This window comes from Chelatococcus sp. KU-N122 (genome assembly GCF_055391085.1).
In genome coordinates this window covers 3362851-3419779 of sequence record NZ_AP043981.1, presented here as the reverse complement: position 1 = coordinate 3419779, position 56929 = coordinate 3362851, and the positions used below count along the sequence as shown (strand labels likewise).

The 56929-nt window shown below is 69.1% G+C and carries 48 protein-coding genes (2 of these 48 running past the window's edge); 17 read left to right on the top strand and 31 right to left on the bottom strand.

Features of this window, described 5'->3' with window-relative positions:
- From ACZ5PO_RS15300 to ACZ5PO_RS15285, 4 genes are all read right to left on the bottom strand, one after another.
- Positions 1-534, bottom strand: the 5' portion of a protein-coding gene (locus ACZ5PO_RS15300) for an NtaA/DmoA family FMN-dependent monooxygenase (RefSeq protein WP_464194889.1). Its footprint begins 801 nt before the window's first position; only the first 534 of its 1335 coding nucleotides appear in the window; its start codon is at positions 532-534; its stop codon lies off the left edge, out of view.
- A 226-nt stretch (positions 535-760) separates the two neighbouring features.
- Positions 761-1747 carry a 2-phospho-L-lactate transferase gene (gene cofD, locus ACZ5PO_RS15295; RefSeq protein WP_464194887.1) on the bottom strand — a complete coding sequence of 329 codons (987 nt, stop codon included), beginning with the start codon at positions 1745-1747 and terminating at the stop codon, positions 761-763.
- A gap of 7 nt (positions 1748-1754) precedes the next feature.
- Positions 1755-2756 (bottom strand): glucose-6-phosphate dehydrogenase (coenzyme-F420), encoded by a 1002-nt coding sequence (gene fgd / locus ACZ5PO_RS15290; RefSeq protein WP_464196852.1) that lies wholly within the window; start codon positions 2754-2756, stop codon positions 1755-1757.
- A 23-nt stretch (positions 2757-2779) separates the two neighbouring features.
- On the bottom strand, positions 2780-3247 hold the full coding sequence (locus ACZ5PO_RS15285; protein WP_464194885.1) for a YybH family protein: 468 nt from the start codon (positions 3245-3247) through the stop codon (positions 2780-2782).
- Between the two features lie 389 nt (positions 3248-3636).
- On the opposite strand from ACZ5PO_RS15285, the gene ACZ5PO_RS15280 reads away from it, so the two are divergent.
- The gene (locus tag ACZ5PO_RS15280) at positions 3637-4788 is read left to right on the top strand and encodes an amidohydrolase/deacetylase family metallohydrolase (protein ID WP_464194883.1); all 1152 of its coding nucleotides are present in this window, start codon (positions 3637-3639) and stop codon (positions 4786-4788) included.
- 91 nt (positions 4789-4879) lie between these two features.
- On the opposite strand, the gene ACZ5PO_RS15275 is transcribed toward ACZ5PO_RS15280, so the two are convergent.
- The 4 genes from ACZ5PO_RS15275 to ACZ5PO_RS15260 form a co-directional block, all read right to left on the bottom strand.
- Positions 4880-5713 carry a GntR family transcriptional regulator gene (locus ACZ5PO_RS15275; protein WP_464194881.1) on the bottom strand — a complete coding sequence of 278 codons (834 nt, stop codon included), beginning with the start codon at positions 5711-5713 and terminating at the stop codon, positions 4880-4882.
- A 249-nt stretch (positions 5714-5962) separates the two neighbouring features.
- Positions 5963-7480, bottom strand: coding sequence for a tripartite tricarboxylate transporter permease (locus tag ACZ5PO_RS15270; protein WP_464194879.1), 1518 nt, complete (start codon positions 7478-7480; stop codon positions 5963-5965).
- Position 7481: 1 nt separating this feature from the next.
- Positions 7482-7922 carry a tripartite tricarboxylate transporter TctB family protein gene (locus ACZ5PO_RS15265; protein ID WP_464194877.1) on the bottom strand — a complete coding sequence of 147 codons (441 nt, stop codon included), beginning with the start codon at positions 7920-7922 and terminating at the stop codon, positions 7482-7484.
- 140 nt (positions 7923-8062) lie between these two features.
- Positions 8063-9052 carry an LLM class flavin-dependent oxidoreductase gene (locus tag ACZ5PO_RS15260; RefSeq protein ID WP_464194875.1) on the bottom strand — a complete coding sequence of 330 codons (990 nt, stop codon included), beginning with the start codon at positions 9050-9052 and terminating at the stop codon, positions 8063-8065.
- A gap of 202 nt (positions 9053-9254) precedes the next feature.
- Here ACZ5PO_RS15260 and ACZ5PO_RS15255 point away from each other — a divergent pair, with 202 nt between their 5' ends.
- Positions 9255-10664: an amidase gene (locus tag ACZ5PO_RS15255; RefSeq protein ID WP_464194873.1), complete on the top strand. Its 1410-nt coding sequence runs from the start codon at positions 9255-9257 to the stop codon at positions 10662-10664.
- A 186-nt stretch (positions 10665-10850) separates the two neighbouring features.
- On the opposite strand, the gene ACZ5PO_RS15250 is transcribed toward ACZ5PO_RS15255, so the two are convergent.
- Positions 10851-11759, bottom strand: coding sequence for a tripartite tricarboxylate transporter substrate binding protein (locus ACZ5PO_RS15250; RefSeq protein ID WP_464196850.1), 909 nt, complete (start codon positions 11757-11759; stop codon positions 10851-10853).
- Between the two features lie 340 nt (positions 11760-12099).
- Here ACZ5PO_RS15250 and ACZ5PO_RS15245 point away from each other — a divergent pair, with 340 nt between their 5' ends.
- The 5 genes from ACZ5PO_RS15245 to ACZ5PO_RS15225 are packed head-to-tail and all read left to right on the top strand — an operon-like array spanning position 12100 to position 18251.
- Entirely contained in the window at positions 12100-13461 is a 1362-nt protein-coding gene (locus ACZ5PO_RS15245; protein WP_464194871.1) for an amidase, read from the top strand.
- Positions 13462-13493: 32 nt separating this feature from the next.
- Positions 13494-13964 (top strand): (2Fe-2S)-binding protein, encoded by a 471-nt coding sequence (locus ACZ5PO_RS15240; RefSeq protein WP_464194869.1) that lies wholly within the window; start codon positions 13494-13496, stop codon positions 13962-13964.
- On the top strand, positions 13961-14800 hold the full coding sequence (locus tag ACZ5PO_RS15235; RefSeq protein WP_464194867.1) for an FAD binding domain-containing protein: 840 nt from the start codon (positions 13961-13963) through the stop codon (positions 14798-14800). Before ACZ5PO_RS15240 ends, ACZ5PO_RS15235 begins: the two co-directional genes overlap by 4 nt.
- Positions 14797-17127: a xanthine dehydrogenase family protein molybdopterin-binding subunit gene (locus tag ACZ5PO_RS15230; RefSeq protein WP_464194866.1), complete on the top strand. Its 2331-nt coding sequence runs from the start codon at positions 14797-14799 to the stop codon at positions 17125-17127. The genes ACZ5PO_RS15235 and ACZ5PO_RS15230 overlap by 4 nt, the downstream gene beginning before the upstream one ends.
- On the top strand, positions 17124-18251 hold the full coding sequence (locus ACZ5PO_RS15225; protein WP_464194864.1) for a DSD1 family PLP-dependent enzyme: 1128 nt from the start codon (positions 17124-17126) through the stop codon (positions 18249-18251). Before ACZ5PO_RS15230 ends, ACZ5PO_RS15225 begins: the two co-directional genes overlap by 4 nt.
- Before the next feature lie 106 nt (positions 18252-18357).
- On the opposite strand, the gene ACZ5PO_RS15220 is transcribed toward ACZ5PO_RS15225, so the two are convergent.
- From ACZ5PO_RS15220 to ACZ5PO_RS15190, 7 genes are all read right to left on the bottom strand, one after another.
- Complete coding sequence (locus ACZ5PO_RS15220; RefSeq protein ID WP_464194862.1) at positions 18358-19140, bottom strand: IclR family transcriptional regulator; 783 nt, start codon at positions 19138-19140, stop codon at positions 18358-18360.
- Between the two features lie 295 nt (positions 19141-19435).
- Positions 19436-20422 carry an LLM class flavin-dependent oxidoreductase gene (locus tag ACZ5PO_RS15215; RefSeq protein ID WP_464194860.1) on the bottom strand — a complete coding sequence of 329 codons (987 nt, stop codon included), beginning with the start codon at positions 20420-20422 and terminating at the stop codon, positions 19436-19438.
- Positions 20419-21702 carry a threonine synthase gene (locus tag ACZ5PO_RS15210; protein WP_464194858.1) on the bottom strand — a complete coding sequence of 428 codons (1284 nt, stop codon included), beginning with the start codon at positions 21700-21702 and terminating at the stop codon, positions 20419-20421. Before ACZ5PO_RS15210 ends, ACZ5PO_RS15215 begins: the two co-directional genes overlap by 4 nt.
- Positions 21699-22706, bottom strand: coding sequence for an LLM class flavin-dependent oxidoreductase (locus ACZ5PO_RS15205; protein WP_464194856.1), 1008 nt, complete (start codon positions 22704-22706; stop codon positions 21699-21701). The genes ACZ5PO_RS15210 and ACZ5PO_RS15205 overlap by 4 nt, the downstream gene beginning before the upstream one ends.
- Positions 22703-24454, bottom strand: a complete 1752-nt coding sequence (locus tag ACZ5PO_RS15200) for a hydantoinase B/oxoprolinase family protein (RefSeq protein ID WP_464194854.1) — start codon at positions 24452-24454, stop codon at positions 22703-22705. The genes ACZ5PO_RS15205 and ACZ5PO_RS15200 overlap by 4 nt, the downstream gene beginning before the upstream one ends.
- Complete coding sequence (locus tag ACZ5PO_RS15195) at positions 24451-26547, bottom strand: hydantoinase/oxoprolinase family protein (RefSeq protein WP_464194852.1); 2097 nt, start codon at positions 26545-26547, stop codon at positions 24451-24453. Before ACZ5PO_RS15195 ends, ACZ5PO_RS15200 begins: the two co-directional genes overlap by 4 nt.
- 421 nt (positions 26548-26968) lie before the next feature.
- On the bottom strand, positions 26969-28114 hold the full coding sequence (locus ACZ5PO_RS15190; protein WP_464194850.1) for an ABC transporter substrate-binding protein: 1146 nt from the start codon (positions 28112-28114) through the stop codon (positions 26969-26971).
- 362 nt (positions 28115-28476) lie between these two features.
- On the opposite strand from ACZ5PO_RS15190, the gene ACZ5PO_RS15185 reads away from it, so the two are divergent.
- From ACZ5PO_RS15185 to ACZ5PO_RS15170, 4 genes are read left to right on the top strand one after another with little or no spacing between them, the layout of a single operon-like run.
- Positions 28477-29364, top strand: a complete 888-nt coding sequence (locus tag ACZ5PO_RS15185; RefSeq protein ID WP_464194848.1) for a branched-chain amino acid ABC transporter permease — start codon at positions 28477-28479, stop codon at positions 29362-29364.
- Between the two features lie 5 nt (positions 29365-29369).
- Positions 29370-30314, top strand: coding sequence for a branched-chain amino acid ABC transporter permease (locus tag ACZ5PO_RS15180; protein WP_464194846.1), 945 nt, complete (start codon positions 29370-29372; stop codon positions 30312-30314).
- Positions 30311-31120 (top strand): ABC transporter ATP-binding protein, encoded by an 810-nt coding sequence (locus tag ACZ5PO_RS15175; protein ID WP_464194844.1) that lies wholly within the window; start codon positions 30311-30313, stop codon positions 31118-31120. Before ACZ5PO_RS15180 ends, ACZ5PO_RS15175 begins: the two co-directional genes overlap by 4 nt.
- A complete protein-coding gene (locus ACZ5PO_RS15170) occupies positions 31117-31857 on the top strand; it encodes an ABC transporter ATP-binding protein (protein WP_464194842.1) in 741 nt (246 codons plus the stop codon). Before ACZ5PO_RS15175 ends, ACZ5PO_RS15170 begins: the two co-directional genes overlap by 4 nt.
- Positions 31858-31989: 132 nt before the next feature.
- Here the strand turns inward: ACZ5PO_RS15170 and ACZ5PO_RS15165 are convergent, their stop codons facing one another.
- The 7 genes from ACZ5PO_RS15165 to ACZ5PO_RS15135 form a co-directional block, all read right to left on the bottom strand.
- On the bottom strand, positions 31990-33135 hold the full coding sequence (locus ACZ5PO_RS15165; protein ID WP_464194840.1) for an LLM class flavin-dependent oxidoreductase: 1146 nt from the start codon (positions 33133-33135) through the stop codon (positions 31990-31992).
- Between the two features lie 74 nt (positions 33136-33209).
- Entirely contained in the window at positions 33210-33722 is a 513-nt protein-coding gene (locus tag ACZ5PO_RS15160; protein WP_464194838.1) for a flavin reductase family protein, read from the bottom strand.
- Positions 33723-33757: 35 nt separating this feature from the next.
- Complete coding sequence (locus ACZ5PO_RS15155) at positions 33758-35236, bottom strand: aldehyde dehydrogenase (protein ID WP_464194836.1); 1479 nt, start codon at positions 35234-35236, stop codon at positions 33758-33760.
- Positions 35237-35606: 370 nt separating this feature from the next.
- The gene (locus ACZ5PO_RS15150) at positions 35607-36242 is read right to left on the bottom strand and encodes a helix-turn-helix domain-containing protein (RefSeq protein WP_464194833.1); all 636 of its coding nucleotides are present in this window, start codon (positions 36240-36242) and stop codon (positions 35607-35609) included.
- Between the two features lie 521 nt (positions 36243-36763).
- Positions 36764-36967 (bottom strand): CsbD family protein, encoded by a 204-nt coding sequence (locus tag ACZ5PO_RS15145; RefSeq protein WP_464194831.1) that lies wholly within the window; start codon positions 36965-36967, stop codon positions 36764-36766.
- Between the two features lie 131 nt (positions 36968-37098).
- Entirely contained in the window at positions 37099-38139 is a 1041-nt protein-coding gene (locus ACZ5PO_RS15140; protein ID WP_464194829.1) for a GlxA family transcriptional regulator, read from the bottom strand.
- 43 nt (positions 38140-38182) lie between these two features.
- A complete protein-coding gene (locus tag ACZ5PO_RS15135; RefSeq protein ID WP_464194827.1) occupies positions 38183-39277 on the bottom strand; it encodes a DJ-1/PfpI family protein in 1095 nt (364 codons plus the stop codon).
- A gap of 702 nt (positions 39278-39979) precedes the next feature.
- Between ACZ5PO_RS15135 and ACZ5PO_RS15130 the strand changes: the two genes are divergently transcribed.
- Entirely contained in the window at positions 39980-41512 is a 1533-nt protein-coding gene (locus tag ACZ5PO_RS15130) for an ATP-binding protein (RefSeq protein WP_464194825.1), read from the top strand.
- An 82-nt stretch (positions 41513-41594) separates the two neighbouring features.
- Here ACZ5PO_RS15130 and ACZ5PO_RS15125 read toward each other — a convergent pair whose 3' ends face one another.
- Entirely contained in the window at positions 41595-42500 is a 906-nt protein-coding gene (locus tag ACZ5PO_RS15125; RefSeq protein ID WP_464194823.1) for an HpcH/HpaI aldolase/citrate lyase family protein, read from the bottom strand.
- Between the two features lie 244 nt (positions 42501-42744).
- Here ACZ5PO_RS15125 and ACZ5PO_RS15120 point away from each other — a divergent pair, with 244 nt between their 5' ends.
- Positions 42745-44697: an acyl-CoA synthetase gene (locus tag ACZ5PO_RS15120; protein ID WP_464194821.1), complete on the top strand. Its 1953-nt coding sequence runs from the start codon at positions 42745-42747 to the stop codon at positions 44695-44697.
- 10 nt (positions 44698-44707) lie between these two features.
- Here ACZ5PO_RS15120 and ACZ5PO_RS15115 read toward each other — a convergent pair whose 3' ends face one another.
- Positions 44708-45574, bottom strand: a complete 867-nt coding sequence (locus ACZ5PO_RS15115) for an MBL fold metallo-hydrolase (RefSeq protein WP_464194819.1) — start codon at positions 45572-45574, stop codon at positions 44708-44710.
- A 39-nt stretch (positions 45575-45613) separates the two neighbouring features.
- Entirely contained in the window at positions 45614-46540 is a 927-nt protein-coding gene (locus ACZ5PO_RS15110; RefSeq protein WP_464194817.1) for a LysR family transcriptional regulator, read from the bottom strand.
- Between the two features lie 379 nt (positions 46541-46919).
- On the opposite strand from ACZ5PO_RS15110, the gene ACZ5PO_RS15105 reads away from it, so the two are divergent.
- Genes ACZ5PO_RS15105 through ACZ5PO_RS15095 form a run of 3 tightly spaced genes read left to right on the top strand, consistent with a single transcriptional unit; the run spans position 46920 to position 49995 of the window.
- A complete protein-coding gene (locus ACZ5PO_RS15105; protein WP_464194815.1) occupies positions 46920-47819 on the top strand; it encodes an MBL fold metallo-hydrolase in 900 nt (299 codons plus the stop codon).
- A 47-nt stretch (positions 47820-47866) separates the two neighbouring features.
- A complete protein-coding gene (locus tag ACZ5PO_RS15100) occupies positions 47867-49231 on the top strand; it encodes an MFS transporter (protein ID WP_464194813.1) in 1365 nt (454 codons plus the stop codon).
- Positions 49228-49995: a type 2 periplasmic-binding domain-containing protein gene (locus ACZ5PO_RS15095; RefSeq protein ID WP_464194811.1), complete on the top strand. Its 768-nt coding sequence runs from the start codon at positions 49228-49230 to the stop codon at positions 49993-49995. Before ACZ5PO_RS15100 ends, ACZ5PO_RS15095 begins: the two co-directional genes overlap by 4 nt.
- Positions 49996-50020: 25 nt before the next feature.
- Here the strand turns inward: ACZ5PO_RS15095 and ACZ5PO_RS15090 are convergent, their stop codons facing one another.
- From ACZ5PO_RS15090 to paoA, 4 genes are all read right to left on the bottom strand, one after another.
- Entirely contained in the window at positions 50021-50146 is a 126-nt protein-coding gene (locus ACZ5PO_RS15090; RefSeq protein WP_464194809.1) for a hypothetical protein, read from the bottom strand.
- A gap of 265 nt (positions 50147-50411) precedes the next feature.
- On the bottom strand, positions 50412-52619 hold the full coding sequence (paoC, locus tag ACZ5PO_RS15085) for an aldehyde oxidoreductase molybdenum-binding subunit PaoC (RefSeq protein WP_464194807.1): 2208 nt from the start codon (positions 52617-52619) through the stop codon (positions 50412-50414).
- A 3-nt stretch (positions 52620-52622) separates the two neighbouring features.
- Complete coding sequence (locus tag ACZ5PO_RS15080) at positions 52623-53573, bottom strand: FAD binding domain-containing protein (RefSeq protein ID WP_464194805.1); 951 nt, start codon at positions 53571-53573, stop codon at positions 52623-52625.
- Positions 53570-54205, bottom strand: a complete 636-nt coding sequence (gene paoA / locus ACZ5PO_RS15075; protein ID WP_464194803.1) for an aldehyde dehydrogenase iron-sulfur subunit PaoA — start codon at positions 54203-54205, stop codon at positions 53570-53572. The genes ACZ5PO_RS15080 and paoA overlap by 4 nt, the downstream gene beginning before the upstream one ends.
- Positions 54206-54478: 273 nt before the next feature.
- On the opposite strand from paoA, the gene ACZ5PO_RS15070 reads away from it, so the two are divergent.
- On the top strand, positions 54479-55387 hold the full coding sequence (locus tag ACZ5PO_RS15070; RefSeq protein ID WP_464194801.1) for a LysR family transcriptional regulator: 909 nt from the start codon (positions 54479-54481) through the stop codon (positions 55385-55387).
- Between the two features lie 15 nt (positions 55388-55402).
- Here the strand turns inward: ACZ5PO_RS15070 and ACZ5PO_RS15065 are convergent, their stop codons facing one another.
- On the bottom strand, positions 55403-56929 hold the 3' portion of the coding sequence (locus ACZ5PO_RS15065) for a UGSC family (seleno)protein (RefSeq protein WP_464194799.1). The gene runs 192 nt beyond the window's last position; the window shows 1527 of its 1719 coding nt (coding positions 193-1719); the start codon falls outside the window, past its right edge — the gene reads right to left on this strand; the stop codon is at positions 55403-55405.

Below are 56929 nucleotides of genomic sequence, written 5' to 3'. Positions count from 1 at the left end.
GAACGCATCGGGCGCCACGCTGTCCCACAGCGCCTTGCAGACGGCGATGAACTCTTCCATGCGCTCGTAGCGCAGATCGTGCTCCATCAGCTCGTCGAAGCCGTAGTTGGCCGCATCCGCCCGCCGCGTCGAGGTGATGACGTTGAACGCCATGCGGCCGCCGGTGACGTGATCGAGCGAGTTGAGCAGGCGCGCCACGTAGAACGGGTGCATGAACGTGGACGAATAGGTGAGCCCGAAGCCGACGTGCTGCGTCAGCCGCGACATCAGCGCGATGTAGGGGCTCATGTCCTGCCGCGGCCAGCCGATGCCCCATTTGACCGCGGCATCGCGCGAACCTTGCCAAGTGCTGGGAATGCCGGTGCCGTCGCCGAAGAAGATGAAGTCGATCAGGCCGCGCTCGGCGAGCAGCGCGATCTCCTCGTAGAGGCGGACGTCGGGGAACGTGGCCCCCGTCCATGAGCCCGGCAGCCGCCAGCGCCCCTCCAGGTGCGTCCAGGACAGATCGAAGCCAAGGTGCATTTTCCGCTTCATCGACGCGCATCCCATGGTTATCGAGGATAACGACCAACGCCGAGGGACGCCGAGCGCTAGCGCCCGCATGAAGACACGCAGCGCCAGTCACCTCCGCCCAGTTTACGACGCCGTTCTACCTAGGCGTCACGCCGTATTATTGTTCAATGGAAGACATAAATATCGTCAGTCGCATGAACTCTACTCAGACGCCCTGCAGTTCGGCTCCGAGCGTTGCGGCTCGATCTCAGCCGATCGCCGGCGGCTCAGCCCGCAAACGGCGTGAGCCGCGGATCCGGTCGGCGGCGGCGAGCACAGCCTCGGCCAGGCCCACCCGGTCGTCGAGCGTCTGCATCACGGTCTGCGTCACCACCACGTCGAGATCGGCGGAGAAGCGATGCTCACGGTCGGCCGCGTCGACGACGAGGGCATCGATCAGCCCGTCGTAGTGGCGGGCGATGCTGGCGATGCTCACCTCGATGCCGAGCTCGCCCATCATCTTGGCGGTCGGTCCCTTGACCGCCGTGCCGCCGACGATCGGCGAGACGGCGACCACCGGCGCCGCACAGGCTGCAAGCGCCTGCCGCAGACCGGGCATCGCCAGCAGCGGATCGATGCTGAGGTAGGGGTTCGACGGGCAGATCACGACGGCGCGCAGATCGGGGCTCGCCAGCAGCGCGAGCGCCGCCGCGGACGGCGCCGCCGTCGCGGCCCCGGCAAAGTCGAGGCCGGTGACAGCGGGCTCGCAGCGGCGGCGGACGAAATAGTCCTGGAAGTCCAGCCAGCCGTCCGCCGTCCGCACGCGGGTGCGGACCGGATCGTCGCTCATCGGCAGGATGCGGGGGCCAATGCCCCAGGCGCGCCGGAACTGATCGGTCACGGCGGTCAGGGTGTCGCCGGCGGCGAGCCGGCGGGTGCGCTCGACGTGGGTGGCGAGGTCGCGGTCGCCGAGCTGGAACCAGGTCTCACCGCCGAGCCGCCCGAGGGCGGCCATGAAGTTCCACGTCTCGTCCCGCACGCCCCAGCCGCGGGCCGGGTCCGACAAGCCCGACAGCGTGTAGAGCACCGTATCGATGTCGGGCGAGACGGCGAGGCCCAGGTGGACGAAATCGTCGCCGGTGTTGACCAGGACGGTGAGCTCGTCCGGCGCCACCGCATGGCTCAGCCCGAGCGCCAGCTTGGCGCCGCCGATGCCGCCGGACAGGGCGAGCACATGGCCCGTGGTTGCCGCCATGGGACGGTCAGCCGAAGGCACGGCGCAGCCTGGGCACGACCTCGCCCGCGAACAATTCGATGAAGCGGGGCTGATCGAAGCCGGGCGCGTGGAACACCAGGTGGCGAAAGCCGAGCTCGACGTAGGGGCGCACCGCCTCGACGACCTCGTCGGCATCGGTGGAGACGATCCAGCGCTTGGTCACACGCTCGAGCGGCAGCGCATCCGCCAGGCGCTCCATCTCGACGGGGTCCTCCACCGACATCTTCTCCTCGGGCGAGAGCGCCAGCGCGCCCCAGAAGCGCGTATCCTCACGCGCCCGCTCAAGATCGCTATCGAAGGAGACCTTCATCTCGATCATGCGCTCGATCGCATCGGCCGGTCGCCCCGCGGCCTCCAGCCCGGCCGCGACGTTGGGCAGCAGGGTGTCGCGGTAGAGCTCGGTCGGCTTGCCGCTGGTGCAGATGAAACCGTCCGCCGTGCGCCCGGCGAACTTGGCGATCAGCGGCCCAGCCCCGGCGATGAAGATCGGCACCATGCGCGCGGGCCGGTCGTAGATCGTGGCGTTCTCGGTCTTGTAGTACTGCCCCTCGAAGCTGACCCGCTCCTCGCTCCACAGCCGGCGGATGAGCGCCACCGCCTCGCGCAGGCGCGCCAGCCGCTCCTTGGGCTCGGGCCAAACCATGCCGGTCGGCGGCACCTCGTTGAGCGATTCGCCGGTGCCGATGCCGAGGACGACGCGGTCCGGGAACATGTCGCCCAGGGTGGCGAAGCACTGGGCTATGGTCGAGGGATGGTGGCGGAAGGTGGGCGTCGCCACGCTCGTGCCCATGACGATGCGCGAGGTGGCAGCGCCGACCGCGCCGAGCCAGGCGAGCGAGAAGGGCGCGTGCCCGCCGGTGTGACGCCAGGGCTGGAAGTGATCGCTGACGAAGACCGAATCGAAGCCCTTCTCTTCCGCCAGGACGGCGAACCGCAGCAGGTCCCGCGGCCCGAACTGCTCCGCCGACGCCTTGTACCCGATCTTCATCACGTCGAACGCTCCCTATGCCCTCAGATGCCGCCCGGGCGCGGCTCCTCGCTGCGGCTCTCGGAGAAGTGGACGTGAACGCAGCGCCACTCGCCGTCCTGGCGGCAGAAAACCATGGTCGAGCGGGAGATGAAAGGCTTCCCTTCCTTGCGCGGCGACATCGGGTCGTCGGAACCGAACCATTTCGACTGGGTGTTGCGGTGGCACCAGACCGTGGCGAGGTCGCCGGAGATCACCCCCTTCATGTCGAACGGGTGCCAGTATCCGGTCTCCTGCTGGGTGATGTAGTACTTCCACAACCTGATCCAGTGCTCGCGCCCGTCGTAGGTGTGGCCGTTCAGGTTGAAGTAGGTGGCCCATGGCGCCTCGCTGAAAACCGACATGAGATGATCCCAGTCGAACTTCGAATTGGCGACGAGGTAGGCCTCGTGCTGCGCGGCGACGGCCTTGCGGTCCTCGTCCGATCCCCCCACCCATTGTATGTCCGGCATGGTCTCCTCAACCGATTGTGGCAGCCACCAGCTGCGCCCCGCGGAAGTCGCGTCGGGCGGATCCGGCGTCGCGACGGCCGTGCCGGCCCGCCGCATGCCCCCTCCCGATCGCCGCCAGATCCGAGCCGTTAACTTGATATCTGACATTTCAGTCTTAGTATCGAGGTCGAAGGCCAGTCGAGTCAAGCGCACGACGCCGATCCGTGCGGCCTGATCAGCCCGAAATACAGGCGCATGCACAACAACTTACCAGATGCCAGAAAATGACATTTCAGATCGATCACGCGGCTGGACCGACTGGCTGTTGCCGCTATTGTGCCGGTCTCGGGCTGCCCGCGGCGGCCGGCAGACATGACCCGCTGCGCCCGACACACGGAGAGAAAGCTTCGATGCTAGACTTGATCCTGCGTGGCGGCCGCGTCATCGATCCGGGCCAGGGGCTGGACGGCGTCCTGGACGTCGGCTTCCGCGACGGCGAGGTCGCCGCCGTCGGCCCGCGTCTGCCGGAGGAGGCGCGGCAGATCGCGGATGCGTCCGGGCTGATCGTCACCCCGGGGCTGATCGACATGCACTGCCACGTCTATTGGGGGGCGACGGCAATGAGCCTCGACGCGCGCCGCATGGCACCGCTCAGCGGCGTTACCACCATGGTCGATGCCGGCACGTCGGGGCCCGGCAATTTCCTGGGTTTCCGGCATTTCATCATCGAGCCCTCGCCAGTGCGCATTCTGCCTTTCATCAACATCTCGTATCCGGGCATCTTCGCCTACAGCAAGGCGGTCATGGTCGGCGAATGCGGCGACATGCGGCTGCTCGATCCGCGCGAGTGCGTGCGCGTCATCGACGAGAACAAGGACCTCGTCGTCGGCGTCAAGGTGCGCGTCGGCAAGATCGCCGGCGGCGACAGCGGCGCGGCCCCGCTCGACCTGGCGCTGGAGGCGGCGGAGGAGACCGGCCTGCCGGTGATGACCCACCTCGACGATCCGCCGCCGTCACGGCGCGACGTCTTCGCCCGCCTGCGCCCCGGCGACATCCTGACCCACTGCTTCAAGCCGTTCCCGAACGCGCCAGTGAGGCGTGACGGCGACATCTTCGAGGAGGTGCTGCTCGCCCGCGAGCGCGGCGTGCTGTTCGACATCGGCCATGGCGGCTTCTCGTTCGGCTTCCGCGTCGCCCGCGCGATGATCGAGAAGGGCTTCCTGCCGGACATCATCTCCAGCGACGTGCATGCGCTCAATGTCGACGGGCCGGTGTTCGACCTGATGACGACGCTGTCGAAGTTCTACTGCCTGGGCCTCGGCCTGTCCGACATCATCCGCATGGTCACGACGGCTCCGGCTGCGGCCCTGCGGCGGCCGGACCTGGGCTCGCTGCGGCCCGGATCAGTCGGCGAAGCGACGCTGTTCTCCATCGACGAGGGCGACTTCGCCTACCACGACGCCCGTTCCGAGGTGCTGCGCGGCGGTCACCGCTTCCGCTGCCGCGGGCTGGTGACGGCGGGACAGCTCGCGCGTGTCGATGGAGGGCCGGCTAAAGCATGATCCCAAAAAGTGGACCCCGGTTTTTGGATAAGATCATGCTCAAGACAAAGACTTAGAGCGGGATGATGATTCGAAGATGAATCATCCCGCTCTAAGCCCGGACGGTCTTGCGCCTGGCCTTCCCCGTGGGCAGGGCCTTCTCCGCGGCGAGCGTCTTGGTGCGGGCCGGCGCCTTGCTGCTTGCCGGCTTCTCAGCCGCCGGCTTGGCCTTCGGCGCGGCCGGGGCCTCGCGCGTCGCGGTCAGCCGGTCGAAGATCGGCGGCGCGATCAGGAAGTTGCGCATGTCCGCCGGGAAGTGGCCGAGGACACCGCGCATGGCCTGCTCGGCGGCCACCGCGTCGTGGGCGGCGATGGCGTCCGCGACCTCCAGGTGCGCCTGGATGTCGGCGCGCAGGGTGGCCGCGTCGAGCCGCAGCAGGCCGAAGTACCAGAAGCGCGATGCATTGTTGTGCAGCAGCACGAGGCTGCGGCCCATATGACCGTTGTGGCAGGCGTCCGCCAGGGTGCGGTGGAAGGACTGGTCCATCTCCACCAGCCGGCGAAACTCCCGCTGCTCGATCACCTCCTCGTAGCCGTCGAACGAAGCCCGCAGAGCCTCGACCTCGGCGGCCGACGCCCGCTCGGCGGCCAGCGCGGCGCAAGCGCCTTCGAGGATGACGCGCGCCTCGAACACCTCCTGCACCTCGCGCAGGCCGAGGTCCGGCACCCGCGTGCCGATGCGGGCATGGCGCTCGACCATGTTCTCCAGCGACAGGCGCAGCAGGGCGTCGCGCACCACGGCGAGACCGAGGCCGAAATCGTCAGCCACCTGCTTGTCGTCGATGCTGGAGCCCGGGGCCAGGTCACCGAAGATGATGGCCTGCAGAATGGTTTCGTAGGCATTCTGCCGAAGGGATCCGCTTCCCCGCTTGTCCGCCTGTGCCACGCGTCACCCCGTCGGTCGCCGGAGCGCCATGCCGGCGGTTGCGCCACCGGCCTGCTCCGGACCCATGCCTGCCCCGATCCGTCCTGCAGGAGCGGAGCCGATGCCTGCAAACTATGCTCTCGATGAAAATCGAGACATTTCAGTTCCGTTGTTGGGGAGTCCTGGCCCCGTTGTCAAGCGGCGGCGACACAACCGGTCGGGAAAGGCGAACGAAACCAATCATATAAGTGGACAGGCGCGCTCCCCGCCTCAATCGCCCGGCAGGTCGGCGAGGACGGGCGGCTTCTCCACCCGCATGGCGACGACGATGGTCGCCACCAGATAGACCGCGCCGACGATCAGCAGGCATGCGGAGATCGGCCGCGTCAGGAAGATCATCGGGCTGCCGTTGCCCATGAGCAGGCTCTGGCCCAGCGAATTGTCCACCAGCTTGGCCAGGATGAACGCCATGACGAACGGGCCCATGTCGAAGTCGGCCTTGCGGACGACGTAGCCGACGATGCCCGAGATGGCGAGGACGTAGACGTTGAAGAAGTCATTGCTGAGGCTGTAGGCGCCGATCATCGAGATGGCCACCACGACGCATCCGAGCAGCCAGAACGGCACCCGCAGCAGCTTCACCCACAGGCCGACCAGCGGCAGGTTGAGCAGCAGCAGCATGACGTTGCCGATGTACATGGAGGCGATGACGCCCCAGAACATGTCCGGGTGCTCCTTCAGCATCAGGGGCCCCGGCTGCACGTTCTGCATCATCAGGGCGGCGAGCAGGATGGCGGCGACGATGTTGCTCGGGATGCCCAAGGTGAGCAGCGGTACGAAGCCGGCGGTGACGGCGGAGTTGTTGGACGATTCCGGGCCGGCGACGCCGGCGATGGCGCCCTTGCCGAACTCTTCCGGGTGCTTCGACAGCTTGCGCTCGGCCATGTAGCTCAGCAGCGCGGCCAGCAGCGCGCCGCCGCCCGGCAGCAGGCCGACCAGAAAGCCGATGACGCTGCCGCGGCCGATGGCGCCGTAGGACTCGCGCCACTCCTTACGGTTCGGCATCAGCTTGCCGACCTTGGCGATCTTGAAGTCCTGATCGCGGCGCCGCTCGAGGTTGTAGAGGATCTCGCCGATGCCGTAGAGGCCCATCAGCACCGGGATGATGTCGATGCCGTCGAGCAGCTTGAGCTCGCCCATGGTGAAGCGCGTCTGCCCGGAGATGGGGTCGAGCCCGACCAGCCCGAAGATGAGGCCGGCCAGCGTCACCGCCACGCCGCGGATCGGCCGGCCGCCGGTCATCGTGCCGGCGAGCACCAGGCCGACGACGGCGAGCGAAAAGTATTCCGGCGCGCCGAAGCTCAGGGCCCAGCTGGCCAGCAGCGGGCCGATCACCGTCAAGGCGACGACCGAGAAGGTGCCGGCGACCCAGGAACCGACGGCCGCCACCGTCAGCGCCGGCCCCGCCCGCCCCTGCTTGGCCATCTCGTAGCCGTCGATCACGGTGATGACGGAGGCCGCCTCGCCGGGCACGCGCAGCAGGATCGCGGTGGTCGAGCCGCCGTACATTGCGCCATAGAGAATGGCGCTCAGCATGATGATCGAGCTCACCGGCGAGCCGACGCCGTAGGTCAGCGGCAGCAGCACCGCCACCGTGGTCACCGGGCCGAGACCGGGCAGGACGCCGACGAGCGTGCCCAGCAGCGAGCCGATCAGCGCGTAGAGCAGATTGCCGGGCGTCAGCGCGACGCTGAAGCCGTAGAGCAGGTTGTGCAGGGTGTCGGTCATGTCAGCGCGGCCACAGCGGGAGCGGAATGCCCAGTCCGAGCATGAAAATCACGTAGAGCGCCAAGGGCATCACGACGGCGGTGGCTAATGACGTGGCCCAGGACCGCGCGTAGAGCAGGCGTGCCCACAGAAAGATGAACGCGAAGCTCGGCAGCATGAAGCCCGCGTATTCGACCAGGGCGGCGTAGGCGAAGAAGACGAGCCCGGCGAGCAGGGGCGCCACCTGCAGCGGCTCGCTCTCGCCCGGCCGCGCCTGCTCCAGCACCAGCACCGCCGCGATCGGCAGCAGCGCCAGCGACGCCAGCAGCGGCGTCAGCCCGGGGCCCGGCATGCCGAGCTGCCAGATGCTGAGGCGCCACGAGCCGATGCCGAAGCCGATGGCGATCAGCAGCAGGCCGATGCCGGTCAGCTTGGCGGGAAGGGCAAGGGCCGACAATCGCATGGGCCTCTCCAGCATTCGGGTAGGCGGGCTCGCGGCCGTCTCCGGATTTATCCTTGCGCGGCGGCGCTAAGATCTGGCCGGCGCGGCTCGCCCGGCGGCACACACCTTTGCTTTGCAAGATAAGTGCCGAGGCCCGCCGGTCATGACCTGGTCAGCCCGACGCCGCGCAGCGCGTCGGCCAGATAGGCCATTTCGGCCTTGGGCTCGGGGCCACGGAAGGTGACCACCATCTCGCTGACGCCGGCGGCCAGGTAGCGCTCGTAGGCCGCCAGGCAATCGTCGGCGTTGCCGGCGACCGCATAGAGATCGAGGATATGGTCGCTGACCACGGTGTGGCCGGGCGCCCCTGCCTCGAGCCTGGCGGCGATCTCGTCGAACTCCTCCTCGGCGACGCCGCTGCCGATCATGTGCCAGCCTCTGAGCTGCGGCGTGCCCTCGAGGCCGAAGCTGCGCGCGATCATCTTGCCGACGATGTCCTTGGCGAAGGTGCGCGCCTCCTGGCGGTCGGGGCGGGCGACGCAGGGCGCGTACTGCACCACGGTGACGGGCGTGGAAAGCGTGCGCTTGGCGATGCCGGCCTGCATCAGCTCGATCGCCCGGGTGGTGAAGCCGGGCGTGCAGAGGTTGGAGATCATCAGCCCGTCAGCGAGCTCGCCGGTGAGGCGGATGGCCTGCTCGCCCATGGCGGCCATGAAGATCGGGTAGTCGGGGCGCGGTGCCGCGAACTCGAGGCGCAGGTCGGTGGCGGAGAAGACCTTCCCCTCGTAGGTGACCGCATCGCCCTTCATCAGGCCGCGCACGATGTTGATGGTGTCGCGCATGGCGGCGATCGGCTTGTCCGAGCCCAGATGCGCATGCGCCAGGATGCGTGCCACGCCGGAGCCCAGCCCCAGATTGGCCCGGCCGCCCAGCAGCTCGTCGAGCGCCCCCATTTCCATGGCGATCAGCGACGGATGGCGGTTGAACGGGTTGAACACGCCGATGCCCAGGTCGATGCGGCCCGTCGCCAGGCCGCAGGCGGCAACGGCGGGCAGGACGCCCCGGCCGAAGGGGTTCTCCGCATACCAGATCGAGTCGAAGCCGCATTTTTCAGCGGCAATGGCCAGATCGACGCAGGCCTGCGGCGTCATCCAACCATCAAGACGCATACCGAACCGTCTCTGCACTGGAAACGCCTCCTCCACTCCGTCGCGACCGATGCTCCGTGCCATGGCCCGCTACATCGGCGCGCGCCCCTGGCCACTGACAACATCAGAATTGCAACATCTGACATTTCAGTTGAAAGTCTGGGTGGTGCATGCATAACGGTCAAGGTGAAAAATGGGGCATGCGATGCACGAACCGGACCTGGAGCAGCTGACCGCAAGCGATCTGGTTCGCCTCTACCGGCAACGGCGACTCTCGCCGGTCGAGGTGATGGACGGCTATCTCGCCCGCATCGCGCGGCTGAACCCTGAGCTCAACGCGTTCGTCCTGGTCGATCCGGACGCCGCTCGAGCCGAGGCGCGCCGCGCTGAACAAGAGTTCACGGGCGCGGGCGACCCGCCGCTGCTGACCGGCCTTCCGGTGTCCGTGAAGGACAACATCATGACCGCGGGCCTGCGCTCGACCTCCGGCTCGCCGCTGTTCGCCGACCACGTGCCGGAGGCCGATGCCGGGGTCGTCGCGGCGGTCAAGCGGGCCGGCGGCATCGTCGTCGGCAAGACCAACACGCCGGCGTTCGGCTGGACCGGCTCGACCGACAACAAGCTGTTCGGGCCGACGCCCAATCCGTACGATCCCACCGTCACCGCGGGCGGCTCCAGCGGCGGTGCCGCGGTGAGCGCCGCCGCCGCCCTGGCGCCGGTCAACATCGGCACCGACGGCGGCGGCTCGCTGCGTACGCCGGCCGCCTTCACCGGCACCGTCGGCTTCAAGCCGTCGCACGGGCGCCTGCCGGACGTGCCGGCGCATCCGCACTGGCTGATGCAGCACTACGGCCCCATCGCCCGCACCGTGGCCGACGTCGCCCTGGTGCTGCAGGCGGCGGCCGGCCCGCATCCGGCCGATCCCCATTCCCTGCCGCGGGGGACAGACGATTATGTGGCGGCCACCGCCGCCGCGCCGCGCGACCTCAAGGTGCTGTTCACGACCCAGCTCGGCTTCGTCGAGACCATCGATCCGGAGATCGAGATGCTCTGCCGTGAAGCCGCCGGAGCGCTGGCCGAGATCGGCTGGACGGTCGCCGAGCGCGACCTCGACTGGCCGGATCCGGCGCCCTTCGCCAACACGTTGTCGGCGGTCGGCTTCGCCTGGCGGCTCAGGGAGCATCGACACCGCCGTGATGACATCGAGGACGGCATCCTGGCCATCCTCGACTACGCCGACGCACTGCCGCCCAATGCCTTCTACGACGCTTATCTGGAGCGGAACCGCTGGTGCGCCCATCCGCTGGCGCTGTTCGAGGACTTCGACCTGCTGGTCACGCCGACGACGGCGGCGCCCCCCTTCCCGGTCGGCCAGCTCGCTCCGGCAGCGATCGCGGGCAAGCCGGTGCCGCCGTCGGCCTGGTCGCCCTACCTGCGACCCTTCAACCTCACCGGCCAGCCCGCGATCTCGGTGCCGGCCGGCCGCACCCGGGCGGGCCTGCCCGTCGGCCTGCAGATCGTCGGCCCGAAGTTCGGTGATGCCCAGGTGCTCGCCGCGGCCGCCGCCTTCGAGCGCCTGCGCCCCTGGCCGATGTGGCGCGAGGCGGCCGCCTGAAGCGGGCGAGCCGGTGCCGCAGGCTTCCGTCGATGGATGGCAACGTCTGTCCCTGCCGTCATAGCCGGGCTTGACCCGGCTATCCATCAGCTGAAAAATCTGTCGGCGATCTAGCTACACAAAACCATTACTTGGCTCGGAGATGGATAGCCGGGTCAAGCCCGGCTATGACGTCGAAGCCCCTCATCAATTCTTCGGCGCCGCGCCGAGCATTGCTTCCCACAGCTTGCGATCGGCGATGGAGAACGTCCGCATCTCGTCGCCCGGCATGCTGCTGATCTCGGTGGCGATGCTGGCGAAGGCCTCCATCACCTTGGGATCCTTCAGCGCCTTGTCGATGGCGGCGTCGAGCTTGGTGCGGATCGGCTCGGGCAGGTTCGGCGGGCCGACGATGGCGCCGCGGCTGCGTACGACGTCGAAGCCGAGCTCCTTGAAGGTCGGTGCGTCCGGGAAATACGTCGAGCGCTTGTCTCCGGTGTAGGCGAGCAGGCGCAGCTGCCCCTGGCGCACGTTCGGCGCCCACGACGAAGCGTCGGAGAGGAAATCGAGGTGGCCGCCCAGCACGTTGGCGATGCCGGCCGCCGTCCCGGCCTGCGGCACGTGGACGAACTTGGCGCCGCTCTCCTTCATCACCTGTTCCATGATCAGGTGCTGGACGGAATTGATGCCGACGGAGCCGAACTTGAGCTTTCCGGGGCTCTTCTTGCCCTCGTCGAGCAAATCCTGCAGCGTCTTCCACGGCGCATCGGCGCGGACGACGACGCCCAGCACGAACTCGCTGTAGGAGCGGATGAAGGTGAAGCCCTCGATGCCGTCGTACGGCACCGTGGTCTTCATGCCGATGGGAAAGGTGTAGGCCGAATTGGCCCAGATGCCGATGGTGTAGCCGTCGGGTTTGGCGTTGGCGACCTCGCTCAGGCCCAGCACCATGCCCGGGCTCGGCTTGTTCAGCACGATGACGGGCTGGCCGAGCTCCGGCGACATGGCCGCGCTGATGGCGCGCGCCATGACGTCGCTGATGCCGCCGGGCGCGAACGGTACCACGAAGGTGATCGGCTTGTCGGGAAACGAGCCTGCGGCCTGTGCCGGAGGCACCGTCCCCAAGCCGATCGTCCCCAAGCCGAGGGTCGTCGCTATCGCGCCTGCAAACGCAGCTATCACGGTCCTTCGCTTCATGCCGATCCCCTGGTTGTCGCTCGCCTGTCGGGCCGCCGCTCGGCTGGTCACGCCGCCCGGATGCCTTGCCGAGTTTTGGTTTGAATTGACATTTCAGTATCAACGATGTGAGCGAACACATTGGCGGTCAAGGCCATTTGAATGCCTCACTGCCGCTTCTCTCATCACTTCGGCGTAAAGAGCGGGCATCGAGTGTGAATTCTGAACTTTCAGTTTTGCGATCCATCTCCTATGGTGCCGACATCGAACCGTGAGCCGCATGCAACCGTTTGCCAAAACCCCGCTGTCCGAGATCAGAGATGCCGTCGCCGCCGGCTCGCTCGAGCCGACGCGCCTCGCGCGCTGGACCCTGTCGCGCATCCGCGCCAACGCCGACCTGGAGGCCTTCGTCCATGTCGGCGACGACGCGCGGACGATCGTTCCGCCGGTCGGGCCGGCGCGCAGTTCCCTCGCCGGCCTGCCCATCGCCGTGAAGGACATTTTCGAGACGGCCGACATGCCGACCGGCTTCGGCTCGAACGCCTATGCGGGTCACCGCCCGGCGATGGATGCGGCGATCGTCACCGCGCTCAAGCAGTGCGGTGCCGTCGTCGCCGGCAAGACGGCGACCACCGAGTTCGCCGCCTGGCCCCCGGCCCGCACGCACAATCCGCTCGACGCGGCACGCTCGCCCGGCGGCTCGTCGGCCGGCTCGGCGGCGGCGGTCGCTGCCGGCCTGGTGCCCTTGTCGATCGGCACGCAGACCCTGGGGTCGGTGGTACGGCCGGCCTCCTACTGCGGCGTGGTCGGCTTCAAGCCGACCTACGCACGCCTCAGCCGCGCGGGCCTGAAGCCGCTCGCCGAATCGCTCGACAGCATCGGCCTGTTCGCCCGCAGCGTCGCCGACGTGCGGCTGCTCTACGAGGCGCTGGTCGACGATCCCGGCCCCGCGCCCGCAGCCGGCGGAAGCGGGCTGCGGCTGGGCTTCTGCCGCGGCGCCTGGTGGAGCGAGGTGGCACCGGATGCGCGCGCTGCGGTCGAAGCCTGCGTCGCACGGCTGCGCCAAGCGGGCGTCGTGATCGACGACGTGGAGCTCGGGCCGCGCTTCGCCGATCTTGTCGATATCGGACGCACGATCCATGATTTCGAGATGCGCCGCGGTCTGATGCCCGAGTATGTTGCTGCCCGCGACCGCCTGGCGCCGTCGATGGCGGCCGGCATCGAGCGGGCCGAACGGTGGACTGCCGCCGACCACCGCGAAGCCCTAGTGCGCGCCGAGGAGAGCCGCATCGCCTTCCCGCAGGCAGCGGCGGGCTACGACGCCCTGCTGTGCGCGGCGGCGGCCGCCGAGGCGCCAGACATGAGCAACACCGGCGATCCGTCGCAGAACATCCCGTGGACGGTGCTGCACGTGCCGTGCCTGACGCTGCCGGCGGCGACGGGCGCGACCGGCATGCCGATCGGCTTGCAGGTCGTGGCCGAGCGCTACGCCGAACCGCGCCTGCTGGCGGTGGCGGCCGAGCTGGAGCGGTTGCTGGCCGCCGGCGCCGGCACGCCATCGCCACGCTACCTGCCGGCCTGGGCCGATGCGGTCCGCGCCGACGGGGACTTGTGGACGCCAAGCGCACGCCTGCGGGCCTGACGAAGCGGCTCCCGGATCTGAGCGAGGCCCTGATGAACCTGTCCTGCACCGTGAACGGCCTTCACGTCGAAGCGACGGTCGAGCCGCGCCTGCTGCTGGTCGACTTCCTGCGCCACCAGCTCCGGCTCACCGCGACCCATGTCGGCTGCGAGATCGGCGTGTGCGGCGCCTGCACCGTCATCGTCGACGACGAGCCGGTCCGCTCCTGCCTGATGCTGGCGGTGCAGGCCCAGGGCAGCCGCATCGAGACGGCGGAAGCCCTGGCCGAGGACGGGGAGCTGTCGCCGATGCAGGCGTCGTTCCACGCCCATCACGGACTGCAATGCGGCTTCTGCACCCCCGGGATTCTGATGACGCTGGAGGCGCTGGAGCGGTCCGGCCGCCTGCCCGGCGACGAGGAGGGCGTGCGCCACGTGCTGGCCGGGCACGTCTGCCGATGCACGGGCTACCAGCACATCGTCGACGCCGTCCTCGCGCAAGCCCCGATGAAGGCCGTGCGATGAAGCCGCCGAGCTTCGCCTACGCCAGGCCCGGCACCGTCGCGGAGGCGACTCGGCTGCTCGCCGAGAGCGACGGCGCCGTGCTGCTGGCCGGCGGCCAGAGCCTGATGCCCATGCTCAACCTGCGCCTCGCCGCGCCCGACCTGGTGATCGACATCAACGGCATTGCCGGGCTCGCCGACGTGCGACGCGAGGACGGCCACGTCCGCATCGGCGCCATGGCCCGGCAAGGGGCGCTGATGCGATGCCCGACCGTGCCTCAGGCGCTGCCGCTGCTGGCGCTCGCACTGCCCCATATCGGCCATCCGCAGACGCGCAGCCGCGGCACCATCGGCGGCAGCCTCTGCCATGCCGATCCGGCTGCCGAGCTCGCCCTCGTCGCCGTCGCCTCTGACGCCGTGCTCACCCTGCTGAGCGCCGCGGGCGCCCGGACCGTCCCGGCCCGGGCCTTCTTCCTGCACGCCATGGAGACTGTGCGCGCGGCCGACGAAATGCTGACCGAGATCACCTTCCTGGCCAGCCACCCGGCGGCGCGGTGCGCCTTCCGCGAGCTGGCCCGGCGGCACGGCGATTTCGCCATCGCCTCGGTCGCCGCCGAATGGTCGCCGGACAACCTGACCGTCGCGGTGGGCGGGCTGGCGCCCACGCCGCACCTGTGCGCGCACCTCGGCCGGGAGCTGGCGGGCCGGCCGCTCCGACGCGACGCGGTTGCCCGCCTGATCGACGAGGAGCTGGCCCGAGTGACGCCGATGGAGGACGGCGTCATCGGCGCCGACTACCGGCTTCAGCTGGCCCGCGTGCTGCTGACCGACTGCCTGGCCGAGGTGCTGCCGTCATGAGCCGCCCGGCCGCCGCGTCCGCTCCGCGCCGCAAGGAGGATGCCCGGCTGCTGCGCGGCGCCGGACGCTTCGTCGACGACGTGCATCTTGACCGCATGGTCGAGGGCGCCTTCGTCCGCAGCTCGCGTGCCCACGCCGAGGTCGTCTCGATCGATGCCAGTGCCGCGCTCGCCGCCGGCGCGCTGCTGGTGCTGACCGCCGCCGACTTGCCGTTCAACGACCGGCCCTGGGTGACGCGCTATTGGCATGCGGCCATCCGCGGCGGCCTCCCGCGCTTCCTGGCCACGGACCGCGTCCGCTTCGTCGGCGAGCCGATCGCCTTCGTCGTGGCCGAGAACCGCTACCGGGCCGAGGACCTGGCGGCGCTGGTGGAGGTCGACTACCGCGAGCTGCCGGTGATCGCGACGGTCGCCGACGCCGTCGATCCCGACGCGCCGCGGCTGCATCCCGACTGGCACGGCAATGTCGGCGCCAGCTTCCACCAGGCGACAGGCGATGTGGACGCGGCCCTGCACGGCGCCACCCACCGCATGCGCGAGACGTTCAGCTTCGCCCGGCAGGCGCCGCTGCCGCTGGAAACGCGCGGCATCGTCGCCGACTACGACGAAGCGCGGCGGGCGCTGACGGTCTGGATGTCGACGCAGGCGCATTACAACGTACGCCAGAACCTGTCCTCCATCCTCGACATCCCCGAGTACCAGGTGCGCGTCATCTGCGAGGACGTGGGCGGCGGCTTCGGCGCCAAGTCGCGCACCTACGCGGAGGAGCTCGTCGTCAGCCATGCCAGCCGGTGCCTGCGGCGGCCGGTCAAGTGGATCGAGGACCGCTTCGAGAACCTGCAGGCCACCACCCACTCCCGGGCGATCGACGTGGACATCGAGCTCGGCTGCGACGCCGACGGCGCGCTGGTCGGGCTGAAGGCGCATGTGCGCCTGGACATGGGCGGCTACGTCTTCACCAGCGGCATCATGACGGCGGAGGTGGCGGCGGGCTTCCTGGCCAACGCCTACCGCATCCCCCACCTCCGCGTCGACGTGAGCTGCATCGGCACCAACAAGACGCCGATCGCCACCTACCGCGGCGCCGGCGCGCCGGAGGCGGCCTTCCCCATCGAATGCCTGATGGATCTGCTGGCCAAGCGCGCCGGCCTCGCGCCCGTCGAGCTGCGGCGCCGCAACCTGATCCGGCCGGCCGACCTGCCCTACGAGCTGAAGCGCAGCCTCGCCGGTATTCCGCTGCGTTTCGAGAGCGGGGATTTTCCCGCCCTCCTCGACCAGGCACTGGCCGAGAGCGGCTATAGCAGCGAGGTCGTCGTCGAGGCGGACGGCTGCCGCACCGCCTGGGCGCTGGCGGCCTGCATCGAAGGCTCGGGCTTCGTCAACTTCGAGACCGCCGTCATCCGCGCCGACGCCCTCGGCAACATCACGGTGACCTCGGGCATGAGCACCCAGGGCCAGGGGCAGCATACGACCTATGCCCAGGTGGCGGCGGAGACGCTCGGCGTCGACTTCGCGCGCGTGGACGTGCGCATGGGCGACACCCAGCTGGTGCCGTTCGGCCGCGGCGCCTTTGCCAGCCGCGGCGCCATCTTCGGCGCCAATGCCGTGCTCGGCGCCGCCGCGCGGCTGCGGGAGAAGATCCTGGCGGTGGCAGCCGACATGTTGCAGGCGCCCCCGGACGCCCTGTCGATCGTCGACGGGCGGATCGTGCGCGCCACCGGCGGCGAGACGGACCTGGACATCGCCGCGATCGCCCGGGCGGTGAGCCCCGGCGGCTCGCATTTCGCCGGCGAGCCGGCGCTGGAGGCCCAGTACGTCTACGGCAGCGACCAGCCGGTGACCTTCGGCGGCGCCGTGCATGTGGCCAAGGTCCGGCTCGATCCGCGGACCGGCTTCTTCCGCGTGCTCGACTATTTCGTCTCCCACGATGCCGGCCGCGCGCTCAACGCCATGATCGTCGAAGGGCAGATCGTTGGCGGCGTCATCGACGGCATCGGCGGCGCGCTGTTCTCCGAGCTGATCTACAGCGACGAGGGGCAGCTGGTGACATCGACCATGGCCGACTACCTGGTCGCCACGGCGCCCGACCTGCCGCGGGTCCGCCTCGGCCACGTGGAAACCCTCCCCGGCACCAACCCGCTCGGCGTGCGCGGCATCGGCGAGGGTGGGCTCATCCCCACCGCCGCGGTGATCGCCAATGCGCTCGCCCATGCCATCGCGCCCGGCGCATCCGGCCACGAGACACCGCTTTTCACGCTGCCGCTGCGGCCCGAGCGCGTCTACGCTGCCTGCCGCCTCGCCACCGACCAAGAAGGCGATACGCCATGACGAAAGCCACGCGCATCGACCCCGGCCTCGCCGCACTGGCGCCCATCGCGACCCCCGCGCTGGTGATCGACAGGCCCGTGCTGGACGCCAACCTCGCCCGCATGGCCGCCACCGCAATGGACGCGGGGGTGGCGCTGCGTCCCCACGCCAAGACCCACAAATCCGCCGACATCGCCCGCCGCCAGCTCGCGGCAGGCGCCATCGGCATCTCCTGCGCCACCATCGGCGAGGCCGAGGCGCTGGCCGCACGCGGCATCCACGGCCTGCTGCTGACGGCGCCGTTCGGCAGCGAGGGCACGGCGCGGCGGCTGCTGGCGCTCAACCGGGCGGCGCCGATGCTGGCGGTCGTCGACCACCCGGCTCAGGTCGCGCTGCTGCAACGGGCGTCGCGCCCCCGCGACGCGCCCCTGTCGCTGGTGGTCGACGTGGACGTCGGCCAGCGCCGCACCGGCGTGGCGAGCGCCGAAGCCGGGGCCGGGCTCGCCAAGCTGATCGCCGCCGACGGGCGCTTCCGCTTCGCCGGCGTTCAGGGCTATGCCGGCCATGTCCAGCACGTCGTCGATCCGGACGAGCGCCGGGCGGCGGCGGCGCGATCGGCGCAGGCTCTGGCACACGTGGTGGAGGCGATCGAGGCGGCGGGCCTGGCCGTGCCCCTGATATCCGGCAGCGGCACCGGTGCCTTCGCCTTCGACCGCGACGGCCCCTACACGGAGCTGCAGACCGGCTCCTATACGCTGATGGACGCCGACTACGGACGCATCAGGCGCGGTAACGGCGAGGACGCCGCCTTCGGCGTCGCCCTCTATGTGCTCACCACCGTGGTGTCGGCCAGCCATCCCGGCCAGGTGACGATCGACGCCGGCACCAAGGCCATCGCCACCAACGGCCCGCCGCCGCACGTCATCCTCGGCGCCGAGGGCGCCCGCTACCGCTTCGGCGGCGACGAGCACGGCATCCTCGACCTGCCGGAAGGCGCGACGCAACCCCCGATCGGCGCCCGGCTGCTGCTGTCGGCCAGCCACTGCGACCCCACCGTCAACTTGCACGACGGCTACCACGTCTGGCACCCGGACGGCCCGCTGGAGCACTGGCCCATCGACGGGCGGTACACGAGCGGGCGTTAGCGGCGCACAAAGCCAGCCATGACCGTGCAGCTGCTTACCTCGCCCCGCTTGCGGGGCGAGGGATGCCGCGGTCGTCGTGCGAACGAGCGCCGCCGAGCTGCATCCATCACGCCGCAAAGCTGTTCGCCGCACGCGCGCCCATGCGGCGTGACAGGCGGCGGGCGGCGGCCTCGACGCCGTCCCGCATCTCCCGCTTCTTCGCTTCGGTGATGAGCGCACACGGGGCGGACAGGCTGATGGCGGCGACGGTGCCGTGGCGGTCGGCGATGCCGGCGCCGACGGAGTAGAGCCCCGGGATGTTCTCCTCGTCGGACAGGGCGAAGCCGTTGCGGCGGGCTTCGCGCACCTCCTCGAGCAGCGCGTCGCGGTCGACGATGGTGGTCGGCGTCAGGCGCGGCAGGGGGATGCATTCGAGCATCACCGCGAGCTCGGTCTCGGGCAGCCCGGCGAGCAGCATCTTGCCCAGCGCCGTCGAATGCAGGTGCGTGCGCGAGCCCGGCTGGGTGTTGACCGTCACCGGCCCGCTGGTCAGCGACAGCAGGTAGATGACCGAATAGCCGCGCAGGACGCCGAGGAAGGCGCTCATGGATTGCGCATGGGCGAGGTCGCGCAGCTCAGTGAAGGCGTGCTCGGTCAGGATCTGCTGCGCCAGATAGGTCTGCCCCACCTCGAAGATGCGATGGCCGATACGGTAGCGCAGGCTCGACGCGTTCTGCTCGACGAAGCCGAACGACCGCAACGTCGACACCAGCCGCTGCACGACGCTGGGCGAGAGATCGAGCCGCCGCGCCAGCTCGCGCACCCCCAGCTCCTCGCGGGCATCACCCAGCTGCTCGAGAATGGCCAGCCCCTTGGACAGCGACTGGTTCGAGGCTTCACTGTGCCGCATATAGGAACACCGTATCGCTCATAGGCACAGAGTAGCCGGGGCGCGACGGGAGCGTCAATGTTGTACTGGCGAGGCGGGCGGGATGCCCCCGCCGCTTGGCGAGGCGCGCCCATGCAACCTCGTCATGGTCGGGCTTGACCCGGCCATCCATCAACTTAATGAATCTTCGCTCATGCCAGCTTATACGTTGGCTTTACTTAGGAGATGGATGGCCGGGTCAAGCCCGGCCATGACGGCGGGGGACGACGGCCATGACAGCGGAGAACGAGGAAAGCACCGCGCGTCGCGCCTCCGATCACCGCCCGCGCACGGCGTTCAGAAAGCTGGTGAGCTGGGCCGGGTCGGCCTGGCCGGCCAGCACCAGCTCGTCGAGGCCGACCTCGGCGTAGGCGCCGAAGCGCCCGATTACCTCGGCCGCGGTGCCGCTGGCCGCGTGGCGGCGGACCACGTCGTCGCCCACGAGCGCCTCGACCTCGTCCCACCGTTCGGCGGCGAAGGCCGCGGCGACCCTGTCCTGGTCGAGCGTTGCGCCGCCGAGCTCGATGTTGCGGGCGTGGTGGGCGCCGCGCAGGATGAACGCCAGCCGCCGCCGCAACCGGTCGTGCGCGGCCCGCGCGTCGTCGGCCACCGAAGCGTAGACGAGCGCCGCGCGGCTGATGCGGCGGCCACTCGCCGCCTCCCCCTTCGCCACCTGGTCGAGGCACCAGCGCAGGAACGGGATGGAGGTTCCGGCGCTGAGCAGCACGCCGTCGGCCATGCGCCCGGCGAGCTCGAGCATCTGCGGGCCCGATGCGGCAAGCTCGATCGGCAGCGGCCGTGCGCCGGTCGCCAGGCTGCGGCCATGGACCTGGAAGCGTTGGCCGTCATGGTGGATGGTCTCGCCGCCGAGCAGCGCCCGGGCGATGGCGATCGCCTCACGCAAGGTCTGCAGCGGCTGCGGCGCCGCGATGCCGGCGGCGGCCAGGTCGCGCGGCGCGCCCACCCCGAAGCACAGCGAGACGCGCCCGGGGAACCATTCGTCCAGGGTGGCCGCCGCCATCACGGCGTAGACCGGGTGCACGCTGTAGGGGCTCATGGCCATCAGCGTGACACGCACCGCCGGTGCCGCCGCCAGCACGCCGGCGGCCATGGCGATCGGCTCGCGCTGGAACAGGTGGCAGGCGATCCACAGGTGCCCGGCGTTGCCCGCCGCGGCGGCCGCGGCCAGCGCGCGCGCCACGGCCGGGGTTTCGCCGCCCTCGAGCGACAGGCCCAGCGCCGGAAGGACGGAAGCCGCGGTCATGGCGTCCCCAGTTGGTCGAGCAGCGCCCCCAACGCCGCGGCCGACGTCGCCGGGCGCCTCGCCTCGGCGGTGGCGACGTCCTTGAGGCCGCTCGACGTCAGGACGGCAACGACCGGGCCGGGGATGTCGGCGCCGGCGACCGCCGCTTCGGCCAGTGCGGCGACGGCCGCGGCGCCCGAGCGCTCCTGCCACAGCCCCTGCCGCGCCAGCCGCCGCTGCGCTGCGGCCATGCCGTCCTCGCTCGCGGTGAGCGCCCGGCCGTTCGTCTCGCGCAGCGCCACGAGGCCGCGATAGCTGCTGACCGTACAGGCGATGCCCGCCGCCGCCGAAGGCCACGCCGCGACCTCCGCCGCCGGCGCGTTCGTCGCCATGGCGCGGGCGAGCGGGCCGCGCGCCGCGGGCTCCGCCGAGAACAGGCGCGGCAGGCGGGCGGTGAGGCCCAGCCGCTGCAGCTCGCGAAAGCCCTTGGCGATGCCGAACAGCAGCTCGCCGTAGCCCGTCGGCACGACGACGGAGCCCGGCACCTGGCGTCCGAGCTGGAGGAACAGCTCGTAGGCGACCGTCTTGTAGCCCTCCGGGCCGAACGGGTTGCCGGTGTGGAAGCGGGTGAGGTTGCTCACCGGCAGGAAGCCCGTGTGCGCGACGATCCGGTTGAGGATCGCCCACCGCTCCTCGGTCGAAGCGATGACCGTGTGGGCGCCCAGCGCGTCGAGGAAATCGCGGAAGGCGCCTTGGGCGTCGGGGCTGGTGATGACCACGCAGGGAAGCCCCGCGCGGGCGGCGTAGGCGGCCGCCGCGACCCCGTGGTTGCCCGACGACGCCACGGCGATGCCGCGGGCGCCGGCGGCGCAGGCTGCGCTGACGGCGACCAAGTTGAGCCGGTCCTTGTGGCTCCAGGTCGGGTTGCGGCTCTCGTCCTTGAGCAGCAGCGTCTCGCGCAGGCCCAGCTCCGCCGCAAGGCCAGGAGCGTCGAGCAGCGGCGTGCCGCCTTCGCCCATGGACAATCCCGCCTGCAGCGGCGGCAGCAGCGGTGCCCAGCGCTCCAGGCCCGGCAGCGGCGGCTGATCGAATAGGCCGGGCGGCACGGCCGCATAGTCGTAGTCGATCTCGAGCGGAAACTGCATCTCGGGTCCGCCCGTAGCCGGGCAGCCGCGCGTCAGTACCGGCGTCAGCGGATAGAGCCGGCTGGGGTCGCCGAGCGAGCGCTGGCCGATGGCACAGGACGGCGAGCGTCCTGCGCCGGCGGCCGGACGATGGGGATGGGCGGCGGCTTCGGTCACGCCAGCGCCGGGGCGATCTCTTCCGCGAAGATCTGCATCTGGTCGAGCAGGTCCTCCACGTCGTTGGCGGCGAAGTAGATGCCGAGGAAATGGGTGACGCCGGCCTCCTTCAGCCGCAGCGCCTTCTCCCTCACCTCCTCGACGCTGCCGACCAGATTGGTGCCCTCCATGCTGTCGCCGCTCTGCCCCTTGAGCGTCGACTTCCTGAGCGACAGCAGGTGCTTGTACATCTGGCTCTGCTGGAAGCGCTCGCTCGCCTTCTCGCTGGTGCGCTCGATGCGGGCGGCGAACTGCGGCGCGACCTGGATGGCATCGGGATCGCGCCCCGCCTCGGCCGCCAGCCGCTTCAGGGTGACGACGCTCTGGCGCAGCCGCTCCAGCGGCAGGCCGGCCGGGATCCAGCCGTCGGCCGACTGGGCCGTGCGCCGCAGGTGGTTCTCGTTGTTGCCGCCGTAGTAGATCGGCAGCTTCGTCTGCAAGGGCTTCGGGAACAGCTCGACGTCCTTGAACGAATAATACTTGCCTTCGAAGCTCGAGACGCGCGCCCCGAACAGCGCCTTGAGCGCCTCGACCCCCTCCTCCATCATCTCGCCGCGATGGCCGCCGCCGCCGGGCGCCAGCGCCTCGAACTCCTCGCGGTAGGCGCCGATGCCGACGCCGAGCTCGAAGCGGCCGTTGCTGAAATGGTCGAGCGTGGCGATCTGCTTGGCGACCACGACGATGTCGCGGCGCATGGGCAGCACCAGCACGCCGGTACCGAAGCGCAGCGTCGTCGTCTGCGCGGCCAGGAAGGCGTAGGTGACCAGCGGCTCCCAGAACCGCGGCGGCACCGGGTATTCCTCGCGCACGTAGTGCTGCGTGGTCATGTGGTCGTTGCCCCACACGGAATGGTAGCCCAGCGCCTCGGCGTGCTTGGCGATGCGCACCACCGCCTCCGGCGACGAGAACGGGATAGGATAGGTCAGCCCCTCCATGCCCGTGGGAAGACCTGCACTGTAGATCATCGTCCGCTCCCTGTTGCCGCCGTCGGCCCACCCCGCAGCGCGGCCGTCGCCGCATCGTCCACCGTGAAGTCGTCGCGCACGACGACGCCGTAGTCCGCGCGCGCCGCGTCCCGCGAGACGAGGCCGGCGACGACGTCGTCCCGCACCAGCGCGATGGGCCGCGCCAGCGGGTCGCCGATGCCGCCGCCGCCGGGCATCTCGATGAGCAGCCGCTCGCCGCGCGGAATGGTCTGCCGGCCCTTGCCGGCAAGGGCCGGGCCGGAGCGCAGGCCGACACGGCCGTTGCGGCCGTCGCGGCCGCCGTCGCGCCCACGCGGCGGATAGATGACACGGTCGTAGTTGGCGCTGAGCGCGAACGGCTCGTTCTCCAGGCTCTCGACTTCCATGACCTGGCCGAGGCCGCCGCGGTGGTGGCCCGGCCCGCCGGAATCGGTCCGGTATTCCTTGCGCCAGACGATCAGCGGCGACATCGCCTCGGTGACCTCGATCGGCACATTGCGGACGCCGCTGGGGAAAGCGGTGGCCGACAGGCCGTCCTTGCCCGGCCGCGCGCCGGTGCCGCCGGAATGGAAGCTCATGACGTTGAACGACGTGGCATTCACAAGCTCGGCCGGATCCGCCTCGACGCGCCCCGGCCCGCCCATGGCGAACAGGTTCCACAGCACCGAGGTGCCCTCGGCCGGCACCTGGCCGGGCAGCGCCTGGGCCAGGCAGCCGAACATCAGGTCCGGCAGCAGCTGGCCGGTGACGTGGCGCGTCGCCACCGGCAGCGGATGCTCGGCGGCGAGGATGCAGTTCGGCGGCACGTGGATGCGGATGACCGACAACGAGGCGCTGTTGTTCGGCACCTTGGGGCCGACGATGCACTTCACGCCGAACGACGCATAGGCCTCGGTGTAGCAGAACGGCACGTTGACGCCGAACGACGAGGGCGGCGACGTCCCGGTGAAGTCGACGTCGATGCCGTCCTCGCCCACCGTCATCTCGGCCACGAGGTCGACCGGCTTCTCGAAGCCGTCGACCCGCATCGTGCTGCGGTAGCGGCCGGCGGGCACCTTGCGCACCGCCTCCAGCATCGCCTGGCGCGAGCGCTCCAGGATGGTGGCGCCGAGGTCGTCGAGGCTGGCGATGCGGAACTCGTCCATCATGGCGACGAGGCGCCGCGCCCCCACCTCGTTGCAGGCGGCGAGCGAGTAGAGGTCGCCGACCACCTGGACCGGCTCGCGCACGTTGCCGCGCACGATGGCGATCAAGGTCTCGTTGACGGTGCCCGCATCGGCGAAGCGCATCAGCGGCACGTAGAGGCCTTCCTCGTAGACCTGCCGCCCCTCCGGCCCCATGCCGCGCCCGCCCACGTCGACCACGTGGCTGGTGCAGGCGAACAGCGCCACCGGCGCGCCGTCGCGGAAGCAGGGCGACACCATGGTGAAGTCGTGCAGGTGGCCGGTGCCCTTCCAGGGGTCGTTGGTGACGAAGGCATCGCCCGCCCGCATGGTGGCGACGGGGAAGTGGTCGATGAAGTGGACCACCGCCCGCGCCATGGAATTGACGTGGCCGGGGGTGCCCGTCACCGCCTGGGCGAGCATGTTGCCGGCAAGGTCGAACACGCCGGCCGAGACGTCGCCCGCCTCGCGCGTCGAGGTGCTGAAGCCGGTGCGGATCAGGGTCTGCGCCTGCTCCTCGACCACCGAGATCAGCCGGTCCCACATGATCTGGCGGTGAATGAAGGCCAGGGTCTCGTCGCTCATGCGGCCTCCTTGACGATCACGATCTGCTTCAGCGCGTCGATGGTGGCGGTGAAGCCCTGCTGGACGATCGTCGTCGTCTCGTCCTCGGTGATGACGGCAGGGCCGCTGAGGCTCTGCCCCGGCTCGAGCGCCGCGCGGGCGTAGAGGGCGACCTCGACGATCTGCCCGGTCTCCGGGTTGGTCAGCCGCCGCCGCCCGGACGGAACGGCCGCCGCCGCGGCCGGCGTCGGCGGTGCCGGCGCGGCGGGCGTGGAATTCTCGGCCGCCGCCTCGAGCCGCAGCGACCAGTTGAGCGCCTCGGCCGCGAGCCCTGGAATGGTGCGCCCGAACAGGGCGGCATAGGCCTCGCCGAAGCGACTGGCGAGCTCGGTGCCGTCGGCCGCGGTGAGGTCGGCGGCATCGATCGTCACCGGCACCTCGTGGCCCTGCCCGCTGTAGCGCATGTCGGCGCTCCAGTGCTCCTGGAGCGCCGCATCCGGCGCCCCCTGGCGGACGATGGCGAGCGCCTCCCGCCGCATCTCGGCGCGCATGGCGTTCAGCGCAGCCGCATCGAAGCTGTCGTCGAGCCTGACGTAGCGGCTCTTCACGATCTCGAAGGCGACCGGCGCGAGCAGGAAGCCGATGGCCGAGCCGACGCCGGCGCCGCTCGGCACGATGACGCGCGCGATGCCGAGCTTGTCGGCGAGGCGGACCGCATGCAGCGGCGCCGCCCCGCCGAAGGCGATCATGGTGCGCTCGCCGAGGTGGCGGCCGCGCTCGACGGCGTGGACGCGCGCGGCGTTGGCCATGTTCTCCTCGACGATCTCGGACACGGCGAGCGCCGCACGGGCCGGATCGACGGCCAGCGCCGCCCCCACCGCCGCGTCGAGCGCGCGCTCCGCCTTGGCCGCGTCGAGCGGCATGGTGCCGCCGCCGAACTGCTCCGGGTCGATGCGTCCGAGCACGACGTTGGCGTCGGTCACCGTCGGCTGGGTGCCGCCGCGGCCGTAGCAGGCCGGGCCGGGCTCCGAGCCGGCGCTCTCCGGCCCCACCTGGACGCGGCCGATCTCGTCGATCGCCGCGATCGAGCCGCCACCGGCGCCGATCTCCACCATCTCGATGACCGGGATCTTGAGCGGCAGGCCGCTGCCCTTCAGGAAGCGGTACTGCCGCGCCACCTCGAAGGTCCGCGAGAAGTGCGGCTTGCCGTCGTCGATGAGGCAGATCTTGGCGGTGGTGCCGCCCATGTCGAAGGAGACGATGCGGTCGAGGCCGCAGCGCCCGGCGATGTGCGCGGCCAGGACGGCGCCGCCGGCCGGGCCCGATTCCACCAGCCGGATCGGGAAGCGGCGGGCGGTCTCCAGCGTCGTCAGCCCGCCGGCCGAGGTGATCAGGAACAGCGGGCAGGCGAGCCCCGCCGCCCGCAAGCCCTCGCCGAGCCGGCCGAGATAGCCTGCCATGACCGGCTGCACGTAGGCGTTGGCGCAGGCCGTCGACCAGCGCTCGTACTCGCGGATCTCGGGCGCCACCTCGCTGGACAGCGTCACCGCGAGATCCGGGGCGGCGGCGCGCAGCAGCTCGCGCATGGCGAGCTCATGGGCCGGATTGACGTAGGCGTGGAGGAAGCCGACGGCGACGCTCTCGACCCGCTCGCGCCGGAGCGTGTCGACGAGGCCGCCGATCGCGCTCGCGTCGAGCGGGCGGACGACGTTGCCGCGCGCGTCCATCCGCTCCGGCACCGGCAGCCGCAGGTGGCGCGGCACCAGCGGCGGCGGCTTGTCCATCATCACGTCGAACTGCTCGAAGCGGTTCTCGTAGGCCATCTCGACCGAATCGCGGAAGCCCTCGGTGACCAGCAGCGCGGTGCGCGCGCCCTTGCGCTCGATCAGCGCGTTGGTCGCCAGCGTGGTGCCGTGCACGATGATGCGCACATCGGCCGGCTCGAGGCGCGCCCGCGCGAGCACCAGGCGCACGCCCTCGAACACCCCTCGCTCGGGCGCGCTCGGCGTCGTCAGCACCTTCGCGGTCGTCCAGCGGCCGCCGGCCTCGACCGCCAGGTCCGTGAACGTGCCGCCGATGTCGACCGCGAGGCGGGCGGCGGCGCTCATCGCCACCCCCGAAGGCGCTTCGGGAAGGCTCCAGAGCATTTCGCAATTGGATGAGCATCATCCAATTGCAGAGAAATGCTCCATCCTTTTGAATCTGGAGCGCTTCTTTTGCGATTGGGTGATTCCACCCAATCGCGAAGCGCTCCAGGCAGGCGCTGGCTATGTCCTGTAAAATGACTCAACGCGTGGTCCTCGACTGAGCTCGATGTTCGTATCATGGCCGACTTCCGTTCCGGACGGCTGCGCGGCGAGAAGAAGGCCGCCGGGTTGCTGGGACATGGCTGTGTCGGCTTGGAGAACGACCTGTCCCGATACTTGGAACACTGCCGCCTATACTGGGCATCGGCGGGGGCACTGCCGCGCCGGGAGGCGGACGCTGCATCCGCAGCGTCCGTTTGGCCCGTCTATTGCCGGCGAAATGTCGCGGTCACGGCAGCTCGACCAGCTTCTGCACGGTGGCTTTCCGATCGGCGATGCCGAGGATCGCCACCACGTGGCCGCCCTGGTTGTTGGCGTCGAACTTGATGGGCGTCCCCATGACGCTGGTGAAGGTCTGCGTCTTGAGCGCCTGGCGGATTTTTTCGGGGTCGGTGCTGCCCGCCGCCGTCACCGCCGCCGCCAGCACCCGCATGGTGTCGTAGCCGGCCCAGGTCTGCAGGTTCGGGCTCATCTTGTGCAGCTCCCTGACCTTGTCGGCGAAGGCCTTGTTGCTCGGCACGTCCACGTCGGCGCTGTAGGTCCAGGCGGTGATCGAGCCGTCGAGGCCACCGGCCTTGACGATCGGCTCGTTGGCGCCGCCCGGGTCGAAGCGGCCGGTGAACGGGATCCTGAGGCCGAGCTGCATGGCCGTGCGCAGGAAGTTGAGCTGGTCGCCGGTCAGGTTGAACATGGCGATGGCGTCGGGCCGGGCCTGCTGGAGGCGCGTCAGCAGCGGCGTGAAATCCGGCTGGCTCTGCGGGTGGAAATCCGTGGAGATGATGGTCAGCCCGTCGGCCTTGGCCACCTCGGCAAAGGCGGTGGCGCCGCCGCGGCCGAAGTCGGTGTCTTCGCCCACCGAGGCGATCCTGCGGAACTTGGTGTTCTGGCTCAGGTAGATGCCGAGCGCCTTCATCATGTCGAGGTCCGACGGATTGATGCGGAAGGTCCACTCGTTCTTGCCGTCGCCCGACTGCTCGGTGATGCGCGGGCTCGACGCGATGCCCTCGATCAGCGGGATTTTGGCCTGTGCGACCAATGGCATGGCGGCGATCGTCGCCGAGCTGCAATGGGCGCCGAGGATGGCGATGACCTTGGCCTCGATCAGCTTGTTGACCGCGTTGACCGCCTCGGACGGGTTGCAGCGGTCGTCCTGGGCCATCAGCTCGACCTTGCGGCCGAGCAGCCCGCCGGCGGCATTGATCTCCTCGATCGCCAGATTGATGCCCCAGCGCTGCCAGAGCGCCGGCGCCGCCGCCGGCCCCGTGTCGGGCACGGCGGCGCCCACCAGGATGGTCTGGGCGGCGGCCGGCACGGCGGCTTGCGACAGGGCGGCTGCGACCCCCATGGCCAGGACACGAACGACGCGACGAGACATCAACCAAGCTCCCAGAACGATGCTGCTGTGGCCCGCCAGTACAAGAGCCATGCCAGCCGCGCCCCCGGAGAGAGCGATCGCCGGCGTCATCGCCGGGCTTGATGACCGTAGCTGCGCACCTCGCCCCGCTTGCGGCTAGGGGGTCACAGAAGTTGCCTACCGCTCACCCGCGTCAGGGCCGGGCTTGACCCGGCCATCCATCCGCTTGGAAAACAACGCCATTCGGGCAGCCCTGTCGGGCTGGCGTTGCCTGCTTTGATGGATGGCCGGGTCAAGCCCGGCCATGACGGCGAGCGAGGCGGACCGGGGTGGCCCACGCCCAGTCGCGCCCGAGATGGCATACCCGTTGCTAAGGCTCGGGCATGGATGTCACTCCCACCTACCTTCTCCAGCTGACGTTGAACGGGCTGATGCTCGGGCTGATCTACGGCCTGATCGCCGTCGGGCTGGCGCTGATCTTCGGCGTGCTCGAGATCATCAACTTCGCCCACGGCGAGCTGCTCATGCTCGGCGCCTTCGCCATGGCGCTGATCCTGCCGAACGTCGGCCTCGCCTATGCGCCAGCGCTCGTCTTCGCCGTCGTCGTCACCGCGGCGGCGGGCTTCGTGCTCTACGAGCTGTTCCTGTCGCGCGTCGGCCAGAAGGAGTTCGAGCGCGGCATCCTGATCACGCTCGGGCTCTCCATGATCCTGCTCTACGGGGCCCAGTACATCTTCTCCGCGACGCCGCGCATCGTCGACACCACGCTCGGCTTCGACGGGGTGCAGATCGGCTCGATCCGCATGACCTGGACGCGCATCCTGGCCGGCGCGGTGGCGGTCGCCGCCTTCGCCGGGCTCTACCTCATCCTGCACTTCACCCAGTTCGGTCGGGCCATGCGCGCCATCACCCAGAACCGCGAGGCGGCGCTGATGGTCGGCATCCGCCCGCGCCACGTGGCGCGCAGCGCCGTGGTGCTCGCCGCCGCGCTCTGCGGGCTTGCGGGCGCGGCACTGGCGCCGATCCAGCTGGTGCAGCCGGGCATGGGCCAGGCCGTCGTGTTCAAGGCGTTCGCGCTGGTGGTGATCGGCGGCCTCGGCAACATGGCGGGCGCCTTCATCGCGGCGGTGCTGCTCGGCATGGTGGAGAGCTGGATCGGCGGCTTCTTCGATATCGTCTGGCAGGAGGCGGCCGTGTTCATCTTCATGATGATCGCGGTGATCCTGCGGCCCGACGGGCTGTTCAGCCGCGAAGGCCTGAGGGTGGGTTGATCCGCATGCGCACCCTCCTGCTCGTCGTGGCCGCGGTGCTGGTGGCTCTGGCCGTGCCGCTCGTCACCAGCTCGAACTACCTCATCGGCATCGCCATCTCGGCCTTCGTCTTCCTGGTGCCGATCGCCGCCCTCAACCTGATCTACGGCTACACGGGGCTGCTGTCGTTCGCCCAGCTCGGCTTCTGGGGCATCGGCGGCTATGCGGCGGCCATCGCCGTGATCGATCTCAAGCTCGGCTTCGCCGCCGGCGTGCTGCTCGGCGGGCTGCTGGCCGGGCTCGTGGCGCTCGCCATCGGCCTGCCGCTGTTGCGCACCAAGCGGCATGCGTTCGTCGTGGGGACGCTCACCTTCGCGCTGCTGTGCAGCCTCGTGGCGCGTGACTGGGTCAGCGTCACGCGCGGGCCGCTCGGCATCCCCGGCCTGCCGGCGCCGACGCTGATGGGCCTCACCATCGGCTCGCCCGTCGCCTTCTACTACCTCGCGCTCGCCTTCATGCTGGTCTGGCTCGGCGTGTTCTATGCGGTGAAGTCGTCCCGCCTCGGGCTCATGCTCAAGGCCATCAAGGACAACGAGCCGCTCACCCAGGCGCAGGGCCTCTCGCCGCTGCCCTACAAGCTCGCCGCCTTCGTCCTGGCGGCGGTGGCCACCGGCACCGCCGGCGGCGTCTACGGCTTCCGGCTGACCATCGTCGATCCGCTGTTCCTGGATTTCTACTACATGCAGACCTTCCTCATCAGCGTCATCGTCGGCGGTCCCGGCAGCTTCTGGGGCGCCGTGCTCGCCGGCGCGGCCGTCGTCATCCTGCCGGAGGCGCTGCGCTTCTCCAACGAGCTGCGCATGGTGCTGAACGGCGTCGTGCTGGTGGCCGTCATGCTAGGCATGCCGCGCGGCGTCGCCGGCCTGCTCCACGACCGCCGCATCGCCGCCATCCGATCCGCCGCCCGATGAGCGCCCTTCTCGAGGTCCAGGGGCTGCGCAAGGCCTACCGCGGCGTCCACGCCGTAAACGACGCCAGCTTCGACGTGGCGGCCGGCTCGATCACCGGGCTCATCGGCCCCAACGGCTCCGGCAAGAGCACGACGATCGACTGCATCAGCGGCTTCCAGCGCGCCGACGGGGGCGCCGTCCGGCTCGCCGGCGAGGACGTGACGGGGCTGGCGCCGCAGCGCATCGCCCGGGCCGGCCTGATGCGCACGTTCCAGACGGTGCGCGTGTACGAGAGCTTCTCGCTGCGCGACAACCTGCTCGCCGTGCCCGCCCCCTTCGCCGGCCTCGGCTGGGCCGACGCGCTGCTGCGCACCCGGCGCTTCCGCACCGCGCGCGACGCAGCCGCCGACCGGGCGCGCGAATTGATCGAGCTGATCGGCCTCACCCGGCTGATCGACGCTCCGGCGGCCGTGCTGTCCTACGGCCAGAAGAAGCTGCTCGCCTTCGCCGCGGCGATGATGGCGAACCCCAGGCTGATCGTGCTCGACGAGCCGGTGGCCGGGGTCAACCCGTCGCGCATCAACGAGGTGGCGGAGATCCTGCGCGAGGCCAACCGCGCCGGCGTCACCTTCCTCATCGTCGAGCACAACGTCGACTTCATCGCCATGCTCTGCCACGCCGTCGTCGTGCTCGACCAGGGCCGCAAGATCGTCGAGGGCCCGCCGGACATCGTGCAGCGCGACGAGCGGGTGCTCGACGCCTACCTCGGCGTCGATGCCGGCCAGCCGGCCCAGGCCGGCATCGACGTGAAGGAGGTGCCCGCATGAAGGAGCCGCCGCACCTGGAGCTCGTCGACCTCGTCGCCGGCTACGGCGATGTCGTCATCGTGCGCGACTTCTCGACCCGGCTGGCGCGCGGCTCGATCAGCACGCTGATCGGCGGCAACGGCGCCGGCAAGTCGACCCTGCTCAAGGCGATCTACGGCACCAACCGGCACTTCTCCGGCGCCGTCGTGTTCGAGGGGCGCGACCTCGCCGGCCTCGACCCGGCAGCGCGCCTGCGCGCCGGCGTCGGCTTCGTGCCGCAGGGACGCTGCAACTTCGCCCAGATGAGCGTCGCCGAGAACCTGAAGATGGCCTGCTACACGCTGCCGGCGCGCCGGCACCGCGAGGCCATCGGCCAGGTCACCGCGCTCTTCCCGATGCTTGCGGCCAAGGCCGCCATCCCCGCCGGCAACCTCTCGGGCGGCGAGCAGCAGGTGCTGGAGACGGCCATGGTGCTGGTCAACGGGCCACGCCTGCTGCTGCTCGACGAGCCCTCCCTGGGCCTGTCGCCGAAGACGCAAGGCCAGGTGTTCGCGGCGATCCGCACCATCGCCGCGACAGGGGTGACCGTGCTGATCGTCGAGCAGAACGTGCACGGCGCGCTCAACATCTCCGACACGGCCATCGTGATGGAGCTCGGCCGCAAGTTCATGGAAGGCCCGGCGGGCGCGGTGCGGGATGATCCGCGCATCCGCCAGGCGTATCTGGGCGGCAACGTGGAGACGGGGTCTAGCCCGTGACGGGAGAGCGCTTCAGCCTATTCGCTGGGAACACTGCACCGAAGCTTTGAGTCTTCGGACGGATGGATGGCCGGATCAAGCCCGGCCATCCATCCACTTGAAAATCAAGCCTTCGCCGTGGCCGCGACTTGTTCAGGCGGCGATCGCCGGCTTGGTCATCGGCTTGCGCAGCCCGGCCTGCTCCAGCAGGGGCATGACCTTGGCGTTCCAGTAAGGAAGCTCCTGGTTGTAGTCGACCATGGAGATCAGGGTGCCGTCGATGCCGGTCGCCGACAGCTGAACGAGCTTGTCGGCAACCTGCTCGGGCGTGCCGACGAGCGGATAGCCGCCCCAGCCCGCGATGAAGTTCGCCCGGAACTTGTCGAAATACTCGGGGGTATAGCTGCCGCTTTCGACGCCGAACACCTTGCAGATGTTGTCGCAGGCTTCCCAGTCGCCCTTTTCGTGGACGTAGTAGTTGAAGTAGTCGAGCGCTTCCTTCTCTGTGTCACGCACGACCGCGTAGGAATAGGTGAAGGTTCCGATCTCGCGCCGGTACTCATCCCAGGCCAGCTTCTTCATGGTCTGGACCCATTGGGTGCCCTTCTCGATATCCTCGACGACCGAAAAATTGATGTCGCAGAAGCGGGCGGCAAACTCGCGGCCCTTCGGCGACGAACCGGCGCTGATCAACACCGGACGGGGCTTCTGATAGGGCTTGGGATCGGAAAAGCCCTGATTGATCGTGAAGAACTCGCCCTTGTGGTCGAACCATTCCTCCGTCCACAGCTTTTCCAGCACCGACACCCATTCGGTGGCGTACTCATAGCGGTTGTCGTGCTCCATCATCTTCACGCCGAACATCTCCATTTCAGGCGTGAACCAGCCGCAGACCATGTTCAACCCGAAGCGGCCCTTCGAGATGTGGTCGATGGTGGTCGCCATCTTGGCCGCAACGATCGGATGCAGCGTCGGCACGTGGGATGTCGCGAACAGGAAGATCTTCTCGGTCCGCGCCGCGAGTGACGCGGCCCAGGTGTAGGTCTCCATGCAGTTTCCGTTGAAGTTCGACGGGCCGCCGAACCCTCGCCAGCGTGCGATCGGCACCATGCATTCGAAGCCGGCGCCCTCGAGCATCCCGGCGATCTCGAGGTTCTTCTCGAACGTCGGCTTGAAACTGGTCTCGGCCAGCGTGACCGCGCAGGCGTTGGAACAGTTCGGCCCGAAGATCCCGAGCTTCAGCTTGTTCTCGTTGAACAGCGGGTTGCCGGCGGCGCGATATGCGTCGATGTTGCTCAATGTTCCCTCCTTGAGGTTGTTTCCGCAGTAGGGCCGATATTGGCTCTTATTATTATTTTTATCCGATCAGTCAGCTAAATATGAAGCGCGATCGACTTGTACAACGTGCCCTCCTGATAGAGGAGCGGCGATGATTCGCCGTACAGCAGGACTTTTTCGACATTGCCGATGAAGACGGAGTGGCTGCCGTGCGTCATGGTGCCCGCAACAGTACAGAAGATATTAGCCTGAGCATTTGCCAGGCACGGGATCCCCGATCCGTCAGTCGTCCAGTCGCCCGAGGTAAACCGCTCCTCGCCCGTCATCTTGCCGCTGAAGATCGGCACGAGATGATCGTGGCCGCACGCCAGTAGATTGATGCAGAACTGCCCGCTCCTGGCGATCGGCGCGTGGATGCTGGCCGACCGGTTGATGCACACCAGCAGCGACGGCGGCGATGTCGTCAGCGACGTCACCGCGGTTGCGGTCATGCCGTGCCGCCGGCCGGCGTCGCTTGCGGTGATGATCGTCACCGTCGACGCGAGCCGCCGCATCGCAGCCTTGAAGTCCCCGGCCAGCCCCACGCTCAAGTCTTGCCCGTCAGGCATGGCGCTCTCCCCGGTTGCCGTCGATGGGACAGCGCTCAGCCCATGACGAAGGGGTTCGGCACATCCGGATTGCCGTTGATGAACACGCTCTTCGCCTCCAGGTACTCCTTGATGGCTTCGATCCCGTTCTCGCGGCCGATGCCCGAGCCCTTCACGCCGCCGAACGGCGCGAGGTAGCTGACGACGCGGTAGGCATTGACCCAGACCGTCCCGGCATGCAGCCGCTTGGGAAGTTTGACCGCGCGCTCGATGCTCGTCGTCCACAGCGCGGCTGCCAGGCCGTAGGGCGTATCGTTGGCGATCTCGACCGCCTCGTCGTCGCTGTCGAACGGGATGACGGTGAGGACCGGCCCAAACACCTCCTCGCGAGCGATGCGCATCGAGTTCTTGACGCCGGTAAAGATGGTCGGCTCCACGAACCAGCCTTCGCCGCACGCCGGGCCCGAGCCCCTGCGGCCGCCGGACACGCACCTGGCGCCCTCGCTCTTGGCGATCTCGATGTAGTTCATGACGCGGTCGAGCTGCGGCCTGGTGGAGACCGGCCCCATGTTGGTGTCGGGCTGGGTCGGATCGCCGAGCCGGGTGGCGGACATGAAGGCGACGAGCTTCTCCACGAACTGGTCATGGATGGACGACTGCACCAGGAGGCGGGAGCCCGCCATGCAGGTCTGTCCTGTCGCCGCGAACACGCCGGAGACCACGCCCTTGACCGCGGCATCCAGGTTGGCGTCGGCGAAGACGATGTTGGGGGACTTGCCGCCCAGTTCCAGCGAGATGCGCTTGAACGATTTCGCCGCCGCAGCGGCAACCGCCTTGCCGCCGGCGTCGCCGCCGGTGAAGGCAATGCGCCTGACCAGCGGATGCGTGGTCAGCACCTCGCCCACCTCGGGCCCGTAGCCGGTCACCACATTCACGACGCCCGGCGGAAACCCGGCTTGCTCGAAGAGCCGGGCAAAGGCGATCAGCGATGTCGATGCGAATTCCGACGGCTTGATCACCACCGTATTGCCGGCGGCGAGCGCCGCCGCGAGCTTCATCGTCGTCAGTAGCAGCGGCGAGTTCCACGGCACGATGCAGGTGACCACGCCGAGGGGCTCGTAGGTGACGTAGTGAAACATGCCCGGCTTGTCGATCGGCGTGACCGAGCCTTCGATCTTGTCCGCAAGGCCCCCATAATACTGATACCACCGCGGCAAATACCTCAGGTTGCCGAGCATTTCGGCTTTGAGCTTGCCGGTGTCGCGAACCTCCAGCTCGGCCAGGTGCTCGGCATCCGCGGCCATGCAATCGGCGAGCTTGTAGAGGAGCAGGCCTCGGTCGGCCGGGCTCATGCGACTCCAGGGCCCATGGGTGAAGGCCTCGTGCGCCGCGAGCACGGCAGCCTCGGCGTCCCGGCCCGTACCGCGCGGCACGCGCGCCCAGGGCTTGCCGGTGTAGGGGTTTTCCGACTCGATCCATTCGTTCGACGATGCCGCCTGCCAGCGATCGCCGATGCGCATGAGAAATTCTTCCATGGCGCTGTCCTCCTTGGCCTCTTGCTGAACCGATCGAGGTCGTTGTCCGCCCCGTTGCGCTGAAAGCTCGCCGTCGCCGCCTGCAGCCGAGACCTCATGTTACACGTCTGGCGCCGCCGGAAAAGCAGAAATTCTTCTATAGTGGAATTTTGCATCACCGTGCGCGCCGGCGGACGACTCCCTCGGCGTCGCAAGTCCGCCTCCGCCCCGAGGCTGGACGGGCGGCATCGAGACCAAAGCCGTCAGCCGATGTTGCCGCCGACGACGATCAACTGCGAACGCGGACAAGCGAGCGGCTGCCGCCGCTCACGGAGGTGCGACGGCCCGACGCCGATGATCCGGCGCATTCGGTACCGCCCCTAACCCCAGGTCAGGTCGTGGCGCGCTGATGAACCATGAAGATATAGTACCGACAGAGCTTCGTGTGCGTATTCCTGAACCGGTACTCGCCCGTCACCTCGAAGGTCACGCTGTCGGCCGCATCGAGGGTGTACACGACGTTTCCAATTTCCAGCGTCAGCTGGCCTTCGATGACGACGACGCACTTGCTGGTGCGGATTCCGGCGTGGGGAAGCCCCTCGAACGATTGCCCGCTCGGAAGCACGTGCTCGACGACCTCCATGCCCGTATCCAGGTGGGTGGGCGACAACAGGTGCCGCTCGATCCCCGTCTGGTCGTCCCGGTAGACCAGCCGGTTGCGCCGCGTCGTCACCGACGCGACCACCCAGGGCACCTGCTCGCCCATCAGCTCGGACATCGTCACGTCCAGGCCCGCCGCGATTCGGGAGAGGACCGGCAAGGTGGGATTCTTGTCGCCCCGCTCCACGCTCGACAGCATGGCGCGGCTCACGCCCGACGTCTCGGCCAGTTGCTGAAGCGTCAAGCCGCTGCGACGACGAAGCTTTCGGACGATCGGGCCCAGGCCCTTATTGACGGGATGAGGGGCTCCGCCCGCATGATCAAGGTCGGTGCGGGGCGTCAATCGATTGGAACCCTTTTGCGTCACGGCTCTCGGCGCCTCTTCTCTCGGCTCGCTTCAGCCCCATGCCCGGCAGCGATAGCCCGCCGCGCCTGAAGAACAACGGTGGACGGCGCGCCCGCACAGCTGACGCGAGTAAGGAATAACCGATCAAGGGCCTGGTTCACATGGCCGTGCCGCACGACTACCGCCTCTCGTGGGGCCCGCTTGAGCTGCCCCGCAATTCCGCCGCTCTCCGCTATAGTGGAACGATGTAAGCGACCGGGCGGCCGCCATGTCAAGGGGCAGGCTGCCGCCACGCCACCGCTCGTAGCAAACCGACGTGCCCGGCGCGAGAATATCGTCGCAACGCCTTCGCCGATTTCGAACGCGATGGATGCGGAGCGCCTTCACCGCAAGAAGCCGGCGCCCCCCGAAGGCGACGCCGGCTCAAACTGCTCGGCCGACCGGCCGGCCCTGCCGCGGACGAACGAACGACCACGCCGGAGCCGCGGCCCGCGCCACGCCCCGGCGGAGGGCGGTCAGGCGGGCCCGCCGGCGCTCAGGGATCAGAGACGCTGGCGGGAATACCAGTTGTCGACGTCCTGCTTGGCCTTGTCCTTGGCAATTCCATAGCGCTCCTGGATCTTTCCTTCGAGCTGATCGCGCTTTCCGGCGATCACGTCGAGATCATCGTCGGTCAGCTTGCCCCATTGCTCCTTCACGTTACCCTTGAACTGCTTCCAATTACCTTCGACGCGGTTCCAGTCCAATTCAACCTCCTCTTGGATACGGCTATGAACTGGAAAGGCCCGAGCCGGCGGATTGGTTCCAATGTCGGCCGGCACACACACGCGGTCGGCGGCCGCTCCCGGGCGCCGCGGCGCCGCCCCGCCGCTTTCCGTCAGCCCCTGTCGACCTCGACCCGGAAGCGCTCGCGGTAGTCCTCCGGCGTGATGCCCAGGCGCCGCCGGAACGTGCGGGCCAGCGTCGCGGCGCTACCGAGCCCGCTGCGGTCGGCGATGCGGGCGAGCGGCCACTTCGTCGTCTCGAGCAGTTGCTTGGCACGGTCGAGCCGCACCAGCTCTACGTATCTCGCCGGCGTCATGCCGGTCTCCGCCACGAAGGCGCGCGCGAACGTCCGCTCGCTCATCGCGGCGCGCTCGGCCAGGACCGGGACACTGAGATCACCGTCCGGGTGCTCCGCGATCCAGGTGACGATCGCCCGCAGCCCGTCGGCAGCCTTGGCCTGGGCCGCCAAGCTCGCGCTGTACTGGGACTGCCCACCGACGCGCCGCAGGTAGAGCACGAGCGCACGCGCGGTATCGAGCGCCACCTGCGGCCCACAGTCCTGCTCCACGAAGGCCAGCGCCAGGTCGATGCCGGCGGTGATGCCCGCCGAGGTGAAGATGTGCCCGTCGCCGACGAAGATGGCGTCGGGGACGACCTCGGTGCGCGGCAGCATCGTCTCCAGTGTCTTCGTCACGGACCAGTGCGTGGTGGCGCGGCGGCCGTCGAGGAGGCCGCAGCCGCCCAGGAGAAACGCGCCGGTGCAGACGCTGGCGACGCGCCGCGTCGCCGGCGCCCGGGCCGCGATCCAGGCGAGCAGGCCGGTGGAGGTCGCGGCGGCGCGCAGGGCGACCTCCGGCCCGCCGGCGATCATCAGGGTATCGAGATCCTCGTGGAGATCGGCGAGCGCGCAGGTGGCGGCCACCTGCAGGCCGGAGCTCGACGTGATGGCGCCGCCGGAGGGGCTGGCGAGGATGGGCTCGTAGCGGAACGGCGCCGCGGCGGTGCCGGGCATATGCTCGTTGGCCTTGCTGAAGACCTCGAGCGGCCCGGCGATGTCGAGGAGCTGGAAGCCCTCGAAGCCCACGAGCGCGATGCGGCGCGGCGTGGCCCGCGCCGGCGCGCCGCCAGCAGGATCGGCCGGGGGAGACTGCACTTGCATGGGCTCGGGCCGTGCGTTGGTCGCGATCGGCGCCACCTTACCCGTTCGGCACGCGCGTGGCGTCAAACGTCCACGGGTATTCCATCACCAGCGCCACGATCGCCGCGGTCGAGCGGTCATAGCGGGCGGCGATGCGCGGCAGCTCCCGCTCGATGGTCATCGCCGGAGCCTCCGTGGGCGGTGCCGGGAGCATGTGGTCCACGGCGGCGGCTTCGCTCGAGCGGTCCGGGCGGATCATCAGGCCGTGCCGGCTACGGACGGCCTGTCCGCCGCCGACGGTCACGACCGTGGTCATCGCCGTGCGGGAATAGACGTCGACCATGAAACCCAGGGCGACCTCGTCCACGTCGGTGGCGACCGGAATACCCACGGTCTCGCGCCGCCAGAACGTCAGGGTGTTGCGCACGAAGGTCTTCATGTGCTCGCCGGTCAGCTCGAACGCGGCCGAGCGATGGCGCGCGTCCCAGGTGCCGACGCCGAGCTCGCCCGCCACCCGCTCGGCGGCCGACCGCCCGCCGATCGCCTCCACCAGCGCCAGCATCACCGGGACGCTGGCCGAAATGCCGGTCGAGGTGGTGACGCCGTTGTCGCTGACGTAGCGCCGGTCCTGCACCCACTGCATGGTCGGGTGCTTCTGCCGCAGCTCGGGAATGGCGCTCCAGTGCGCCGTGGCGCGCCGGCCGTCCAGCAGTCCGGCGGCGGCGACGGTCTTGGCCCCATTGCAGATCGCGACGATCTTGGCGCCCTTGCGGTATTGAGTGGCGATCCAGCCCGCCACGAACGGGTCGACCGGCTCCATCGCCGGCACGACGACATAGTCGGCACCGTCGGGATGGCGCGCGTCGAAGGCGCCCATCGTCGCCTCCGGCTCGATGCTGAGGCTCGGATAGAGCCGCACCGGCGCGGCCCGCTCCGCCACCACGGTCACGTCGGCGACGTCGGCCCGCCGCAGCACGCCATAGGCGGACAGGACATCCGACACCTCGGTCTCGGCGTTGAAGGTGGCGATGGCGATCACCGGCCGTGCCCGCTTGGACGGCCGCATCGCCGCGATGGTGCGGGCCTGCTCGGCCGCGTCGACGGCCTTGGCGGGACGCGCCTCCGTCGTCGCCAGCCTGGAGCACGTCACCATTGGATGGGACCATCCAATGGTGACGTGCTCATCACTTTTTGAATCTGGAGCGCAAAGCGCTCGAGGCGCGAGCACGAACGGCGCCGCGATCAGGGGCAGCGCCAGAGCGGCGCCAAGGCCGAGAAGGATGGTTCGCTTGCGCATGTTGGCCTCCACGTGCGCCGGACGATACCGGCGGCCCTGGAGGCGGATGCGCCATAAGACGCGCAGTTTCTGCCAAATTGCGATCTGCTTCGGGCCGAAGCGCCGCGCCCGCTCCGCGGATCGCCCGTCAGCCGCCGCTGGCCGGCAGGGACATCATCGAAGGGATCGGAAAGAAAGGGCCGGCACGCCCCGGAAGGCAGCACCGGCCCAGCCGCCCATCGACCGTAATGGCTGGAAGCCGACAGGATGGTCTATAGTTAATTCCGCATTGGGGCGTGGACAAACGGCAAACCGTACACCTTTCGACGTAGCCCACCTTACACCGAAGTGGTAGGAGGCGCGGCTGAAGTACGGTTGCGCCGCCCCTCCCGGCATCTGCACCGGCCCCTCGACGCCGGGGGTGCCGCTCGTAGAACCGGTTCGGACCGAGCGAGGCGAAGACCACCCCGTACGACGTCGATCCTGCCCGTTCGGACGCAGCGCGGTTGAACCCGCGGCGCGAATCGATATGAGTCCGGCCATGATTTTTTGCCCCCTCATCGCAGGGCGCGCGCCGCGATGACGACGCCCGCCAAGGTGTCCATCGACCTCGGCATCCGCACGGGCGGGGACACGGCCGTGCTGGATCTGGAGGAGCTGCTCGCCACCCGCCTCCTCGTGCAAGGCAATTCCGGCTCGGGCAAGTCGCACCTGCTGCGCCGCCTGCTGGAGCAGAGCGCGCCCTGGGTGCAGCAGGCGATCATCGACCCTGAGGGCGATTTCGTCACCCTGGCGGACCGCTACGGCCACGTGGTGGTGGACGCCCAGCGGGGCGAGGCGGACCTCCAGCGCGTCGCGGCGCGGGTGCGCCAGCACCGGGTGTCGGTGGTGCTCAACCTGGAGGGGCTCGACAGCGAGCAGCAGATGCGCGCCGCTGCCGCCTTCCTCGGCGGGCTGTTCGATGCCGATCGGGACGTCTGGTATCCGCTCCTGGTGGTGGTGGACGAGGCGCAGCTGTTCGCCCCCGCCGCGGCCGGCGAGGTCTCCGACGAGGCCCGCAAGGTCTCCCTCGGCGCCATGACCAATCTCATGTGCCGCGGCCGCAAGCGCGGCCTCGCCGGGGTCATCGCCACCCAGCGCCTCGCCAAGCTCGCCAAGAACGTCGCGGCCGAGGCCTCCAACTTCCTCATGGGCCGCACCTTCCTCGACATCGACATGGCCCGCGCCGCGGATTTGCTGGGCATGGACCGGCGCCAGGCCGAGATGTTCCGTGACCTGCAGAGCGGGCATTTCGTCGCCCTCGGACCGGCCTTGTCCCGCCGGCCGCTGCCCGTGCGCATCGGCCCGGTCGAGACCGCGCCGCGCTCCACCAGCCCCAAGCTGGTGCCGCTGCCGCAGCCTGCCGCCGCCGAGGACGCGCAGGATCTGATCTTCACCCCCGGCGCCGACGAGGCGCGGCCGCCGCTCGTGCGCCGGCCGCCGCCGGTGGCGTCCACCGCTGATGTGCTGACCCAGCTCGCCCGCAGTGTGCCGCCGGCGCCGGCGCCCGCCGCCGAGCCGCTGCCCAGCCTTTCGCCCGAGCAGCGCCAGGCCGCCATCGACGCGGCGCTGCGCGAGATCCTCAGCGAGAGCGACGCCGGCTTCCGCACCACCGCCGTGCTCTACCAGGACTTTTTGGTGCGCTGCCGGATCAGGCGGGTCGGCGGCGAGCCGCTCAGCCTCCCGTCCTTCCGCCGCCGGCTCGCGGTCGCCCACGCGGGCATCGACCTCGCCGAGGCGGAGGCGGAGGACTCGCCCTGGGGAGAGGTGCTGGCCATGGCGGGCACGCTGCCGGAAGACATGCAGGGCGTGTTCCTCACGCTGGCGCGGGCGGCCTTCGATCGCCGCCCCTGCCCCTCCGACGCCGATGTCGCCCGCGCCTACGGCAGCAACTCGTCCGGCCGGGCGCGGCGCCTGCTAGCCTACATGGAGGAGCGCCAGGTGATCGTGTGCCGCCTGGACGCCCGCGGCTGGCGTATCGTGGCCGTTCCCGGCCTCGCCTGGGAGACCGAGCCCGGCGACCCCAAGGCCGCGGCCAGCGCGGCGGAGGCGCAGGCTGCCGCTGCAGGCTGACGGATCGGCCTCACGCCGTCGTCCGTCCGCGGTGACCCTGCCGCGAGGCCGCGATGATGATCAGGCCCCGAGCAAGTCCTGATCAGACGGAATCACCCGATCGGCTCGAAAGGCTCGCCTCGCCGCTGCGCCGGAGCAACTGCTCGGCCAGGCGGACGTTCGCATAGTCGATCATCATTCCATTGAGCTGGACCGCGCCGCGGCCCTCATTCTCCGCGATCCTGAAAGCCTCGACAACTTGCCTCGCCCACTCGGTCTCCGCTTTTGACGGCGAAAACGTCTGGTTGATGATGTCGACTTGCTTGGGATGGACTGCGACCTTGCCGTTGAACCCGTACGTCCTTGCGATCAGGGCCTCCTGCACGAGCGCATCGCCGTCTGCAAGATTCATGAAGGCGCCATCGATCAACCAGGCGGCGCCGGCGGCCCGCGCATCACACACGAATTTGCCTCTGCAATAGGCCAAAGCTTCGCCCCGGGGCGTCCAGCGGGCCCCGAGATCGACGATCAGGTCGCCCTCCTCGGCTGTCGCAAGAGCGGCTCCGCGAATGCGCCGCGTGCCGCGCATGACGTCGTACAGGTTACGCAGGCCAAGTGCGCTTTCGATTCCGATCACCACCCCGATCGTTTCAGCGGGCAGCCCGGCCGCTCGTTCGAAGCCGCCGAGGTAGTCGTCGACCGCCATCAGCGCGTTGCCGGTCTCGACCTTCGGTAGCAGGACGATCTGGTCCGCATGCGGGGCGAGCACGGCCAAGTCCTGTTCAACGAGCGTCGCGTTGATGCGGATGGCCGTCGGGCGGCCGGCGCGTGTCCGAAGCGCATCGGCGACAGCCCGACGGGCGCGCTCCTTTGCAGCAACCGCGACCGAATCTTCGAGATCCAGGATGACAACGTCGGCCCCGGACGTATCGGCCTTGTCGAGGAGGTGCGGCCGATCGCCAGGGACGAACAGGTAGCTGCGACATGCGGGCGTCGAATTCATTGGCATGGGAGACAACACGTTCGGATCGGCGCACGGATCCGGGGGGGCGGGCGCAAGAATAGGATCGCCGTGACCACCTATACGGCTCGCCGCGACCGGGACGAGCGGTAGCACAACCGATCCATCGCCGCGTCATTCGAGGCGTGAATGCACCCTATTCAGCGGCCGTCGCTTACGTCTGCTTCGGCGCCAAAATAGGTGTCCTTGATCGACAACATCCCTGTAGCACTCTAACGCCCGAGGATGCGGCATGACGGGACACATCGCAGGTTCATCCGATCGCTACGTCGCGGCGACGGCGGATGCCGATCTGCTGGCGCGCCCCCTGCGAACGCTGAGCGACATCGCAGAGATCGAGCGGCTTCCATTGCATGAGCGCCTCGAGATCGCGGATTTCTGCAGGCGCATCGATTGCGCGATCGCCGCGCGAGACCCCGGCGAGACCGCGATCCACTATGTTCCGGACGGCGACATCGATACGCAGGCCGACGAAGTCTCGTTCGGAGATCTCCGGCGCAACATCGCGGGAACAGCGGCTCTGCTGCGCGCCTCCGGCATCGGCCGCACCGACGCCGTCGCGATCCTCATGCCGGCCGTGCCGGCCATCTATTGGTCGGTCATCGGAGCGATGAGCGCGGGTATCGCATTCCCGGTCAACTGGATGCTGGAGCCCAAGCAGTTGCTTCACCTGCTCAAGCAGGCGAGAACGAAAGCGATCATCGCGCTGGGGCCGACGCCGAACTTCAAGATCTGGGAGGCGGTCAAGGCGGTCGCTGCCGATCTGCCGGCCATGCCGGTGTTCTCGGTCGCTGGTCCGCACGGCTCGATCCTTCCCCAATCGGATTTGAACGTCAGGCTCCTGTCGGAGCCCCGGGACTCGCCGCCGGCGCCGATCTCGGGCGACGATATCGCGGCGTATGTTCACTCCGGCGGCACGACGGGCGCACCGAAGATCGTGAAGCTGACCCACCGGGGCCTCTCGTATCGTCACTGGACGATCCAGCTCGGCCTGAACATCGCCGTCGGCGAAGTCTGCATTCACGACACGCCCATGTTCCATGTCGGTGGCCTGATCGGCCGCGTCCTCTCGTCCGTTGCATGCGGGGCGACGATGGTGATTCCGAGCGTAATGGGCGCGCGCGAGCGCCGCTACATCGAGAACTACTGGAAGTTCGTCGATAAATACCGCATCACCCGTCTCTCGGGCGTTCCCACCACGCTCGCCACCCTCGCCAAAACACCTCCGATCTCGGAGGACCTCTCATCGCTCAAGCCTTATTTTGCGACCGGCTCGACAGCGCTGCCGATCGCTGTGCGCAATGAGTTCGAGCGGGTCACCGGCGTGCGTGTCCTCAACACCTATGGAATGACCGAGAACACGTCAGGCATCGCGATGGACCCCAGAGATGGTCGGTCGAGGGAGGGCTCTTCGGGGCTGCGCATGCCCTATACGCAGGTGAGGACCGCGGTGCTCGACCAGGCCGGCGCCGTCCACCGTCTGTGCGCGCCGGACGAGATCGGGATGTTGCTTGTCCGCAGCCCCGGGGCGACACCCGGCTATCTCGACCCGGCGCATGAGGCCGGCGCTCGGACCGACGATGGATGGATCGTGTCCGGCGATCTCGGCCGCATCGACGCGGATGGCTATATCTTCGTCACCGGCCGAGCGAAGGACGTCATCATTCGCGGCGGGCACAACATCGACCCCCGACTGATCGAGGAGCCCCTGGTCCAGTCACCCGACGTCTTGCATGCCGCCGCGGTGGGCAAGCCGGACGCTTACGCCGGCGAGTTGCCCGTCGCTTATGTCCAGCTCGCGCCGGGCTCGCGGGCGACGCCGGAGGACCTTGCGGCCTTCCTCGCGGATCGGATCGGCGAGCGGGCCGCCCTCCCCAAGGAGATCGTCATCCTCGACAGGCTTCCGCTCACGGACGTCGGCAAGCCCTTGAAGGCCGCGCTGCGGCAGGACGCCGCCGAGCGGGCCCTGCGCGCGGTCGTCACCGGCGCGGTGGAGGCCCACCTCGATGGCGGCGCGGCGTCGGTCTCCGTCCGGCCGGACAAATCCCGCGGCATGCTCGCGACCCTTGTTCTGCCGGGCACGGCCCGCAATCGCCCGCATCTCGAACGCCTCATCGCGGCCGCCATGGCGCCCTTCGCCGTGGCCTATGCCATCGAGTGGCGGGATACGCGGGAGGCCGTCTGATCACCGCGGGTCAGGCGATGGCCTGCCGCCGGTAGCCATTGCCGTCCTCCACAAGGATGCAGCGCCCCGGGAAGGGGTGATGAAACGCCTGGATCGGAACCCTGTCGCGAGCCAGCTCGGCGTAGAGCCGCAGGCGGGTCTCGACGGCCTGCTTCGGGAATTGATCGAGGGCGGATTGCCAATCGGGATGACGGAGGTACAGCGCGGGCTGGTTGGAGAGGTCGCTCTGGATGAACAGCCGTTCGGCGCCGGACGCGAGCCAGTAGGCCGTATGGCCGATCGAATGCCCGGGGGCCGCGACCGCTGTCAGCCCCGGGACGACCTCATCACCTGAAGCATAGAGCGTAGCGCGGTCGCGAACCTGATCGAGCACGCGACGATTGTTGGCGAAGAGCTGGCTCATGCGTCCCGGCGCGGCGGCCTGCATCTGCGCGTCGCTCATCCAGAACGACCATTCGGCCTCCGGAACGAGCACCTCGGCGTTCGGGAATACGAGCCCCTCGCGTGAGACGAGCCCGTTCACATGGTCGGGATGGCAATGCGAGATCACCACGCGATCGACCGCCTCCGGCGCCACTCCGCCGTCGCGCAGGTTGCGCACGAGCTGCCCCGCCGTCGCGCCCGGTTGGCCGCCCATGTCGGGGCCGAGGCCCGCGTCGATCAGAACGGTCGAGCCGCCGGACCGGATGACCAAAGGAGCAAACGAGGTGGTCAGGACATCGCTCGGCAGCCCTGCTGCCCGCAGCGCCTGTCTGACATCCTCGGCCGATGCGTTGAGCACCATGCCGTCGGTGATGGGCGCGGTGACGTGCCCGTCGTCGACGACGAGGACGTCGATGGCACCGACGCTAAAGCGATGAACGGATGCTGAGATCATGCGTGGCCCTCGATCGTGGCAGCTGAGGCGCAGGGCCTCTCATGGAGCCGAGCCCGCGACGGCCTCATCCGCGTCCGGCTGGGTGTCGCTTAGGGGGAAGATGTCGGCATTCAACCGCGGCAGCTCGCTACGGATGAAATCGATCAGGGCCTTGACCCGCGCCGGACGGAAGCGCGCCTGCGGATAGGCAGCCGCCAAGGTGACCGCGGGCGGCCGCCAATCGGGGCACAGGTCGACGAGCGCGCCGAACGCCAGCTCGGGCTGGACGAGCCAGCGCGGCAGGATGCCGTAGCCTACGCCTTCCTTCACCGCCAGCAGCGCTGCGAAGATGTTATCAGTCGCGAACATGGGGCGCAGGCGCAAGGTGAACCGTTGCCCATCGGCCGCCTCGAGCGGAATCTCTCGGGCGACATAGGTGACAAGCTGCACGGCGCCGTGGGCTTCCAGCTCGCGCGGGTGGGCAACACGCACATGGTCGGTGCGGGCGACGATGCTGCGCTCGCCGCGCCACAAGGGCCGCACGATCAGCGATTGGTCCTTGATCGGGCCGGCCCTGATCCAAAGGTCATAGCCCCCGGCCGCCAGATCTCCCGGTTCATCGATCAGCCGCCAGTCGATACTGACCCCCGGATGCTTCAGTAGGAAGCGCGCGGCAATCTGTGCGAGCAACGTCTGCCCGGCCGCGACAGGCGCGGCGACGCGGATCGGACCGTTCAGCTCCTCACGATCAAGGCGGACCGCTTCGGCGGCGGCGTCCCAATCGGCCAACAGGCGCGTCGCAGCCGCAAGAAACTGCTCGCCCGCGTCCGTCAAGGCGAGTTCGGAACTCGACCGCTTGATCAGCTGCACGCCGAGCAGCGTCTCGAGCTGCTTGAGCTGGCGGCTTGCGGACGGCTGCGACAGGCCGAGCAGGCGCCCCGCGGCCGACAGGGATCCGGCGTCGACGATGCGCACGAAGAGACGCATCAGCTCGATTCGGTCGCTCCCAGCTTTCATGCCCACCCCATCATTGCCGATCGTCCGCGATCCGATCTCTGCTTGCGCATGTCGTCTCGATAGCGACGAGAACCCGCGATGAGGCATCTTCACCCCATCGGCCGCCCGTGAGGGCCGTCGAATACTGCACCCATGCGGTGCATTGCGACCCAGGCGCCGCCTGGGGGCGACAAGCCAAGCCATGCAATCCGCGATTTGACAACCCGCCGGACCATTCGCGGAACGAATGACCCCAATTTACCCTGCCTGCCTAGGCGGCCGCAGCAGCGCCGGCCATCTTGGGCCGATGGCAGGCGGTGGCCGGCGCTTACGCCACCGACGACGGCAATCCGATAATTGGGAGGACCCGGTGGGAGAGACCCGCGACACGCTTGTGGTCGGCCGGTATCGGCTCGATGTCGTCCCGGAGTTCGGAGGGCCGCGCATGTCGCCCGAGGCGATGTTTCCGGGAGCGGATCCCGCGCATCTGGCCCGGCTCCTGACCCGGGTGCCGCCGACCAGCTACGACTGCGGCCGCAACCTCCTCTACACGAGCGTTCATTCCTGGCTGGTGCGCGGCGGCGACGGCCTCGTCATGCTGGTCGACACCTGCTTCGGCAGCCTCAAGCACCGTTTGCCGTCGCACCCCGCCTTTCACATGCAGGCGACCGACTGGCTCACCCGGCTGCGGGCCCTCGGCGTCAACCCCGACGAGGTGACGCACGTTGTGAACACGCATCTGCACCTCGACCACGTCGGCTGGAACACGCAGCTCACGAACGCTGTCTGGACGCCCACTTTTCCGCGCGCCCGCCATATCATGCCGCGGCTGGAAGCGGACCTGGCGCGGACCGGCGGGCTGCTCAACCACGAGGCGAACAACCGGGCGATGGCCGACAGCGTCATGCCCATCCTGGCCGCTGGCCTGGCCGACCTGGCTGATCCCGAGGCGGAGATCGCCCGCGATATGCGGCTCATCCCCTGCTACGGCCATTCCCCGGGAATGCTGCTCGTGGAGATCGCAGGCGAGCCGGGGGCCGTGGTCGGCGGCGACCCCCTTCATCACCCGCTCCAGCTGCTCGATCCCAGCGTGAACACCGGCTTCTGCGAGCAGCCGGAGCAGGCCGCGCTGTCGCGCCAGCGCTTCCTTGCGCGCTGTGCCGACGAACGCCTCGTCATCGCGCCGACGCACTTCTTCGCGCCGCGGGTCGCGCTGGTCGATCGCGTCGGCGGCGGCTTCGGCCTTGCCGAGGTGATGCACACGGTTTGAGCGGAGCCTATCGCCGCTCTCAAACAAGACACCTAGGGAGATACGACATGGATCCGCGGGTGGCCTCGTTCCACGCGGCAGTGGACAAGCGGCCGATCTCTCGATTTCAGGTGCGGCTCGTCATCATGGCCTTCGCGCTGCTCGCCATGGACGGCTACGACATCCAGGCCATCGGCTACGTCGCGCCGGTGCTGAGCGGGGTCTGGCACCTCGATCGCGGTGCGTTCGGGCCCATCTTCGGGGCAGGTCTGATCGGCCTCACCGTCGGAACGCTCGTGTTCGCACCGATCTCCGATCGGATCGGCTGCCGCCCGGTGCTGATCGGCTGCACGCTGTTCTATGCCACCCTGACGCTGGCGACTGCCTTCGCCGATTCCTGGTCGACGTTGCTCATCTTACGATTTCTCACGGGTCTTGGATTGGGCAGTGCCATGCCCAGCACCATCGCCCTGGTCTCGGACTACGCGCCGACGCGGCTGCGCAACGTCATGGTCATGCTGGGGCTCTGCGGCTTCGGGGTCGGCGGCGCCGTCGGCGGCTTCGCGGCGGCCGCCATGATCCCCCATTTCGGCTGGCCATCCGTGTTCGTGGTCGGGGGCGTCATACCGCTGCTCACGATACCTCTGTTTCTCCGCTGGCTACCGGAATCGCTGCCGCGACTGCTGGCCGATCCGGAGCCGAAGACGCGCCTCTCCGCCGTCGCCGCGGAACTGGCACCGGGATGGGTCGAGCCTAACGTCAGCCCCGCCGACGGGGCCGAGGCCGGCTCACGCTTTCCTGTCGCTGCTCTGTTCGAGAAGGCGTACGCCGTTCCGACGCTGCTGTTCTGGACGATGTTCGTCTGCAATCTGCTCCTTGTCTATTTCTTCGTGAACTGGATCCCGACGATCGTCAGCGGAACCGGTCAGACGCTTCAAGTCGCCAACATCGCCGCGGGCACCTTCCAGCTCGCCGGCATTGGCGGAGGGCTCTTGCTGGCTTTCCTGGCCGATCGCACCCGCCGGCCGCAACTCGTCCTTGGATGCGCCTATCTCGGAGCAGCCGTCAGCTGCATCGTGTTCGGCGCTGCCGCCGTCTCCTCGACGGGAAGCCTCATCGCAGCGGCGGCGTTCGCAGGCTTCTGCATCGTGGGCGGCAACGGCGTGGCCAACGCCTACGCCGGAAGCTACTATCCGCCCGCCATCCGCGCGACCGGCGTCGGCTGGGGCCTGGGCTTCGGGCGGCTCGGCTCGATCCTCGGGCCGCTGCTTGGTGGCCTGTTGCTCAGCTTCGACCTACCCGTGACCACGATTTTCGCCTATTTCGCCATCCCGGCGGTGCTGGCCGCGATCTGCGCGATGGCGCTCCGACGGGCGCCTGCCCCTGGCGCCGCAGCGTCGGGGGTGGCCGTAGCCCGGTTGCCCGCCGCATGAGCCGCTCGCATGAGCCCTTGGCCGCGGGCCGCGCGGGCGTCAGCAAGGAGGTTGTCGCGGAGCTCGCGCCGACCGGCATCCTGCGCGTGGCGATCAATCTCTCGAACTTCCTCCTCGTCCGCGGGCGGAGCGCCTTGGGCGAGCCGTACGGGGTGGCGCCCGCCATCGGCGCCGAACTGGCCCGTCGTCTCGGCATTCCCGTCGGCTATCAGCTCTTCGAGAAGCCTGACGTTTTGGCTGATGCGGTGCACCTCGACCTGTGGGACGTTGCGCTCATCGCCGCGGAGCCCCAGCGCGCGCAGCACATCGTCTTCACGACGGCGTATGCCGAAATCGAGGCGACCTTTCTCGTCCCTGGCCGATCGCATGTACACGCTATCGCCGAGGTGGATCGCCCGGGCATGCGGATCGTATCGGCCCGCGGCGCCGCATATGATCTTTGGCTGGACCGCAACATACGGCACGCCGCAGTCGTTCGCGCCGATACGCTCGACGCCTGCTTCCAGGTCTTCGTGGAGCACGACTTGGATGCCCTAGCCGGCCTGCGTCCGCGCCTGCTGAGCGATGTCCAGCGGCTGCCAGGCGCGCGACTTCTCGATGGGACGTTCGCGTCGGTTCAGCAAGCGATCGGGACGTCCAGACAACGCACGGTCGCCCAAGACTATCTGCAAGCGTTCGTCGATGACATCCTCGCTTCGGGCTTCGTCGCGCGCTTGATCAAGACGCACGATGTCCAGGGGTTGCTGGCGGCCGATGCAAAGTGAGACCACCCTCACTCACAGCCCCCTGTCACCCCATCAGCGTGCGGCGCAAGGCCTGATCGATGCCCGTATGCGGCTCGTCGCCGAAGCGGGCCTGCAGCTTGGCATTGTCGAGGCGTAGCGGCGTCGTCCAGAGATAGCGTATCTCCGCCATCTGCCCCGGGGCTCGCGCCCGGGCGCGGGGTTCCGACCGGCCGCATGGAGCGCCTGACAGAGAAGAATGATTAAATTCAAATACTTATATCATTCTACCCGATCAGACGAGTCCATCCGGTCGGGACCTGTTCCAGCCCGAAGCGGCCGAGACGACGGTCCCGCACGCGCCGAAGACGGCAAGGTCCGACGGCCGCGATGGAACAGGTCTCGCGCCTGAGCAATGCCACGGCGCCCCCACGGCGGCGACGGACGGCGGACCAGGCTCAAGCCGCTTCCGGCATCAGCGGCATCAGCTTGTCGAGGGTGATCGGGTAGTCGCGCACGCGCACGCCGGTGGCGTTGTAGATCGCGTTGGCGACCGCAGCGCCGACCCCGCACAGGCCCAGCTCACCGACGCCCTTCGCCTTCATGGGCGAGGAGGTCGGGTCCGTTTCGTCCAGGAACACGACCTCCTGGTGCGGGATGTCGGCATGCACCGGCACCTCGTAGCCGGCCAGATCGTGGTTGACGAAGAAGCCGTGGCGCTTGTCGACGACGAGCTCCTCCATCAAGGCGGCGCCGACGCCCATCGTCATCGCCCCGATGACCTGGCTGCGCGCTGCCTTCGGGTTCAGAATCCGCCCCGCCGCGCAGACGGCGAGCATCCGCCGCACCCGGATCTCGGCCGTGGCCGAATCCACGCCGACCTCGACGAAATGCGCGCCGAACGTCGATTGCTGATAGCGCTTGGCCAGGTCGCCGTACTCCATCGTGTCCTGGGCGACGAGGTCGCCGGCAGCGGCCGCGTCTTCCAGCGCAACGGCGCGGTCGCCGGAGCGAACGTGCCCCTCGGCGAACACCACATCGGCCGAATTCAGGCCGAGCCGCTCGACCACCGCATCACGCAGCTTCATGCAGGCGGCGTAGACGCCGGCCGTCGAGCTGTTGGCGCCCCATTGCCCGCCGGACCCGGCCGAGACGGGGAACGTGGAATCGCCGAGGCGCACAGCGATCCTGTCGAGCGGCAAGCCCATCATCTCGGCCGCGGTCTGGGCGATGATCGTGTAGCTGCCGGTGCCGATATCCGTCATGTCGGTCTCGACCGTGACGACGCCGCGCCCGTCGAGGCGCACCCGCGCGCCCGACGGCATCACGAGGTTGTTCCGGAACGCCGCCGCGGCCCCGATCCCCACCAGCCAGCGGCCGTCGCGAACCTGCATCGGGCGCGGGCTGCGCTTGTCCCAGCCGAAACGCCCGGCGCCGATCCGGAAGCATTCGACCAGCTGGCGCTGTGAGAACGGACGATCCGGGCTCTCGGGATCGACCCGCGTGTCGTTGAGCTCACGGAACGCGATCGGGTCGAGCCCCAGCTTCTCCGCCATCTCGTCCATGGCGATCTCGAGCGCCATCATTCCCGGCGCTTCGCCGGGCGCGCGCATCGCATTGCCCTCCGGCAGATGCAAGGTCGCGAGCCGCATCGCCGTCATCCGGTTGGCGCCGGCGTAGATCAGACGCGTCTGGCCGACCGCCGTCTCGGGCTGCCCCTGCGGCTGGTCGCCGGACCAGCTCTCGTGGCCGATGGCCGTGATCCGGCCGTCGCGCGTCGCGCCGATGCGGATGCGCTGGATGGTGGCGGGCCGGTGCGTCGTGTTGTTGAACATCAACGGCCGCGTCAGCGCCACCTTCACCGGCCGCCTGGCGGCGCGCGCGCCGAGCGCCGCCAGGATGGCATCGGCGCGCACGAAGAGCTTGCCCCCGAAGCCGCCGCCGATGAAGGGCGAGACCAGGCGGACGTTCTCGGCCGGGATGTCGAGCGTCTTGGCGACATCCCCGGCACCCCACGCGATCATCTGGTTGGAGGTCCACAGCGTCAGCTTGTCACCGTTCCATGCGGCCATCGACGCATGCGGCTCCATCATCGCATGGCCATGGTCAGGCGTCGTGTAGGTCGCGTCGAGCTGGACGGGCGCGGCTGCAAACGCGCCGGCAAAATCGCCCACTGCGGTTTCCGCCGGCCCCCAATAGCCGCTCCCCGCCATCCCGGCGTCGTCCCGGGCGGCGGTCAGGTCGAACTGCCCCGTCTCGCGGACATACGCGATGCGGACCGCCTGGGCCGCATCGCGCGCCTGCTCGAACGTCTCGGCGACGACCAGGGCCACCGCCTGATGATAGTGGTCGATCTCGGGCCCGCCGAGCAGCTTGACGGTGTTGAAGTCGCCCTTGCGGAGCCGGCCGGCATTCTCCGCCGTGACGATGGCGAGAACGCCGGGCGCGGCCTTCGCCGCCGTCAGATCCATCGAGGCGACGCGGCCCTTGCCGATCGCGGCGCCGATGACGAAGCCGTAGGCCGGGTTCTTGACGGCGTCGTGCCACTCGTAGGCGTAGGGCGCCGTGCCCGTCACCTTCGAGCGGCCGTCGATACGGTCCGTGGGATGGCCGATGACCTTGAGCTGATCGATCGGATTGGTCGTGGCTGGCGTGTCGAACTTCATGGCTCAGCCCCTTGCCTCGGTCATGACGGCGCCGAGGGTGCGTTCCACCAGCTTCAGCTTGAACGCGTTGTCATGGGTCGGCTTCGCCCCGGCGAGCAGGTGCGCCGTGACGGCCTTGGCGCCGCGCGGCAGCTCGGCATCCGCCGCCTCGACGCGCCACGGCTTGGGGGCCACGCCGCCCAGCGCCACACGCCCGGTGCCATCCTTCTGCACGATCGCCCCCACCGAAATCAGCGCGAAGGCGTAGGAGGCCCGGTCGCGCACCTTGTGGTAGATGTGAGCGCCGCCGACGGGCTTCGGCAGCGTGACGCCCGTGATCAGTTCGCCCTTGGTGAGCACGGTTTCCACGTCGGGCGTGTCCCCGGGCAGGCGGTGGAAATCGGCCACGGGGATGGTCCGGGTGTCGCCATCCGGCCTGACCGTCGAGATGGTCGCGTCGAGGGCCCGCATGGCGACGGCCATGTCGCTGGGGTTCGTCGCGATGCAGGCGTCGCTGCCGCCGATCACCGCCAGCGACCGGCTGAAGCCCTCCAACGCCGCGCATCCGCTGCCGGGACTGCGTTTGTTGCAGGGCATGTTGGTGTCATAGAAGTACGGGCACCGCGTCCGCTGCAGCAGGTTTCCCGCGGTCGTCGCCTTGTTGCGCAGCTGGCCGGAGGCACCGGCCAGCAAGGCGCGTGACAGCAACGGGTAGTCGCGCCGCACCCGCTGGTCGGCGGCAAGATCGGTATTGCGCACCAGCGCGCCGATGCGCAGCCCGCCCTCGGGCGTCGGCTCGATCCTGTCGAGTCCCAGGCCGTTGATGTCGATCAGATGCGCCGGGGTCTCGATCTGCAGCTTCATGAGATCGAGCAGATTGGTTCCGCCGGCGATGAACTTGGCACCGGGGGTTCGCGCCGCCGCCGCGGCGGCCGCGGCGGGCGTCGCGGCGCGCTCGTAGGTGAACGGCTTCATGCCTGTCTCCCGGCGACTTCCGCCATGGCGTCGGCGATGTTGGAATAGGCCCCGCAGCGACAGATGTTGCCGCTCATGCGCTCGCGCATCTCCAGGTTCGTGGCCTGCGGTTGTGCCGTCAGGTCTGCGGTAACGTGGCTCGGGATGCCGGCCTTGATCTCGCCTAGGACGGCGACGGCCGAACAGATCTGTCCCGGCGTGCAGTACCCGCACTGGTAGCCGTCGTGCTTGATGAACGCCGCCTGCATCGGGTGCAGCTCCGCAGGCGTGCCGAGCCCCTCGATGGTGGTGATCCGGTCGCCCTCGTGCATGACGGCGAGCGTCAGGCAGGAGTTGATGCGCCGGCCGTCGACGATCACGGTGCAGGCGCCGCACTGGCCGTGATCACAGCCCTTCTTGGTGCCGACGAGGTGCAGGTGCTCCCGCAGCGCGTCGAGCAACGTCGTGCGCGTGTCGAGCGCCAGTTCGTGCGCCGTTCCGTTCACGTTGAGGGAGATATTGGACGTCACCTGGGCCTCCTCGGCGCCGGGCGCCGACCAACTCGTCCCCGGCACCGCCATTGCAGCGGCCGAAGCGGTGGTCCCCAGGAGCACCTGCCGGCGATTGATATTCAGATCGATGAGATCGCGCATCCGCTTCCCGCTGTTGTCGCGTGCGACGCAAGCTTGTCCGGCTCACGCGGCGGCGCGCCGCTCATTCGACGCATGTAAATCTTGGGGACGCCGCGGCCGGTCTACGAGATGTCTCTCATTTGACGCGGCGTTGACTATTGCTCATCAATCCCGCCATCCTGCGGCCGTAGGCAGCCCGCCGTCGCCAGGCTTTCCGTCGTCCATCGAGCCGCCGGGCGACGCCGCGCACGCCCGACAGCGGCCGGACATCGCCCAGATCGCACGCAGGCAGGAATGCAGCTCAGCCGTTCGGATTTGGCCGACTTCGTCTACTTCCTGGCGATCGCCCGCCATCGGAGCTTCCGCGGCGCCGGGCTCGAGCTCGGCGTCAGCGCCTCGGCCCTCAGCCATGCGCTGAAAGGCCTGGAGGGGCGGCTCGGCGTGCGCCTGTTCAACCGCACGAACCGCAGCGTGACGCTCACCGCGGCGGGCGAGGAGCTTCGTGCGGTCATCTCCGACCCCTTCGAGCTCATCGGCCGATCTCTCCACGTGCTGGACCGGTTTCGCGCCGCCCCGGTGGGACGCATACGGCTCAACGTGGTCGAGGACGCCGCCTCCATGCTGCTCGCCCCGGTGCTGCCGGTCTTCGCGGATCGCTATCCGGACATCGAGGTGGAGCTATCGGTCGACAATCGCCTGATCGACGTGATCGAGCAGGGGTACGACGCAGGGATCCGCTTCGAGGGAAGCGTCCCGGCGGACATGATCGCCCAGCGGCTGACGTCGGACTCGCGGTGGCTGGTCGTCGGCGCGCCCGCCTACTTCGAGCGGTTCGGCATCCCGAGGCATCCCAGCGACCTGATGCGGCATCGATGCCTGAACATTCGCCTCGGCAATGGCCGCATCTACCGCTGGGAGTTCGAGAAGGCGGGGGAAGCGCTCGCCGTGAGCGTGCCCGGCACCATCACCATCGACGAGTCTCAGGTCGCGCGCACGCTGGCGCTCGGCGGCGCAGGCCTGATGTATGCCGCGGAGCTCTGCGTCGCGTCGCAGATACAGGCCGGCACGCTCAGAGCCGTGATCGAGGATTGGGCGCCCAACGGCGCGGCCTTCCACATCTACTACTCCAGCCGAAGCCACGTGCCGACCGGCTTGCGGCTGCTGATCGAGCTGATCCGGGAGATGCGCCCGCTCGGCATCTGAAGGTCGTGTCAGCGCTCACGATGGCCTGCGGACCGCACGGCTCGTCGGAAACCCGTGCATGCCGTTGCTTCCGAAGACGATGGCGTTCGAGCGATAAGGATCGCCCGAGACGACCACGAGGATGTCGTCGGGACGCTCGACGATCGGCACCAGACGGTCCGGCGCGTCCGACAGGACGAACTGCTCGGACGCCGCCCCTTCGGCGTGCAGCTCGCGAAGCGTACGGCGCCCCGGCACCAGATTGGTGAACTCGCCGATATACTGCTCCATCTTCCAAGCCGGCATGCGGGCGTGCCTGAACAGCAGCTCTTGCAGGCCGGCGCGGTCAACGCCCGCCTTGGCGAGGGTCTTGGCGATCATGGGGCTGATCGCCACCAGCGGCCTGTGCGTGTCGGGCGCAAATCCGACCGTGAAGACCAGCTCCCAGCCCGATTGGCGGAGCAGGCCGTCGGCGAGGTAGCGGGCGATGCCCTCCGGATCGCGCCCATAGGCCGATCCGACGACCGTATCGCCCGTGAACCGGCCGATGGTGACGACGTCCTTTGCCGGCGGAAAGCCGCGCTGCTCGGAGAAGCTCGCCCAACCGAGCTTGGCCACTTCGTCTTCGTGCTCGGCCAGCACAACGCGCGCCGCATGCCCGAAGGTGCATTTGTCGCCCTCCCCCGGGCGCAAGGCTGCAACATTGCGTAAGAAGAGACGCAGGAAGCGGCCGACCGCCGTGTTGGCACGGCGCCCCTCCCGCATCGCGCCATTCCCGCAATTGAAGCCCAGCTCCTTGGCGATCGGCCCGCTCAGCACGATGAGCGCGTCGCCGCCGGTCGTGTCCCCGCTGTGCTCGACGCCATAGTGGGGGTCGGCCAGCACCTCGGCGATGGCCACCAGCACCGGCATGTCCTCCGGACGGCAATTGGCCATGACGCCGTTGACGGCCACGTTCCAGACGGTCGCGGCCGAGCCCGACGGCTGGAGCGCCCCGATCAGCCGATCGGGCTGATCCGGAGTATGCGCAAGGAACGCTTCGACTGCATCGAGCGTCGGTGGAATGATCGGCAGGCCGTCGGACCAACCCTTCTCTTCATAGAGGCGGTTGATCTGCTCGAAGCTGCCCCGCGCCACGATCTCGTCCGGAGCAAAGCTCTCTGCACCGGCGCCTTGCGCCTGCGGGGTTTCCGTCAGGCATCTGATGACCAGGGGCAGGGTCTGCTCGAGCACCGATGCGTGCAGCTCCTCGTCGGATTGGCTGTCGACATGGTCGAGCGTTGCGACCGGCAACGCGGAACAGCCGAGGCCCGGGGCGACGGCGTGTGCCTGACCGACAAATCCGTCGCAGACGAGCGAGGCGGTCGGGATTCCCGCCCTTTCCATCACGGCGCTGGCGCGCATCACGGCCGGCGTGCAGGCCCCGCAACAGCCGACGCCGCAGATGGCGACGTCGACGCCCTCCTCCGCCAGGCGCCGCGGAAGCCGCCTGATAGCCTCGTGCTCGTCACCCCCGAAGATCGAGCCGAATACATCGTGAGTGACGAACTTTGTCGTCGGATA

What these genes read in the sequence shown, in the direction of transcription:
- ACZ5PO_RS15260 (WP_464194875.1), bottom strand. Translation starts at nt 9,052, where the DNA reads ATGACGCCGCAGGCCTGCGTCGATCTGGCCATTGCCGCTGAAAAATGC.
- ACZ5PO_RS15125 (WP_464194823.1), bottom strand. Translation starts at nt 42,500, where the DNA reads ATGCCAATGAATTCGACGCCCGCATGTCGCAGCTACCTGTTCGTCCCT.
- paoA (WP_464194803.1), bottom strand. Translation starts at nt 54,205, where the DNA reads ATGCGCGATCTCATCGATCTGAATATCAATCGCCGGCAGGTGCTCCTG.
- ACZ5PO_RS15095 (WP_464194811.1), top strand. Translation starts at nt 49,228, where the DNA reads ATGAGCCGCTCGCATGAGCCCTTGGCCGCGGGCCGCGCGGGCGTCAGC.
- ACZ5PO_RS15190 (WP_464194850.1), bottom strand. Translation starts at nt 28,114, where the DNA reads ATGTCTCGTCGCGTCGTTCGTGTCCTGGCCATGGGGGTCGCAGCCGCC.
- ACZ5PO_RS15175 (WP_464194844.1), top strand. Translation starts at nt 30,311, where the DNA reads ATGAGCGCCCTTCTCGAGGTCCAGGGGCTGCGCAAGGCCTACCGCGGC.
- ACZ5PO_RS15100 (WP_464194813.1), top strand. Translation starts at nt 47,867, where the DNA reads ATGGATCCGCGGGTGGCCTCGTTCCACGCGGCAGTGGACAAGCGGCCG.
- ACZ5PO_RS15235 (WP_464194867.1), top strand. Translation starts at nt 13,961, where the DNA reads ATGAAGCCGCCGAGCTTCGCCTACGCCAGGCCCGGCACCGTCGCGGAG.
- ACZ5PO_RS15255 (WP_464194873.1), top strand. Translation starts at nt 9,255, where the DNA reads ATGCACGAACCGGACCTGGAGCAGCTGACCGCAAGCGATCTGGTTCGC.
- ACZ5PO_RS15090 (WP_464194809.1), bottom strand. Translation starts at nt 50,146, where the DNA reads ATGGCGGAGATACGCTATCTCTGGACGACGCCGCTACGCCTCGACAAT.
- ACZ5PO_RS15225 (WP_464194864.1), top strand. Translation starts at nt 17,124, where the DNA reads ATGACGAAAGCCACGCGCATCGACCCCGGCCTCGCCGCACTGGCGCCC.
- ACZ5PO_RS15270 (WP_464194879.1), bottom strand. Translation starts at nt 7,480, where the DNA reads ATGACCGACACCCTGCACAACCTGCTCTACGGCTTCAGCGTCGCGCTG.
- ACZ5PO_RS15205 (WP_464194856.1), bottom strand. Translation starts at nt 22,706, where the DNA reads ATGATCTACAGTGCAGGTCTTCCCACGGGCATGGAGGGGCTGACCTAT.
- paoC (WP_464194807.1), bottom strand. Translation starts at nt 52,619, where the DNA reads ATGAAGTTCGACACGCCAGCCACGACCAATCCGATCGATCAGCTCAAG.
- fgd (WP_464196852.1), bottom strand. Translation starts at nt 2,756, where the DNA reads ATGAAGATCGGGTACAAGGCGTCGGCGGAGCAGTTCGGGCCGCGGGAC.
- ACZ5PO_RS15080 (WP_464194805.1), bottom strand. Translation starts at nt 53,573, where the DNA reads ATGAAGCCGTTCACCTACGAGCGCGCCGCGACGCCCGCCGCGGCCGCC.
- ACZ5PO_RS15265 (WP_464194877.1), bottom strand. Translation starts at nt 7,922, where the DNA reads ATGCGATTGTCGGCCCTTGCCCTTCCCGCCAAGCTGACCGGCATCGGC.
- ACZ5PO_RS15180 (WP_464194846.1), top strand. Translation starts at nt 29,370, where the DNA reads ATGCGCACCCTCCTGCTCGTCGTGGCCGCGGTGCTGGTGGCTCTGGCC.
- ACZ5PO_RS15115 (WP_464194819.1), bottom strand. Translation starts at nt 45,574, where the DNA reads ATGATCTCAGCATCCGTTCATCGCTTTAGCGTCGGTGCCATCGACGTC.
- ACZ5PO_RS15220 (WP_464194862.1), bottom strand. Translation starts at nt 19,140, where the DNA reads ATGCGGCACAGTGAAGCCTCGAACCAGTCGCTGTCCAAGGGGCTGGCC.
- ACZ5PO_RS15135 (WP_464194827.1), bottom strand. Translation starts at nt 39,277, where the DNA reads ATGGTGACGTGCTCCAGGCTGGCGACGACGGAGGCGCGTCCCGCCAAG.
- cofD (WP_464194887.1), bottom strand. Translation starts at nt 1,747, where the DNA reads ATGGCGGCAACCACGGGCCATGTGCTCGCCCTGTCCGGCGGCATCGGC.
- ACZ5PO_RS15200 (WP_464194854.1), bottom strand. Translation starts at nt 24,454, where the DNA reads ATGAGCGACGAGACCCTGGCCTTCATTCACCGCCAGATCATGTGGGAC.
- ACZ5PO_RS15285 (WP_464194885.1), bottom strand. Translation starts at nt 3,247, where the DNA reads ATGCCGGACATACAATGGGTGGGGGGATCGGACGAGGACCGCAAGGCC.
- ACZ5PO_RS15070 (WP_464194801.1), top strand. Translation starts at nt 54,479, where the DNA reads ATGCAGCTCAGCCGTTCGGATTTGGCCGACTTCGTCTACTTCCTGGCG.
- ACZ5PO_RS15185 (WP_464194848.1), top strand. Translation starts at nt 28,477, where the DNA reads ATGGATGTCACTCCCACCTACCTTCTCCAGCTGACGTTGAACGGGCTG.
- ACZ5PO_RS15280 (WP_464194883.1), top strand. Translation starts at nt 3,637, where the DNA reads ATGCTAGACTTGATCCTGCGTGGCGGCCGCGTCATCGATCCGGGCCAG.
- ACZ5PO_RS15240 (WP_464194869.1), top strand. Translation starts at nt 13,494, where the DNA reads ATGAACCTGTCCTGCACCGTGAACGGCCTTCACGTCGAAGCGACGGTC.
- ACZ5PO_RS15230 (WP_464194866.1), top strand. Translation starts at nt 14,797, where the DNA reads ATGAGCCGCCCGGCCGCCGCGTCCGCTCCGCGCCGCAAGGAGGATGCC.
- ACZ5PO_RS15215 (WP_464194860.1), bottom strand. Translation starts at nt 20,422, where the DNA reads ATGACCGCGGCTTCCGTCCTTCCGGCGCTGGGCCTGTCGCTCGAGGGC.
- ACZ5PO_RS15170 (WP_464194842.1), top strand. Translation starts at nt 31,117, where the DNA reads ATGAAGGAGCCGCCGCACCTGGAGCTCGTCGACCTCGTCGCCGGCTAC.
- ACZ5PO_RS15110 (WP_464194817.1), bottom strand. Translation starts at nt 46,540, where the DNA reads ATGCGTCTCTTCGTGCGCATCGTCGACGCCGGATCCCTGTCGGCCGCG.
- ACZ5PO_RS15155 (WP_464194836.1), bottom strand. Translation starts at nt 35,236, where the DNA reads ATGGAAGAATTTCTCATGCGCATCGGCGATCGCTGGCAGGCGGCATCG.
- ACZ5PO_RS15120 (WP_464194821.1), top strand. Translation starts at nt 42,745, where the DNA reads ATGACGGGACACATCGCAGGTTCATCCGATCGCTACGTCGCGGCGACG.
- ACZ5PO_RS15130 (WP_464194825.1), top strand. Translation starts at nt 39,980, where the DNA reads ATGACGACGCCCGCCAAGGTGTCCATCGACCTCGGCATCCGCACGGGC.
- ACZ5PO_RS15245 (WP_464194871.1), top strand. Translation starts at nt 12,100, where the DNA reads ATGCAACCGTTTGCCAAAACCCCGCTGTCCGAGATCAGAGATGCCGTC.
- ACZ5PO_RS15160 (WP_464194838.1), bottom strand. Translation starts at nt 33,722, where the DNA reads ATGCCTGACGGGCAAGACTTGAGCGTGGGGCTGGCCGGGGACTTCAAG.